Source organism: Gordonia sp. NPDC003425, from assembly GCF_053588635.1.
This window is the reverse complement of sequence record NZ_JBSFQI010000019.1, coordinates 1-57,671: the sequence shown is the minus strand read 5'-3', so window position 1 is coordinate 57,671 and position 57,671 is coordinate 1. Positions and strand designations below refer to the sequence as shown.

At 67.7% G+C, this 57,671-nt stretch carries 48 protein-coding genes, 1 tRNA gene and 2 pseudogenes (1 of these 51 running past the window's edge); 30 read left to right on the top strand and 21 right to left on the bottom strand.

Annotation, left to right across the window (positions count from 1 at the left end; all coding sequences use genetic code 11):
• From eno to ACWDTD_RS18330, 4 genes are all read left to right on the top strand, one after another.
• Positions 1–682: the 3' portion of a phosphopyruvate hydratase gene (gene eno / locus ACWDTD_RS18345; RefSeq protein WP_449748566.1), read on the top strand. Its footprint begins 602 nt before the window's first position; the window shows 682 of its 1,284 coding nt (coding positions 603–1,284); its start codon lies off the left edge, out of view; it ends in the stop codon at positions 680–682.
• 13 nt (positions 683–695) lie between these two features.
• Complete coding sequence (locus tag ACWDTD_RS18340; protein WP_449748565.1) at positions 696–1,415, top strand: septum formation initiator family protein; 720 nt, start codon at positions 696–698, stop codon at positions 1,413–1,415.
• A 71-nt stretch (positions 1,416–1,486) separates the two neighbouring features.
• A complete protein-coding gene (locus ACWDTD_RS18335) occupies positions 1,487–2,047 on the top strand; it encodes a DUF501 domain-containing protein (RefSeq protein ID WP_449748564.1) in 561 nt (186 codons plus the stop codon).
• Positions 2,044–3,006: a Ppx/GppA phosphatase family protein gene (locus tag ACWDTD_RS18330; RefSeq protein ID WP_449748563.1), complete on the top strand. Its 963-nt coding sequence runs from the start codon at positions 2,044–2,046 to the stop codon at positions 3,004–3,006. Before ACWDTD_RS18335 ends, ACWDTD_RS18330 begins: the two co-directional genes overlap by 4 nt.
• A 30-nt stretch (positions 3,007–3,036) precedes the next feature.
• Here the strand turns inward: ACWDTD_RS18330 and ACWDTD_RS18325 are convergent, their stop codons facing one another.
• The 4 genes from ACWDTD_RS18325 to ACWDTD_RS18310 form a co-directional block, all read right to left on the bottom strand.
• The gene (locus ACWDTD_RS18325) at positions 3,037–3,528 is read right to left on the bottom strand and encodes a DUF4395 domain-containing protein (protein WP_449748562.1); all 492 of its coding nucleotides are present in this window, start codon (positions 3,526–3,528) and stop codon (positions 3,037–3,039) included.
• Between the two features lie 141 nt (positions 3,529–3,669).
• On the bottom strand, positions 3,670–4,086 hold the full coding sequence (locus tag ACWDTD_RS18320) for a hypothetical protein (protein WP_449748561.1): 417 nt from the start codon (positions 4,084–4,086) through the stop codon (positions 3,670–3,672).
• A gap of 4 nt (positions 4,087–4,090) precedes the next feature.
• Positions 4,091–5,365, bottom strand: coding sequence for a fatty acid desaturase family protein (locus ACWDTD_RS18315; protein ID WP_449748560.1), 1,275 nt, complete (start codon positions 5,363–5,365; stop codon positions 4,091–4,093).
• A 2-nt stretch (positions 5,366–5,367) separates the two neighbouring features.
• A complete protein-coding gene (locus tag ACWDTD_RS18310; RefSeq protein ID WP_449748559.1) occupies positions 5,368–6,462 on the bottom strand; it encodes a ferredoxin reductase in 1,095 nt (364 codons plus the stop codon).
• Between the two features lie 160 nt (positions 6,463–6,622).
• Between ACWDTD_RS18310 and ACWDTD_RS18305 the strand changes: the two genes are divergently transcribed.
• The 8 genes from ACWDTD_RS18305 to ACWDTD_RS18270 all read left to right on the top strand — a co-directional run bounded on the left by ACWDTD_RS18305 (position 6,623) and on the right by ACWDTD_RS18270 (position 15,985).
• Positions 6,623–7,318, top strand: coding sequence for a TetR family transcriptional regulator (locus ACWDTD_RS18305; protein WP_449748558.1), 696 nt, complete (start codon positions 6,623–6,625; stop codon positions 7,316–7,318).
• A 267-nt stretch (positions 7,319–7,585) separates the two neighbouring features.
• The gene (gene sfnG / locus ACWDTD_RS18300; RefSeq protein ID WP_449748557.1) at positions 7,586–8,710 is read left to right on the top strand and encodes a dimethylsulfone monooxygenase SfnG; all 1,125 of its coding nucleotides are present in this window, start codon (positions 7,586–7,588) and stop codon (positions 8,708–8,710) included.
• Between the two features lie 8 nt (positions 8,711–8,718).
• Positions 8,719–9,993 carry an SfnB family sulfur acquisition oxidoreductase gene (locus ACWDTD_RS18295; RefSeq protein WP_449748556.1) on the top strand — a complete coding sequence of 425 codons (1,275 nt, stop codon included), beginning with the start codon at positions 8,719–8,721 and terminating at the stop codon, positions 9,991–9,993.
• Between the two features lie 91 nt (positions 9,994–10,084).
• The gene (locus tag ACWDTD_RS18290) at positions 10,085–11,725 is read left to right on the top strand and encodes a protein kinase domain-containing protein (RefSeq protein ID WP_449748555.1); all 1,641 of its coding nucleotides are present in this window, start codon (positions 10,085–10,087) and stop codon (positions 11,723–11,725) included.
• A gap of 30 nt (positions 11,726–11,755) precedes the next feature.
• Positions 11,756–12,637 carry a hypothetical protein gene (locus tag ACWDTD_RS18285; protein ID WP_449748598.1) on the top strand — a complete coding sequence of 294 codons (882 nt, stop codon included), beginning with the start codon at positions 11,756–11,758 and terminating at the stop codon, positions 12,635–12,637.
• A 190-nt stretch (positions 12,638–12,827) separates the two neighbouring features.
• A complete protein-coding gene (locus ACWDTD_RS18280; RefSeq protein WP_449748554.1) occupies positions 12,828–13,490 on the top strand; it encodes an N-acetylmuramoyl-L-alanine amidase in 663 nt (220 codons plus the stop codon).
• Positions 13,491–13,583: 93 nt separating this feature from the next.
• A complete protein-coding gene (locus ACWDTD_RS18275) occupies positions 13,584–14,498 on the top strand; it encodes a hypothetical protein (protein WP_449748553.1) in 915 nt (304 codons plus the stop codon).
• A 101-nt stretch (positions 14,499–14,599) separates the two neighbouring features.
• Positions 14,600–15,985, top strand: a complete 1,386-nt coding sequence (locus ACWDTD_RS18270) for a YibE/F family protein (RefSeq protein WP_449748552.1) — start codon at positions 14,600–14,602, stop codon at positions 15,983–15,985.
• On the opposite strand, the pseudogene ACWDTD_RS18265 reads toward ACWDTD_RS18270, so the two are convergent.
• Positions 15,982–17,380, bottom strand: a pseudogene (locus ACWDTD_RS18265) (LLM class flavin-dependent oxidoreductase). The gene ACWDTD_RS18270 and the pseudogene ACWDTD_RS18265 sit on opposite strands and share 4 nt — an antisense overlap.
• A gap of 154 nt (positions 17,381–17,534) precedes the next feature.
• Between ACWDTD_RS18265 and ACWDTD_RS18260 the strand changes: the two are divergent.
• A complete protein-coding gene (locus tag ACWDTD_RS18260; protein WP_449748551.1) occupies positions 17,535–18,035 on the top strand; it encodes a mycothiol transferase in 501 nt (166 codons plus the stop codon).
• 16 nt (positions 18,036–18,051) lie between these two features.
• Here the strand turns inward: ACWDTD_RS18260 and ACWDTD_RS18255 are convergent, their stop codons facing one another.
• Both ACWDTD_RS18255 and ACWDTD_RS18250 read right to left on the bottom strand, forming a co-directional pair.
• Entirely contained in the window at positions 18,052–18,471 is a 420-nt protein-coding gene (locus ACWDTD_RS18255; RefSeq protein ID WP_449748550.1) for a DUF6764 family protein, read from the bottom strand.
• A 113-nt stretch (positions 18,472–18,584) separates the two neighbouring features.
• Positions 18,585–20,454: pseudogene (locus ACWDTD_RS18250) on the bottom strand (amino acid transporter).
• Positions 20,455–20,842: 388 nt separating this feature from the next.
• Between ACWDTD_RS18250 and ACWDTD_RS18245 the strand changes: the two are divergent.
• From ACWDTD_RS18245 to ACWDTD_RS18235, 3 genes are all read left to right on the top strand, one after another.
• Complete coding sequence (locus tag ACWDTD_RS18245) at positions 20,843–21,523, top strand: MspA family porin (RefSeq protein ID WP_449748549.1); 681 nt, start codon at positions 20,843–20,845, stop codon at positions 21,521–21,523.
• A 51-nt stretch (positions 21,524–21,574) separates the two neighbouring features.
• On the top strand, positions 21,575–22,264 hold the full coding sequence (locus ACWDTD_RS18240) for an MspA family porin (protein ID WP_449748548.1): 690 nt from the start codon (positions 21,575–21,577) through the stop codon (positions 22,262–22,264).
• A gap of 89 nt (positions 22,265–22,353) precedes the next feature.
• Positions 22,354–23,319, top strand: a complete 966-nt coding sequence (locus ACWDTD_RS18235; RefSeq protein ID WP_449748547.1) for a cation diffusion facilitator family transporter — start codon at positions 22,354–22,356, stop codon at positions 23,317–23,319.
• 351 nt (positions 23,320–23,670) lie between these two features.
• On the opposite strand, the gene ACWDTD_RS18230 is transcribed toward ACWDTD_RS18235, so the two are convergent.
• Positions 23,671–24,459: a pirin family protein gene (locus ACWDTD_RS18230; protein WP_449748546.1), complete on the bottom strand. Its 789-nt coding sequence runs from the start codon at positions 24,457–24,459 to the stop codon at positions 23,671–23,673.
• A 74-nt stretch (positions 24,460–24,533) separates the two neighbouring features.
• Here ACWDTD_RS18230 and ACWDTD_RS18225 point away from each other — a divergent pair, with 74 nt between their 5' ends.
• The gene (locus ACWDTD_RS18225) at positions 24,534–25,400 is read left to right on the top strand and encodes an alpha/beta hydrolase (RefSeq protein ID WP_449748545.1); all 867 of its coding nucleotides are present in this window, start codon (positions 24,534–24,536) and stop codon (positions 25,398–25,400) included.
• On the opposite strand, the gene ACWDTD_RS18220 is transcribed toward ACWDTD_RS18225, so the two are convergent.
• Positions 25,381–26,610 carry a class I SAM-dependent methyltransferase gene (locus ACWDTD_RS18220; RefSeq protein WP_449748544.1) on the bottom strand — a complete coding sequence of 410 codons (1,230 nt, stop codon included), beginning with the start codon at positions 26,608–26,610 and terminating at the stop codon, positions 25,381–25,383. The genes ACWDTD_RS18225 and ACWDTD_RS18220 overlap by 20 nt on opposite strands.
• An 81-nt stretch (positions 26,611–26,691) precedes the next feature.
• On the bottom strand, positions 26,692–28,116 hold the full coding sequence (locus ACWDTD_RS18215) for an aldehyde dehydrogenase family protein (protein ID WP_449748543.1): 1,425 nt from the start codon (positions 28,114–28,116) through the stop codon (positions 26,692–26,694).
• 127 nt (positions 28,117–28,243) lie between these two features.
• Here ACWDTD_RS18215 and ACWDTD_RS18210 point away from each other — a divergent pair, with 127 nt between their 5' ends.
• Together ACWDTD_RS18210 and ACWDTD_RS18205 are read left to right on the top strand one after the other, a co-directional pair.
• Entirely contained in the window at positions 28,244–28,564 is a 321-nt protein-coding gene (locus ACWDTD_RS18210) for a putative quinol monooxygenase (protein ID WP_449748542.1), read from the top strand.
• A 202-nt stretch (positions 28,565–28,766) separates the two neighbouring features.
• Positions 28,767–29,648, top strand: a complete 882-nt coding sequence (locus ACWDTD_RS18205; protein ID WP_449748541.1) for a hypothetical protein — start codon at positions 28,767–28,769, stop codon at positions 29,646–29,648.
• 69 nt (positions 29,649–29,717) lie between these two features.
• Here the strand turns inward: ACWDTD_RS18205 and ACWDTD_RS18200 are convergent, their stop codons facing one another.
• The 4 genes from ACWDTD_RS18200 to ACWDTD_RS18185 form a co-directional block, all read right to left on the bottom strand.
• Complete coding sequence (locus ACWDTD_RS18200) at positions 29,718–31,259, bottom strand: alkaline phosphatase family protein (protein ID WP_449748540.1); 1,542 nt, start codon at positions 31,257–31,259, stop codon at positions 29,718–29,720.
• Between the two features lie 123 nt (positions 31,260–31,382).
• On the bottom strand, positions 31,383–31,604 hold the full coding sequence (locus ACWDTD_RS18195) for a hypothetical protein (RefSeq protein ID WP_449748539.1): 222 nt from the start codon (positions 31,602–31,604) through the stop codon (positions 31,383–31,385).
• A 23-nt stretch (positions 31,605–31,627) separates the two neighbouring features.
• Positions 31,628–33,115 carry an alpha/beta hydrolase gene (locus ACWDTD_RS18190; RefSeq protein ID WP_449748538.1) on the bottom strand — a complete coding sequence of 496 codons (1,488 nt, stop codon included), beginning with the start codon at positions 33,113–33,115 and terminating at the stop codon, positions 31,628–31,630.
• 105 nt (positions 33,116–33,220) lie between these two features.
• A complete protein-coding gene (locus tag ACWDTD_RS18185; protein WP_449748537.1) occupies positions 33,221–35,176 on the bottom strand; it encodes a sphingolipid ceramide N-deacylase in 1,956 nt (651 codons plus the stop codon).
• A 128-nt stretch (positions 35,177–35,304) separates the two neighbouring features.
• Here ACWDTD_RS18185 and ACWDTD_RS18180 point away from each other — a divergent pair, with 128 nt between their 5' ends.
• Both ACWDTD_RS18180 and ACWDTD_RS18175 read left to right on the top strand, forming a co-directional pair.
• A complete protein-coding gene (locus ACWDTD_RS18180; protein ID WP_449748536.1) occupies positions 35,305–36,750 on the top strand; it encodes a dihydrolipoyl dehydrogenase family protein in 1,446 nt (481 codons plus the stop codon).
• A gap of 240 nt (positions 36,751–36,990) precedes the next feature.
• Positions 36,991–38,346: an anaerobic C4-dicarboxylate transporter family protein gene (locus ACWDTD_RS18175; RefSeq protein WP_449748535.1), complete on the top strand. Its 1,356-nt coding sequence runs from the start codon at positions 36,991–36,993 to the stop codon at positions 38,344–38,346.
• A gap of 76 nt (positions 38,347–38,422) precedes the next feature.
• Here the strand turns inward: ACWDTD_RS18175 and ACWDTD_RS18170 are convergent, their stop codons facing one another.
• Positions 38,423–39,190: an SDR family oxidoreductase gene (locus tag ACWDTD_RS18170; RefSeq protein ID WP_449748534.1), complete on the bottom strand. Its 768-nt coding sequence runs from the start codon at positions 39,188–39,190 to the stop codon at positions 38,423–38,425.
• A gap of 261 nt (positions 39,191–39,451) precedes the next feature.
• Between ACWDTD_RS18170 and ACWDTD_RS18165 the strand changes: the two genes are divergently transcribed.
• Positions 39,452–40,540 (top strand): phosphotransferase, encoded by a 1,089-nt coding sequence (locus tag ACWDTD_RS18165; RefSeq protein WP_449748533.1) that lies wholly within the window; start codon positions 39,452–39,454, stop codon positions 40,538–40,540.
• 79 nt (positions 40,541–40,619) lie between these two features.
• On the opposite strand, the gene ACWDTD_RS18160 is transcribed toward ACWDTD_RS18165, so the two are convergent.
• Positions 40,620–40,693 (bottom strand) — tRNA-Leu (locus ACWDTD_RS18160).
• A gap of 112 nt (positions 40,694–40,805) precedes the next feature.
• Here ACWDTD_RS18160 and ACWDTD_RS18155 point away from each other — a divergent pair.
• From ACWDTD_RS18155 to ACWDTD_RS18145, 3 genes are all read left to right on the top strand, one after another.
• The gene (locus tag ACWDTD_RS18155) at positions 40,806–43,085 is read left to right on the top strand and encodes an MMPL family transporter (protein ID WP_449748532.1); all 2,280 of its coding nucleotides are present in this window, start codon (positions 40,806–40,808) and stop codon (positions 43,083–43,085) included.
• Complete coding sequence (locus tag ACWDTD_RS18150; RefSeq protein WP_449748531.1) at positions 43,039–43,779, top strand: TetR/AcrR family transcriptional regulator; 741 nt, start codon at positions 43,039–43,041, stop codon at positions 43,777–43,779. Before ACWDTD_RS18155 ends, ACWDTD_RS18150 begins: the two co-directional genes overlap by 47 nt.
• A 65-nt stretch (positions 43,780–43,844) precedes the next feature.
• Positions 43,845–44,705, top strand: a complete 861-nt coding sequence (locus ACWDTD_RS18145) for a Bax inhibitor-1/YccA family protein (protein WP_449748530.1) — start codon at positions 43,845–43,847, stop codon at positions 44,703–44,705.
• Between the two features lie 85 nt (positions 44,706–44,790).
• Here ACWDTD_RS18145 and ACWDTD_RS18140 read toward each other — a convergent pair whose 3' ends face one another.
• Positions 44,791–46,014, bottom strand: a complete 1,224-nt coding sequence (locus ACWDTD_RS18140; protein WP_449748529.1) for an acetyl-CoA C-acetyltransferase — start codon at positions 46,012–46,014, stop codon at positions 44,791–44,793.
• 69 nt (positions 46,015–46,083) lie between these two features.
• Positions 46,084–47,010, bottom strand: a complete 927-nt coding sequence (locus tag ACWDTD_RS18135) for an SGNH/GDSL hydrolase family protein (RefSeq protein ID WP_449748528.1) — start codon at positions 47,008–47,010, stop codon at positions 46,084–46,086.
• 61 nt (positions 47,011–47,071) lie between these two features.
• Here ACWDTD_RS18135 and ACWDTD_RS18130 point away from each other — a divergent pair, with 61 nt between their 5' ends.
• Genes ACWDTD_RS18130 through ilvA form a run of 3 tightly spaced genes read left to right on the top strand, consistent with a single transcriptional unit; the run spans position 47,072 to position 50,884 of the window.
• The gene (locus ACWDTD_RS18130; RefSeq protein ID WP_449748527.1) at positions 47,072–48,472 is read left to right on the top strand and encodes a cystathionine beta-synthase; all 1,401 of its coding nucleotides are present in this window, start codon (positions 47,072–47,074) and stop codon (positions 48,470–48,472) included.
• 21 nt (positions 48,473–48,493) lie between these two features.
• Complete coding sequence (locus ACWDTD_RS18125) at positions 48,494–49,666, top strand: cystathionine gamma-synthase (RefSeq protein ID WP_449748526.1); 1,173 nt, start codon at positions 48,494–48,496, stop codon at positions 49,664–49,666.
• Between the two features lie 21 nt (positions 49,667–49,687).
• Complete coding sequence (gene ilvA, locus ACWDTD_RS18120) at positions 49,688–50,884, top strand: threonine ammonia-lyase (RefSeq protein WP_449748525.1); 1,197 nt, start codon at positions 49,688–49,690, stop codon at positions 50,882–50,884.
• Positions 50,885–50,905: 21 nt separating this feature from the next.
• Here ilvA and ACWDTD_RS18115 read toward each other — a convergent pair whose 3' ends face one another.
• Positions 50,906–51,421 carry an SRPBCC family protein gene (locus tag ACWDTD_RS18115; RefSeq protein ID WP_449748524.1) on the bottom strand — a complete coding sequence of 172 codons (516 nt, stop codon included), beginning with the start codon at positions 51,419–51,421 and terminating at the stop codon, positions 50,906–50,908.
• 80 nt (positions 51,422–51,501) lie between these two features.
• Between ACWDTD_RS18115 and ACWDTD_RS18110 the strand changes: the two genes are divergently transcribed.
• Positions 51,502–54,834: a BTAD domain-containing putative transcriptional regulator gene (locus ACWDTD_RS18110; RefSeq protein WP_449748523.1), complete on the top strand. Its 3,333-nt coding sequence runs from the start codon at positions 51,502–51,504 to the stop codon at positions 54,832–54,834.
• A gap of 18 nt (positions 54,835–54,852) precedes the next feature.
• Here ACWDTD_RS18110 and ACWDTD_RS18105 read toward each other — a convergent pair whose 3' ends face one another.
• Together ACWDTD_RS18105 and ACWDTD_RS18100 are read right to left on the bottom strand one after the other, a co-directional pair.
• Positions 54,853–55,695, bottom strand: a complete 843-nt coding sequence (locus ACWDTD_RS18105) for an ABC transporter permease (RefSeq protein WP_449748522.1) — start codon at positions 55,693–55,695, stop codon at positions 54,853–54,855.
• The gene (locus tag ACWDTD_RS18100) at positions 55,692–56,777 is read right to left on the bottom strand and encodes an ATP-binding cassette domain-containing protein (RefSeq protein ID WP_449748521.1); all 1,086 of its coding nucleotides are present in this window, start codon (positions 56,775–56,777) and stop codon (positions 55,692–55,694) included. Before ACWDTD_RS18100 ends, ACWDTD_RS18105 begins: the two co-directional genes overlap by 4 nt.
• A gap of 117 nt (positions 56,778–56,894) precedes the next feature.
• Here ACWDTD_RS18100 and ACWDTD_RS18095 point away from each other — a divergent pair, with 117 nt between their 5' ends.
• Positions 56,895–57,617: a hypothetical protein gene (locus tag ACWDTD_RS18095; protein ID WP_449748520.1), complete on the top strand. Its 723-nt coding sequence runs from the start codon at positions 56,895–56,897 to the stop codon at positions 57,615–57,617.
• Positions 57,618–57,671 lie beyond the last annotated feature (54 nt).

Sequence of the window (57,671 nt, the reverse complement as noted above, 5' to 3'; positions counted from 1 at the left end):
CGGTGACGAGGGCGGCTTCGCGCCGGACCTGCCGAACACCGATGCGGCCATCGCGGCGGTCGGCGAGGCCGTGGCCAAGGCGGGCTACGACTTCGGCAAGGACGTGGTGATCGCGCTCGACGCCGCGGCCACCGAGTTCTACAGCGACGGCGTGTACGCGCTGGAGGGCAAGAAGCTCAGCAGCGACGAGATGATCCCGTTCTACGAGAAGCTGATCGCCGACTTCCCGATCGTCTCGATCGAAGATGGCCTCGCCGAGGACGACTGGGACGGATGGGCCAAGCTCACCGAGGCCATCGGCGACAAGGTGCAACTCGTCGGCGACGACCTGTTCGTGACCAACCCCGAACGCCTCGAAGAGGGCATCTCCAAGGGCATCGCGAACGCTCTGCTGGTGAAGGTGAACCAGATCGGCACGCTCACCGAGACCCTCGACGCGGTGGCCCTGGCGCACAACAACAGCTACAAGACGATGATGAGTCACCGGTCGGGTGAGACCGAGGACACCACCATCGCCGACCTCGCGGTGGCATGTGCCTGCGGTCAGATCAAGACCGGCGCGCCGGCCCGCAGCGAGCGGGTGGCCAAGTACAACCAGCTGCTGCGGATCGAAGAGGGCCTCGGCGACGCGGCACGCTATGCGGGAGACCTCGCCTTCCCGCGATTCTCGTTTGGTTCGTGATTAGCTAGAGCCCATGGCACAGGGCTCTCGTCGTTCGCGCGCGGCCGATGGTCGGCGGCGGAGTTCGGCGCGCGATCCACGCTCGTCCGAGCAAGCGCGGCGGGTCCCGCGACGCGAGCGTGCCGGGCAATCTCGCTCACCGGTCTCGGTTGTGGAGACCGGTGAGCAGGAGATCTACGACGTCGATGCCGACACCGATCTCGATACCGATCTCGACTCCGATTCCGGGTCTCTTGTCGATCCCGACGTCGACGACGCCGAGGAGTCGGGCACCGGCCGTTCGGCATCGGCATCGCGGCGCACGTTGCGCGAGCGACGCACACGCACCGGCCGGCGCCGGCCGGTGGCGACCAGGGTCCGTGCGATCGACACCAGGCGTGCCGTGGTCCTCGCGTTGGTGCTCAGCGTGGTGGCACTGACGCTCGCGATGCCGCTGCGCACGTATTTCGCCCAGCACGCCGAGTTCACCCAGATCGCCGCATCGAATCAGCAGCTGCGTCAGCAGGTCGCCGATTACCAGCAGAAGGTCAACGAACAGAACGATCCCGCCTACATCGAGGCGAAGGCCCGCGAACGGCTGCAGTTCGTCAAGCCGGGTGAGACGCCGCTGGTGATGCTCTACCCGGGCGACGAGGAGCGTAAGGAGGCCGCCAAGCGCGCCGCCGAACACGCGAGCAATCCGTGGTACGGCAATCTCTGGGAAACGCTGTCGACGCCGGTGGGTACCAAGTAATCCGGTGGGCACCACGTAGGACCGGCGATCGTGTGACCGCAGCCGCTCGCACCACCTGGTACCAAGGGAGCGTGAGCATCTCCGAACCGAGCGACGACGCCCTCCCCGACAGCAGCGGTGCCGGCATCTCCGATGCGGATCTGACAACCGTCACCGCGCAGCTCGGCCGGACACCGCGCGGGGTCGTCGAAGTGAGTTACCGCACCCCCGACGGTGTTCCCGCCGTGGTCAAGACCATGCCCCGACTGCCCGACGGCACACCGTTTCCCACGCTCTACTATCTGACCGATCCGCGGCTCACCGCCGAGGCCTCCCGGCTGGAATCTGCCGGCGTGATGAAGGAGATGACCGCCCGGCTCGGTGTCGACGAGCACCTGGCCGACGGTTACCGGCGGGCTCACGAGTCCTATCTGGCCGAGCGGAACGCGCTCGGATCGCTGGGCACCGACTTCACCGGAGGCGGTATGCCCGACCGGGTCAAATGCCTGCATGTGCTCATCGCCCACTCGCTGGCCAAGGGGCCGGGGGTCAACCCGCTCGGCGACGAGGCGGTGGCGCTGGCCGCCGAGGGCCCGCTGCGCGGCACCGCGATCCCGGCCGACTGGCCGCATCTCGGTGGGGACGACCGATGACGACCGTGGCCGCCGTGGACTGCGGCACCAACTCCATCCGCCTGCTGGTTGCCTCGGCCGAACCACCCGGAACCCTCGTCGACGTGCACCGCGAGATGCGGATCGTGCGGCTTGGCCAGGGCGTCGACGCCACCGGACGCTTCGCCGACGAGGCGATCGACCGTACCCGGATCGCGCTCGCCGACTACGTCGAGGTGATGCGCTCCCTGCAGGTCGAGCGGGTGCGGATGGTGGCCACCTCGGCCACCCGTGACGCCACCAATCGCGACGCCTTCTTCGCGATGGCCGCCGAGTTGCTCGGCTGCGTGGTGCCCGGCGCGTCGGCCGAGGTGATCAGCGGTGACGAGGAGGCCAGGCTCTCGTTCCGGGGAGCCGTCGGCGAACTCGAACCGTCGGCCGGGCCGTTCGTCGTGACCGACCTCGGCGGCGGCTCCACCGAGGTGGTGCTCGGCGGATCAGGCGAGGGCGCGGCCGACGGTGTGACCGCTGCGTATTCGGCCGACGTGGGATGCGTGCGAACCACCGAGCGCTGCCTGCACTCCGATCCGCCCACCAGCGGCGAGATCGCCGCCGCGCAGACATTCATCCGCGAGCGGTTGGCCGGCGCGTTCAGCGCTGTCCCGGTGGAACAGGCCCGCACCTGGGTGGGCGTGGCAGGCACGATGACCACGCTCGCTGCCGTCGCCGCGGGCATGAACGAGTACGACTCCGACGCGATTCACCTGTCCCGCATCGGCTTCGACGATCTCGACGACGTGTGCCGACGGCTGGTGGCGATGCCGCGGGCGCAGCGCGCTGCACTCGGGCCGATGCATCCGGGTCGCGTCGACGTGATCGGTGGCGGCGCGCTCATCGCCACCGAACTCGCGCGGGTGCTGTCCGACCGCGCGGGCATCACCGAACTCGTGGTGAGCGAGCACGACATTCTCGACGGCATCGCGCTGGGCCTGCTGGACTGACCCGCAATCCCCCCGACACAGGGGAGGGTGTCAGGCCGGCTGCCGCAGCGAGATGTTGTTGCAGGCCTCGCACACGTCCTCGGGGATCACGTTGTGTCGCTGCAGGAAACCGAAGATGACGCAGCCCAGGCAGAAACCGAACACCGATTCCAGGGTTGCGGCCACGATGAGCACCCCGACCACGATCTGGGCGGCCAGGCCGAATCCCAGCAGACTCAGCACCAGCGCGGTGGTGGAGACCACCAGGCCGATGGTCTGGGCGAAGCGCTTCGGCGGGCCGGGCACCAGCTTGCTCTTGCGCACGATCTTCGGGGCGATGACCCGCACCGAGAGCTGACCGAACGGAGAGAACCGGGGGCCGGCCATCACCCGGAGCCCGAAGCCGACGGCGAGAAGCGCGTACAACGCCCAGTGGTTGACGATGATCGTCACGACCGCCAGCGCCACCACCAGACCGGCGGTGGAGCGTGCCGCGTACTCATTGACGGGGTTGGGAAACGTGAACAGCGACGGCGTCGCCACGTCTGCCTCCTGTAGATACCTGCTGGGGGATCGAGCCACCACGGTGGCTCACAACAGCACGAAACTACGCGGCGTGCTCCGTTCGGCCAAACGTTGTGCCCACGCTGAGCGAAACCCGGCGCTCGGGAATGTTGTGGGGGGTCAGTAGTCGTCGGGATCGGGGACGTCCGGGGATTCCATCATTCCGGCGAGGGTGGCGGATTCGGCCTCGTCGCCGCTGAGGATCTCCGCGGGCGGCGCGTCGTCGAGGTCGTCAGGAACCACCGGTGCCTCGAAGGCGCCCTCGAGGTTGAGTACCTCGGGGGCCGGTTCCTCCACCAGGACCTCCGCGTCGGTCTCCTCGAGTTCGGCGTCGATCACCGACAGTTGCGCCTCGTCGGCCTTGGCCTTGCGTGCGGCATCGCGCATCTCGAAACCATCGGTGATCGCGTCGCCGATCTCGCGTGCGATGTCGGCCACCGCGGTGGTGATGATCGTGGTGATCCGACCGACATGAGTCGCGGTGGACTCGACGAGTTCCTGCACGAGATCCTTGTTGCGTTCCATGCGGTCGACCATGGTTTCAGCTTACTCCGGCAGGTTTGCGCCGTTCGATGTTGACGACGAGATCATTGTCGTCGGTGGTCATGGAGTTCGGCAGCGAGAGCTTCGCGATCTTCGTCCAGGTGGAAAGCAGTTGTGTGTGCAGCGGACCGGTGTTGTACGGCAACCCGTAGCGTTCGCAGATCTCGCGCACCTCGGCCGCCATCTGCGGGTAGCGGCTCGCCGGGATGTCGGGGAACAGGTGGTGTTCGATCTGATGCGACAGGTTGCCGCTCATGATGTGGAACAGCGGACTGCCGGTGATGTTGGCCGAACCGAGCATCTGCCGCAGGTACCACTGTCCGCGCGTCTCGTCCTGGCAGTCCTCGGCCGCGAAAGTCTGTGCACCGGTGGGGAAGTGGCCGCAGAAGATGATCGAGTACGTCCACACGTTACGCACCAGGTTGGCGGTCGCGTTGCCCAGCAGCGTCGGCAGGAAGAAGGGCCCCGACAACGCAGGAAACACCACGTAGTCCTTGAGCACCTGGCGGCTGGCCTTGCGCCACATCCCCTTCACCAGGCCCTTGACGTCGGTCCACTTGCGCTTGCCGGCGATGATGTTCTCGGTCTCGAGGTCATGCAGCATCACGCCCCACTCGAACAACAGCATCAGTCCGGTGGCGTACACGAGATTGCCCAGGTAGTAGGGATTCCACTGCTGGTCGCGGGCCATGCGCAGAATGCCGTAACCGATGTCGCGGTCCTCGCCGATGATGTTGGTGAAGGTGTGGTGCATGTAGTTGTGGCTGTGTCGCCACTGGTCGGCCGGACACACGGTGTCCCACTCGAATTCGCGGGAGTTGTAGGTGTCCTCGCGCATCCAGTCGTACTGGCCGTGCATCACGTTGTGGCCGATCTCCATGTTGTCGAGGATCTTCGACACGCCCAGGGCGCCGACACCGGCGAGCCACGCGGGCGGGAACCATCCGACGAACAACAGTGCGCGGCCGGCCACCTCGAAGCCGCGCTGTGCGCGGATGATCGAGTAGAGGTATTCGCGATCCTTGGCGCCCAGGTCGGCGGCCACCCGCGCCCGGAGTTCATCGAGTTCGCGGCCGAGCGCCTCGACCTGTTCGTAGCTCAGATTGACGACGTTGTGCGGCGGTGCGGCGCGCAGCGCAGGTGGGGCCACAGCGGTCTCGGGTCGGGAGGTGTCGGGACGGGGGGCGTCGTCGCGGGCAGCGTCGGGGAGAAGTTCGGAACCGGTCGGTTCGGAAACAGTCAGTTCGGAAACGGTCAGTTCGGAAACAGTCATGGCTATACCTCGATTTCCACGTCGCCGACAGGGGCATTGATACAGAGCTGGATCTGCGTGTCGGCTTCGGTGTCGGTGTCGCCGGTCAGCACGTTGCGGGTGCAGCCGGATTTCTTGATGGCGGTGCAGGAGAAGCAGATCCCCATCCGGCAGCCGGACGCGGGACGCAGCCCCGCGGCCTCGGCCTGTTCGAGGATGGTCCGGCCGTCGTTGGCCGTGGAACTGCCCGATCGGGTGAAGGTCAGGGCGCCCGACACCGGCTCGTTCGGATCGACGGCTGCCGGGGCGGCCGGGCGGAACGATTCGGTGTGCAGGCGTGCACCGGGATGTTCGGCGGTGACGTGATCGGTCACCGCGTCCATCAGGTCGCGGGGTCCGCAGACGAAGATGTCGGCGGAGTCGATCCCGGCGATGTCGTCGAGATGACCGGGCGTGAAGTGGCCGTGCGTGGCATCGGCATCGTCTCCGGCATCGCGGGTGTAATGCAAGCGCAGGTCGATGTTGTCGTGCACCCGTGCCAGCGCGGCCAGTTCGGTGCGGTAGGCGACGTCGTCCTCGCCGCGGGCGTAGTGCACCACCGTGATCGGATTCGTGTGCAATTCCGATACAAGTGTGCGCAGCATCGACATGATCGGGGTGATGCCGCTGCCGCCGCTGACGAGTACGGTCGAGGACCGCAGATCCGACGGCAACACGAAGTCGCCCGCGGGCGCCGACAACCCGTACACGTCACCCACCCGGGCGTGGTCGCGCAGGTGGCGGGAGACGAATCCGTCGTCGTGTGCGGTGATGGTCAGTTCCACGTCGCCCGACGGCCCGGCGGCGTTGGCAGGGGAGAAGCAGCGGACGTGTTTCACTCCGTCGATAACGACCTTGAGCTGGATGTACTGTCCGGCGAGATGGCCGTGCCACTGACGGGTGGGCCGAAGGGTCAGACGGACGGTGCGGTAGGTGGGGTGGTCGATCGAGACCACGCGGGCGCGCAGCTCGCGCCACGTCAACATCGGATCGAGAAGTTCGAGATAACGGTCGACGGGATGGGGTGACAACCCAGATTCCACTATCGAACCGACGAGATCGGGAAGGCGGATCGCCATGGGCTGGCTCCGTTCGGGGTCACTTTCGGTGTACGTATGTACACCAAGAAGTGTGCCACACGTTCCGGTTACCCCGTCAAGTGCCGGTTTCGTGACGGCGCTCACAATCCGGGCAGGGTGCACCCCTGCCCGACGGCTGCCTGGCCGTAGAATCGGCGGGGTGACCCGAGCCCGTCGACCCAGTTCGTCGCATGTCGCGCGTCCGGGCAGGGTCCACCTCGACGGAGAAAGCCGGGCCGACCGCAAGAACCGGACCCGCCAGGCGCTGCTGGACACCACGCTCGATCTGGTTTCCGACCGCAGTTTCGCCAGCATCAGCCTGCGGGAGGTGGCCCGCGGCGCCGGGATCGTGCCCACCGCCTTCTATCGGCATTTCGCGTCGATGGAAGACCTCGGCGTCACATTGGTCGAGGACTCCATGCGCGTGCTGCGGCGCACCCTGCGCGAGGGACGCCGGGATCTGGCGGCCCGCCAAGCGCTCCCGACCGCGCAGAGTTCGCTGGCGATCCTGCTGCGTCACGTGCACGAGAACGAACCGGCATTTCGGTTTCTGGTTCGCGAGCAGCACGGTGGCGTGGCCGAGATCCGGCGTGCCATCGATACGGAGTTGCGACTGTTCTCCAAGGAACTCGCCATCGACCTCTCCCGGCTGCCCGACCTGGCCGCCTGGAGTGCGGACGACCTCGAGCTCGCGGCCGAACTGATCGTGACGATCATGCTCACCGCGGTCGCGGATCTGCTCGACGGCGAACATCGCGGTCGCGGTGCCGAATCAGAGATCGTGGGACGCACCGAACGCCAACTGGTGATGGTCTTTCTCGGCATGGAGCGCTGGCGCTCGTCCATCGACGACTGAAGTGGGCCGGCGGACGTCGAGCGTGCCCACATCCGGGTTGAGCGTGCCCACATCCGGGTCGAGCGTGCCCACATCCGGGTTGAGCGTGCCCACATCCGGGTTGAGCGTGCCCACATCCGGGTTGAGCGTGCCCACATCCGCGGCGGTTGAATTCAGCGCGATTCCAACGGTGTCTGCGATGCGCGGGTCGGGTGAGACTGGCGGACGCCGCTGCGCGGGTGTCAACCCGGGTCCGGTCACCACGCATGTCCAACCGTCAGGAGTTCCGTGTCCACCGAGAACATCGCCGACCAGATCGACTTCGCCTACTGGGTCCCCAACGTCTCCGGTGGCCTCGTCACCAGCACGATCGAGCAGCGCACGAGCTGGGATTACGACTACAACGTGAAGCTGGCCCGCACGGCGGAGAACAACGGGTTCTCCTATGCGCTCTCGCAGGTTCGCTACGAAGCCAGCTATGGTGCCGAATACCAGCACGAGTCAACGAGTTTCAGCCTGGCTCTGCTGCTGGCCACCGAACGGCTCAAGGTGATCGCCGCCGTTCATCCCGGGCTCTGGCATCCCGCGGTGCTGGCCAAACTCGGTGCCACCGCCGACCATCTGTCCAACGGTCGCTTTGCGATCAACGTCGTGAGCGGCTGGTTCAAGGACGAATTCACCCACCTCGGTGAACCCTGGCTCGAACATGACGAACGCTACCGTCGCAGCGCCGAATTTCTCGAGGTGATCCGCAAGATCTGGACCGAGGACGACGTGGATTTCCGTGGCGACTTCTATCGCATCCACGATTTCACCCTCAAGCCCAAGCCCCTGAACACCCCGGAACGCCCCAATCCCGAACTCTTCCAAGGAGGTAACTCCACTGCGGCGCGCTCCAACGGCGGCCGGTATGCCGACTGGTACTTCTCCAACGGCAAGGATTTCGACGGGGTCACCGAACAACTCGACGATCTGCGTGCGGTGGCGCGAGCGCACGACCGTGAGGTGCGCTTCGGCCTCAACGGCTTCTTCATCGTCCGCGACACCGAGGCCGAGGCCCGCGACACCCTCCGGGAGATCGTCGAGAAGGCCAATCGTCCTGCGGTGGAGGGTTTTCGGGACGCCGTGCAGCAGGCGGGCAACGCGACCGGCGACAAGCGGGGCATGTGGGCCGACTCCAGCTTCGAGGATCTGGTGCAGTACAACGACGGTTTCCGCACCCAACTCATCGGAACACCCGAGCAGGTGGCCGAGCGCATCGTCGCCTACAAGCGTCTCGGGGTGGACCTCATCCTCGGTGGCTTCCTGCACTTCCAGGAGGAGATCGAGTACTTCGGCAGTCGCGTGCTCCCGCTCGTGCGTGAGATCGAGGCCGCCGAGATCGGAGCAGCGGATCGGCCGGTCCGGGTATAACTGTGACCGTGACACGCGAGGACACGGAGAAACTCGACGCGCCGCTCGTTCCGGTCCTCTCCGTTCAGCACGCCGTCGCCGCAGCACGTGAGCTCGCGGGCCGGTTCGCCGAGGACGCCGCCGAGCGCGACCGTGATCGCCTGCTGCCCTACCCTCAGCTCGATGCGTTGTCGGCGAGCGGATTGCTCGCGATCTCGGTGCCCCGGCATCACGGCGGCGCCGACCTACCGCCGAGCGCGGTGGCCGAGGTGACCCGCCTTCTGGCGACGGCCGATCCGAACATCGCGCAGATCCCGCACAGCCACTTCGTCTACCTCAATCTGCTGCGGCTGGCCGCGTCCGATGATCTCGCCGCCCGCATGTTCGCGGGGGTGATGCGAGGCGGCCGGATTGCCAATGCGCAGTCCGAGCGCGGCGGAGCGACCGTTCGCGACATCGCCACCACGCTCACCCCCGCCGGTGGGCGGTTCGTACTCGACGGCGAGAAGTTCTACGCGACCGGATCGCTGTTCGCGCACACCCTGGCCGTGCTGGCCCGTCTCGACGCCCCCGCGTCCGGGTTGGTGTCGGGCGAGTACGTGGCGTTCGTGCCGGCCGAGGCCGACGGGATCCGCATCATCGACGACTGGAATGGCCTCGGCCAGCGGACCACCGGATCGGGAACCGTGCGGTTCACCCAGGTAGTTGTCGAGGCCACCGACCTGGTGGCCCGGGCGCCCGCGGTGGCGCGACCCACCGGCTACGGCGCGTACGCGCAGCTTCTGCACGTGGCGATCGACGCCGGGATCGCTCGCGGTGCGTTGGAGGCGGCGGCGGAGTTCGTGCGGACCCGGTCGCGTCCGTGGTTCGAGGCCGGTGTCGCTCGCGCCGATCAGGACCCGTTGACCGTGCAGCGTTTCGGCGAACTCGGGGTGCAGGTGGCGACGGCCGAGGCCACCTTGGAAGCCGCGGGGCGAGCCGTCGACCGTGCCGTCGCGGCGGTGGACGGCGACGCCGGGAACGGGACGCCGGACGACACCACCGGCAGGGTGGCCGATGCGGTGGCCGAGGCGTCGATCGCGGTGGCCGTGGCCAAGGCGGTGGCCGACACGGCGGCCACGTCGGTGAGTGCCGCGTTGTTCGAGGTCTCCGGTACCCGCAGCGCCGGCGCCGATCTGGTGCTCGACAGGTTCTGGCGCAATGCCCGCACCCATACGCTGCACGACCCGGTCCGCTGGAAGTACCAGCACATCGGCCGATGGGTGTTGCGCGGCGAGAAGCCACCGGTGCACGGGGTCATCTGATCGAACGAACTCCGGTGGCGCAAATCCCGCTGACCGCCTGCATCGGCGTCGCGGTGGCCGCGGCGTCGGAGGGCGCCGATATGCTCGGTCCATGTCGGGTAGCCGGGTGAACAGCCAGTTCGGCCCCTACCGTCTCGACGAGTTGTTGGGACGCGGGGGCATGGGCGAGGTGTACCGCGCGTACGACACCGTCAAGGATCGCGAGGTGGCGCTCAAGCTGCTCAATCCCGGCTTGGCCGACGACGCGGTCTACCAGGAGCGTTTCCGCCGTGAGTCACATGCGGCCGCGCGTCTCGGCGAGCCACATGTGATCCCGATCCACGACTGGGGCGAGATCGACGGGGTGCTCTACATCGACATGCGGCTCGTGTCCGGAGTGGATCTGCGGGCGGTGTTGCGTGCCGAGGATGAGCTCTCGCCCGAACGCGCGGTGGGGATCATCGAGCAGGTCGCGTCGGCGCTCGACGCCGCGCACGCCGACGGCCTCGTTCACCGCGACATCAAACCGGAGAACATTCTGGTGGCGCAGAACGACTTCGCGTATCTCGTCGACTTCGGCATCGCCCACGACGCGGAAGACACCCACCTCACCCAGGCCGGTACCGCCATCGGGTCCATCGCGTACATGGCGCCCGAATTGTTCGACGCGGTGCCGGTGAGTGCGGCCAGCGACATCTACGCGCTCACCTGTGTCCTCTACGAATGCATCACCGGCAGTGTGCCGCACCCGTCGGACACCGTGAGTTCGGCCATCAAGGCCGCGGTGATGGCACCCGCCCCGCGTCCCAGCACGGTGAACTCCGACGTCCCGGCGTCTTTGGATGCGGTGATCCGACGCGGACTCGATGCCGACCCGTCGCGGCGATACCGCACCGCCAGCGAGTTGGCCGCGGCCGCGCGGCGTGCGCTCGCCCCGGGTGTGGCCGGCGAGGAAGAAGTGTTCGCCGAAAACGGTGACGACACCACCCACGTCGTGACCGCGCCACCGACGGTGATCGGTGCCCTGCCCGACGACGAGGCGGCCCGCGCCACGCAGATTCGCCCCACCCCGGTACCGCCCACCCCGATACCCCCCAGCCCGATGCCCCCCAGCCCGGTGACTCCGGGAACGCTCAATTACTCGGGGCCCCAGAACTATTCGGCACCGCAGAATTTTTCGGGACCCCAGAACTATTCACAGCCCCAGAACTATTCGGGACCCCAGAACTATTCACAACCACAGAACTATGCACAACAGCCGTTCGATCAACCGCGTCCGGGGCCCGTCGTCTACCCTCCCGCGTACCAGTCGGGGTATGCGCCGCGCCGCGACCGATCGCTGACCGTGCCGCTGATCGGGGTGATCGCTGTCGCACTGGTGGGGCTGGTGATCCTGGGGGCGTACTGGCTGCTGTCCGGCAGCGGCTCGGATGGCAAGTCCGCGGCGCCCTCCTCGCCGCCGGTGGTGACGCAGTACGTGCAGCCCGAACCGCCCAGCGCCCAGCCCGCCCCCACACCTCCGCCGGGAGCGAGTCCGTGCGACGCGACCGTCGCCACCGGAACCGCGGTCACGAGTTGCCCGTTCGCGCAGGCGGTGCGCGACGAGTACCTGCGCACCGGCACCAAGGGCGAGGCGCGTACGATCAACGCCTTCAGTCCGGTGACCGGTCTGAGTTACTCCATGTCGTGCGCACCCGAGGGTGGCATCGTCACCTGCCGCGGCGGCGACAACGCCGTCGTGTACATCTACTGAAACGGGGTCGACGACGTGTCGAGGCGCGTGATGTTCGCTGCGGGTGTCGCAGCGATGCTGCTGATGACCGCGGGTTGCGCCACCGGTGGTTCGGATTCGGCGGCGGTGTCACCGGTGACGGTCACCGTGACCGGGACTTCTCCGAGCCCCGCCTCGCCGGCCTCGCCGGCGTCGGCGCCCCCGTCCGGGGCGGGTGCCGCCGCGCTTGCGCCGGGATTCGCGGCTGTTGCGGCCGGCACCGGTCTGACCGTTGGGATCGCCATCGCTCCTGTCGGACGGAATTCGGCCGCACAGATCGTGCTCGGCGACCGCACCCCGCGCGTCGCATGGTCGACGATCAAGGTGCCCCTGGCCGTCGCAGCCGAGCGCGCGAACGGGTCGTCGGCCGCGGAGACCAACGCAATCGTCAACTCCGACAACGCCTCCGCGGAGCAGCTGTGGTCCTCACTCGGCTCCGACGCCGAGGCGGCGCAGCGGGTCACCGCTGTGCTGCGCGAGGGCGGCGACACCCGCACCCGGGTCCCGGCCGAGCATCTGCGTGCCGGGTTCACGATCTTCGGGCAGACGGTGTGGACGCTGCCCGCCGCCGCGACCTTCACCGCGCACCTTCCGTGCATGCCGACCACCGCGCACGTGATCTCGCTGATGGGCGAGGTGGCGGGCAACCAGCAGTGGGGGATCGAGGCGATGCGACTGCCGCGGTCGACGGCCGTGAAGGGCGGCTGGGGTCCCGGCGTGGACGGCGGCTACCTTGTGCGCCAGATCGGTCTGATCACCTACCGGGACGGTACGAAGACGGCGGTGGCGATGAGTGCGGTCGGCGGGTCGATGTCGGCGGGAATCGCGGCACTCGACGCCGTCGGCACCTGGCTCGACAAGAACCTCGCAACGCTGCCCCGCGGCTCCTGCTGACATGACGCGCGTCGGGCGGCCGGGACGCGCATGGTGTGCGCCCTCGCTTGTCCAGGCGGCCTGTCTCTTTCTCACCGGTTGTCTTGTGCCGGCCGGTTGCGCGGCCACGTCCGAACCAACCACATCCACCCCGTCACCGCGGGCGGCCCCGAGCGCCTCGTCCGCGACCCCCGAGTGCGCCAGGATCACCGTGGCGCTCGACCCCGGACACAATCCCGTCGTCGTCGACGGTTTCGACCCGGTCACCGGGGCGTCGATGCGCGACTACCCCAACGGCGCCGTGGACGGGGACGTCTTCGCCGTCGCGATGCGGGTACGGCGTGAACTGGAGGGCGGCCGATATCGGGTGGTGCTGCTGAAGACATCGGTCGGCGAGAGTGTCACCTATCGGGAGCGGGTCGACCGTGCCGCTGCCGCTGGCGCGCGCCTGGGGATCAGCATTCACACCAGCCCGGGAATCAATGCGGTGTTCGAACAGCGTGTGGGCCTGTACCGCGCGGGACCCGACGCCACCGGTGCCACGCGGCGGGTGGCGTTCACCAACGCCGTCACCGCCGCGGCGAGCCACCGATACGCCACCGCCATCGCCAGTTCCCGCAGCGTGTCACAGCGGGTGCCCGTGGTGGTCACCGACAACGACTTCGGCGGGCGCGCACCCCTGTGGTCTGGCAACATCCCGGTGATCGCGCTCATCTCCGACGCCGTGCCGTGGGTGTACAACGAGGCGGGAACCGCCACCGCCGGCGGGTCGACCGCGTTGCCACCTGCTTTTCTGACGGCCTACGCCGACGGGATCGTCGACGGGGTGCGCTCGGCGCTGCCCGTCGACGCGCACGGATGCGCGACGCGTTGATCGCGAATGGTGACCTATCCGTGACGGATCAGCACTCGCCGGTGACCACCGCACCGGCATAGTCTTGTGACTCATGTTGCTGAAGGGGTTCATGTGATTAAGAAGCGGTTCACCCTGACGGTCGTCGCCGCGCTGGTCTGTGCGGTGATCGTCGGTGCCCTTGCCGGTGTCGCGGGCACGGCGCAGGCCGCGCCGCCCCCGTTTCGCCTGCCTCCGCTTCCCGAGCCGCTGGCCACCTGGCTTCGGCCGCCCGTCCCGCCCGCGCAGAAACTGGCTACCAGTTACGCCGCATTCGAGAAGTCGCTGCGCAAGACCAATCCCGGTCAGGTCGGCGTCGCCCTGGTTCCCGTCGGCACGGATAGCCCCCTCCTCTTCGGGACGCTGCGCACCGGCCGCGCGTGGTCGACCCTCAAGGTGCCCGTCGCGCTGGCCGCCGAGCGTCGTAACGGCCCGTCGATCGCCACCCAGGAGAACAAGGCGATCACCTTCTCCGACAACGACGCCGCCAGTGCCCTGTGGGGGTCGCTCGGCGGTGGCCGGTCGTCGGTCGACGCGGTGACGAAGGTGCTGCGGGAGGGGCACGACGTGCGCACCCACGTGCGCTCCGAACTCGACACCCCACCAACTTTCCCCGGCGACACCCAGTGGGCGCTGGCCGACCAGGCGGTCTTCGGCGCGCACCTGCCCTGCATGCCGAAGAGCGACAACATCATTCGGCTGATGAGCGCCGTCGCACCCAACCAGCAGTGGGGAATTGCGCGCATCGCCCGGCATCGGGAGGCCGTCACCGCGGTCAAGGGAGGTTGGGGTCCGGCCACCGATGCGTCGCCGGCATATCTGGTGCGGCAGCTGGGGATCATCTCGACGTCGGGCGGGCAGGTGGCGGTGTCGATGGCCGCCCGGCCGCGCAGCGGCAGGTTCGAGGACGGAACCGCGATGCTCACCAAGGTGGGGGATTGGCTGGGCCGGAACTTCTCATCGATCCCGGCCGGTCGGTGTCTGCCCTGAGATGTGTCTGCCCTGAGAGGTGTGTGCGCTGAGAGGTGTGTGCGCTGAGAGGTGTGTGCGCTGACATGTGCGCGCGGTGACATGCCGCCTATGGTGACCGGGTGAGTAACGACAACCGGCCGTCCCGCGGTCACGTCGGCCATTCGCACTCCGTGTCGCACCTGCCGGTCGACCTCTCCCCGGTGGCGAAGCGCTTCGTGATCGTCACCCTCGCGCTGGCGGGTCTGGCCGTGGTGATCGGCATGGTGGTGCTGTGGCCGGCGGGCGGCAGCCACCCCATCCCGAACCAGTTCCGCGCCGCCGACGGCGGACCTCTCCAGACCCAGAAAGGGCAGGTCACCGACCAGACCCGGGGACAATGCCTCAACCCGCTCGGCGGCACGGTCCAGGAATCACCCGACTTCGGGGTGGCGCCGCAGGCCAACGGACCGTGCATCGAGAGCGTGGTGCGGATCGACTCGGGCAGCGACTCCGGCAAGTACACGCTGCTGGAGGTGCCCACCAATCGTGCGCAGTCGGGTACCGGGCCGGACTCGGTGGCGCCCGACCCGTCGACCCTGGACCGGCCGCAGGCGGGCCAGCCCGATCTGCGCACCGGCGACCGGATCCGGATGGGCACCGTACCCGGCCCCGACGGGGCGCCCCGCTACACCTTCTTCGACTTCCAGCGTGTGGTCCCGACGATCATCTGGGGTCTGCTGTTCGTCGGTGCGGTGGTGCTGGTGGCGGCGTGGCGAGGCCTGCGTTCGATCATCGGTCTGGTGTTCGCCTTCGCCGTCCTCGGTGTGTTCACGCTGCCCGCGATTCTCGACGGCGAGTCACCGGTGGCGGTGGCTGTGGTGTCCTCGGCCCTCATCTTGTTCGTCGTCCTCTACCTAGCACACGGGGTGAGCCTGCGTACCAGCAGTGCGTTGCTGGGCACGCTGAGTTCGCTGGTGCTGGCCGGGGTGTTGAGCTGGCTTGCCATCGTGACGATGCACCTCACCGGGCTCTCCGGTGACCAGACCACCAATCTGCAGGTCTACTCCGGCAGCATCTCGATCAGCGGACTGTTGTTGGCCGGCTTCATCATCGGCACGCTCGGCGTGCTCAACGACGTCACCATCACGCAGGCGTCGGCCGCGTTCGAACTGGCTGCGGCGGGCGAACCGACGCGATTGGCGACGTTTCGTGCCGCGATGCGGGTGGGTCGTGACCATATCGCCAGCACGGTCTACACGCTGGTGTTCGCCTATGCGGGTAGTGCGTTACCACTTTTGTTGTTGTTCTCGGTGGCGCAACAGCCGTTCGGTTCCTTGCTCACCACCGACGCGGTGGCGGTGGAACTCGCCCGGTCGTTCGTCGGCGGTATCGCCATCGCCCTGTCGGTGCCGCTGACCACCCTCATCGCCGCAGCTCTGGCGCGTCCGGCAGGCGAGAACGCATCGCCACACCCCGATCCTCCCGCCGCACCCACAGGCAGGCACGCGCTCCCGGAGAACTCCTAGGCGCGATCGGCCACGAGTACGTCCCGAATCGAATCGTCGATGGTGGAACCGGGTCCGCCCACCCGGAACGACGCGCCGCGGTGGTTGTCCGGCAGCAGGTCGCCGCGCCCGAACAGCTTGTGCCGCAACGTTCCCGGCACGTAGTCGCGCTCATAGGCGCCGCGTCGTTCCAGTGCGGGCACCACGTGGGTGATGACGTCGGCAAAGCTGCCGGGCGTCACCGCGTAGGCCAGGTTGAAACCGTCGACGTCGGTGTCGGCCACCCAGCTCTGCAGGGCCTCGGCCACCTCGTCGCCGGAGCCGATCAGGACCGGACCCATACCGCCGATCCCGCCCCAGGAGGCGATGTCGCGCACCCGCCATTCCGCGCCGGTGTCGCGGGCCTGCGCGAATGCGGCCACCGCGGACTGGATCGCGTTGCTGTGCACGTTGCCGATCGGTTCGTCGAGGTCGTAGGAGGCGAGGTCGATGCCCATCCAGCCGGACATGAACACCAGCGATCCCTCGTCACTCGCGAACGCCTGGTATTCCTGCGCCTTCGCGTGCGCGGCCTCGGACGTGGAATCGGTGATGATGGTGAGCAGGGTGTAGATGCGCGCATCGTAGGGGCCGCGGCCGGCGGCGACGAGTTCGTCGCGGATCTTGGCGACGATGTCACGCAGGATCGCCTTGGTGGGTGCGCCGACGAAGATGGCTTCGGCGTTGTCGGCCGCGAAGCGGCGTCCGCGTGCGGACGCTCCCGCCTGATAGATCACCGGTGACCCCTGCGGCGACGGCTCGGCGAGGTGGATGCCGGGCACCGTGAAATGTGTGCCGCGATGCCCGATGTGGTGGACCTTCTCGGGGTCGGCGAAGATCCCGGCGGCCCGGTCGCGACGCACCGCGTCGCGCTCCCAGGAACCCTCCCACAGCTTGAAGAGCACCGTCAGGTACTCGTCGGCGTGGTCGTAGCGACTGTCGTGTTCGAGTTGGTCGTCGGAACCGAGGTTGCGTGCGGCCGACGGCAGGTAGCCGGTGACCACGTTCCAGCCGATGCGGCCCTTGGCCCTTGGTCAGGTGATCGAGCGTCGAGAGCCTGCGGGCGAACGGATAGGGGTGCTCGAATCCTGTCCCGGTGGTGATGCCGAAGCCCAGATGCTCGGTGGTGTGCGCCATCGCCGACACCAGCAGCAACGGATCATTCACCGGGATCTGAGCACCCTGGCGGATGGCGGCCTCGTCGGTTCCGGCGTACACGTCGTAGGTGCCGAGGACATCGGCGATGAACAGGCCGTCGAAGCCACCGGTCTCCAGCAGGGTGGCCAACTGCACCCAGTAATCGAGGGTGTTGTAATCCCACGACCGGTCGTCGGGATGGCGCCACAGCCCGGGGGACTGGTGCGCAACGCAATTCATGTCGAACGCGTTGAAACGGATCTGGCGCGCGGGCGGCGCGGGGGCTGGGACATGAGGCGCGGGGTCGAGTGCGGACACCACGACATGGTGCGAGCGACCCGCGGCGTTGGCCAGGTTTCTGCGCGCGGCGCGTCAAAGGCGTACCAATGAGCCTATGAGAGCCTCAGACATCCTCATCGACGGATTCGGACGTATCGGCGACGGCGTGCACGGTGTGCTGGACGGGATCAGTGAGGAACGGCTGGGCGCGCACGTGAGTCCGGACGCCAACTCGATCGCCTGGCTGATCTGGCATCTGACGCGTGTCCAGGACGCGCAGATCGCCGATGTCGCCGGCACCGACGAGGTCTGGGTCCGCGACGGATGGTACGACAGTTTCGCCCTGCCGTTCGCCCCGTCGGCCTCGGGATACGGGCAATCACCCGACGAGGCGCGCCGCGTGGTGGCCGAACCCGAGCAACTTCTCGGGTATCACGACGCCACCCACGCGGCGACCCTGGAGTATCTCGGCACGCTCGGCGACGATGATCTCGATCGGATCATCGACGAGAGGTGGGACCCGCCGGTGACCCTCGGGGTGCGGCTGGTGAGCATTCTCGACGATGATGCCAAGCACCTCGGTCAGGCCGAATACATTCGCGGACTTGACCTTTGAGGGGTGCAGGAACCACTCACGGGTGATAGCAGCCCTTGAGGGTCTGGAAGTCGCCGGCGAACGACTGGCCGCCGGCGCAGGTGGGACCGTTCTTGCCGTCGATGGTGACGGTGGCCCCCGGGCCGGCGATGCCGATGGACAGGCCGGGCTTGATGCCGGTTGCGTTCACGGTTGCGTTGGGGCCCAGGGCAATTGCGGCGGGACCGGAATAGTTGTCGGCGGCTGACGTGGCCTTGCCGCCGTTGTCGGAGATCGCGAGACTGAGGCCGGTGGGGCCGGAAGTTGCTGAGCAGTCGGCCTTTACGGCGCTCTGGCCGGGCAGGGCGGGACAAAGCGACGGTGCCGCGGAGGCGTCGGCGGCACCCGCGAACGCGATCGCTCCTGCGCCGGCACCGGCGATGACGAAACCGACTGTGAGACGGGCTACATTCCGCATGAAAGCTCCTCGTGTGTCTGTGATGGACGGACACCTGCGATTCGGAGTGACTGCCGAACCGGATGGGAATCAGCCGGAATTGAGGTGAACGGCCTGCTCAGCCGTCTGAACGCTCAGCCAACGTGTACGACAGGTCTGCGGTCGATCTCCGGCTCGGCGCGGCGCACCACCTCACGCGTGACGGCGGCCACCTCGCCCTCGCCGATGAACAGGAAGCGGAGCAGGTTCACGAGCGGATTCGCCTCGCTCCATTCGAAATACACGTTGGGTACGGTGTCGGTCCAATCCCGGATCGCCAGCAGGGTGGCCGCGATCGTGTTGGGCACGGCAGCCGAATCGACCCACAGGATCCGATATCCGCCTTCGCGATAGCGACCGCGAATCACCAGATCGGTTCGGAATTCGGAGGAATCGGTGACGTTCACCTCGAGGAACACGATCTCGTCGGCGTCAGGGATGTGACTCTCCGCACGCTGCTGCAACTCCTTGTCGTGATACTCGTGCAGCGAGCGCACATCGGGGTCATGCGTGACGATCTGGATCTCACCGGACCCGGCCGCCTCGTCGATGATGCGTTGCGCCGTCTCGTCGAAGGTGATCGATCCGCTGCGCAACTCGAAGGAGCGATTGATCCGCGACGCGAACGACACGATCAGAATCGCCGCGATGAAGAAGGCGGCCACCTGCACGCCCTCGGGACGTTCGATGATGTTGGCGACGGTGGTGTAGACGAAGATCGCGGAGATGGTGGCGAAGCCGATCGTCGAGGCTGTGCGCCGACGTTTACGCACCGACAGGGTCACCGCGATCGACGCCGACGTCATCAACACCAAGACGCCGGTCGCGTACGCACCGCCCTGCTTGTCGACGCTCGCATCGAAGTACGGTGACGGCGAACGCAATCAGTGCGAAGACGAGCACCAGAGGCCGGGTTGCGCGAGCCCAGTCGGGCGCCATGCCATATCGCGGCAGGTACCGTGGCACCAGATTGAGCAGGCCGGCCATTGCCGACGCGCCCGCGAACCACAGGATCAAAATCGTGCTGATGTCGTAGACGGTGCCGAATCCGCTGCCGAGGTACTCGTGCGCCAGATACGCCAGCGCCCGGCCGTTGGCGCTCCCGCCCGGCTGGAACTCGGGTTCGGGGATGAGAATCGTGCACACCAGACTGCTGGTGATCAGGAAGATGCTCATCGTCACCGCGGAGGTGGTCAGCAGTCGCTTGGCGCCGCGGATGCGTGCCCGCGGGACGCCCGGCGGGTCGTCGGGTGAGTCGTCGATCTGCGGCATCACAGCCACGCCGGTCTCGAACCCGGACAGGCCCAGCGCCAGCTTCGGAAAGACCAGTAGCGCCACCGCGATCATCATCCACGGACTACCGTGCTCGGCGACCATCGCCTGGCGCCAGTCGACCACCAGGTGCGGTGCCGTGGCGACGTGCACCAGCGCGTCGACGATCACCACCGCATTGAGCGAGAGGTACACGAACACCAGGCCCACGGCGATCGTGATCGCCTCGGTGAACCCGCGTAGGAACACCGCGGCCAGCAACGCCAGCAGGATGAGCGTGATCGTCACCGGATAGTTCGAGAAGCCGTGGGGGATCAGCGGATTCTCGACGAAGTGGGCCGTCGCGTCGGCGGCCGAGAGCGTCATCGTGATCAGGAAGTCGGTGGCGGCGAATCCGAGAAGTACCAGGACGAAGATCTTGCCGCCCCACTTGGGCAGCAGACGCTCGAGCATGGCGATGGAACCCTCGCCGTTGGGCGACTTGCCGGCGACGTAGCGGTATACCGGAAGCGCACCGAAGAGCGTGAGGGCGATGAGGACGATCGTGGCCAAGGGTGCGATCGCGCCGGCCGCGAGCGCGGCGATACCGGGCTGGTATCCGAGGGTTGAGAAGTAGTCGACGCCGGTCAGGCACATCACTTTCCACCAGGAGTGGGTGTGTGTCTCCTCGCTGGGCACGCGGTGCGGCCCCATCATGCCCGCGGGCTCCGGGGTGATATCGGCCAGGAACCACTGCCGCAGGCCGTGTGACGTGACGTCGGAACTCACTCGGATGACACTAGTCCGCGGTGCCGGTGATCCGCGCGCGATGCCCGCGATGGACCGGCTGGTGACGAGCGGGTGACCCCACTGTGCCGGATTTGTCCGGGATCGCTGTCGTAAATTTCGGATGAATCTGACAAACGTTCCAGGGCAACGGATTTCAAGGTAACGATTTGGTCTAGACGACATCTCGGCGACGTCGCCGAGTCACCTTCCGTTGGCCGTCATCTCAGTACAGTTCGCGCGGAGTTGCCGCAGTGGCGACCACCGGCGTCGCGCTCGGCCCGGCGTCGAGCTTGCGATCATCTGAGGGGAACACATGAGGACCAAACAGTCACGGCTTCGGCGCGGCGCCATCGGCGCGCTGGCCGTCGGTGCCGCTGCGAGTGCCGTGGGCGTGGCCGCGGCACCGGCACACGCGGACGCATTTGTGCGTCTGCCCAACGGCGCCGCCACCGGTGCCGGGCTCACGCTCACCCGGACGGGCGAATCGGCACAGATCTCGCCGTCCCTGGCCGCCAACGGACTCGGCCGCACGGCGTGGGTGAGCGCGAACATCACGCTCAACGCGCCCGGGCTGAAGGCGTCACCGGCCGGTCCGAACAACGGCCCGCTCGGTGAGTCGGGTGCACCCGGCACCGGCGGCACCTCGACCGACGGTGCGGCCGCGACCCTCTCGGTGGGATACATCGTGGGTTGCCAGGTCAACGTCAACAACTTCAGCGTCGGCCTGACCGGAGGCTTCGACGCGACCAAACCGGGCTTCACCGGAACGGGCTCGTTGTCCATTCCGATCACGCCGGGACAGGTGGCGTTCGCGCAGATCGACTACAAGGACATCGAGAAGCCCGGCAAGTACTTCTTCGACTACAGCCGGGTGCAGTTGCAGTTGCAGAACTGCGCCGGATACGCGCAGGCGCGTTCGTACGTGACGGTCGAGACCACCGGCAGCGACCACCAGAAGGTCAACCTGTACGGCCAGCCCTTCTCCATCGGCTGAGTCTCCACACCCGCATTCCACCACTCGGCCACACGACCACTCGAGGAAAAGATGAACATCAGCTTGAAACGACTCGCCACCATCGGCGGGCCGGCGGCCTTCGCCACCGTTGCCGCCCTGATGGCACCCGCCATCGCACACGCCGACGTCCACGTGGCACTCCCGTCCCAGACGGGTCGGCAGACCATGGGCGACGGCACCGTGGTGACCCTGACCCGCAGCGGGGAGACCGCCAACATCAACCCGTCGCTGGGCGGAACGCCGTTGCACCGCAACGCGTGGGTGTCGGCACAGTACGCGGTCAACACCAGCAAGGACGCCAAGAAGATCAAGATCCAGGCCGGATACATCGTCGGCTGTCAGGTGAACATCGGCGGTGTCACCGGCGCCGGTTCGGGAGGCGGCCTGCAGAAGACGACCTCGGCGACCGATCTGCAACCGACCGGCAACCCGCTGCCGATCGTCAGCGGCGGTGGAACCTTCACCATCGGTCCCGGCCAGGCGGTCAACTACTACATCAACGACGTCGAGAGCGCCGACGACTACGGCAACCAGAAGCACAGCAACAAGGTGACCTTCAAGAGCACCAACCACGCCAAGCTGGGTTACACCAACGAGACGATGATGGTGAACGGTTGCGCGGGTTATGCGCAGGCGCGCTCGTTCGCCAACGTTTACGTCGTCACCAGCAACGCCGAGCAGGTACTCTCCTTCTACGGCCAACCCTTCAGCCTCGGATAACTCCCTCTCGCCCGAGACTGAATCCACATCGCGCGGCGCGCCTTCGGCTGGGTGCGCCGCGCGATGCTGTGCCGTGAGACGATCGGCTGATGGCTGACGATCAGGTGAGCGCTCCGATCAACGATCAGGAGTCGATGCTCACCGTCGTCATCGCCTTCACGATGAACGTTCTCGTGGCGATCGCCAAGACGGTGGCGGCCGGGATCACCGGGTCGGCGTCGATGGTCGCCGAATCGGCGCATTCGTGGGCTGATGCGGGCAACGAGGTGTTCCTCCTCGTCGCCGAACGCCGCGGCGGACGCGGACGCGATCGGGACCATCCGTTCGGCCACGGCCGGGAAACCTACATCTGGTCGATGTTCGCTGCGTTCGGGTTGTTCGCCGTCGGCGCGGCGGTCTCGGTGATGCACGGCATCACCTCGCTGCGCAACCCCGAACCGGATGCCGACTACCTCGTCGGCTACATCGTGCTTGCGATCTCCGCGCTACTCGAGGGCGTGTCCTTTCTGCAATCGGTGCGGCAGGCCAACGCGGGTGGACATCGGCTGTCGATGCATCCGCTGCGGTTCGTCAGCCGCACCTCCAACACCACGCTGCGGGCGGTGTTCGCCGAGGATGCCGCCGCTCTCATCGGTCTGGCCATCGCCGCCACCGGCATGGCGCTGCACGAGATCACGGGGTCGGCGGCCTACGACGCGGTCGGCTCGATTCTGGTCGGCCTGCTCCTCGGTGTGATCGCGATATTCCTGATCAAACGCAACAGCGAGTTCCTACTGGGGCAGCCCGCCATGCCGGGCACCCGGAACATGTTGTTGCACCGGCTGCTGGAGTTGCCGGACATCGATCGGGTCACCTATCTGCACGTCGAGTACGTCGGCCCGATGGAGTATTACCTGGTGGCGGCCGTCGACATCACCGGTGACCTCGCCGAACACGCGGTGGCCGCGCGGCTGCGGGGGATCGAGGCCCGCATCGAGCAGCATGATGCGATCGTCGAGTGCGTGCTCACCCTGTCCACCGCCGACGAACCGTCGCTGGTGCCCGAACCGCTGTAGATCGTTCGCCCCCACTCAACTGCGGGGTCGAGCGTGCCCACATCCGGGTCGAGCGTGCCCACATTCGGGTTGAGCGTGCCCACATTCGGGTTGAGCGTGTCCGCTTCGGGGTTGAGCGTGCCCGCTTTCGGGTTGAGCGTGCCCGCTTTCGGGTTGAGCGTGCCCGGTGGGGTGGTTTCGACAAGCTCAACCAGCGGACTGGGCGCTCAACCAGCGGTGGGCGCGCTCAACCAGCGAGGTGGGCGCTCAACCAGCGGGTGGGGTGGTTTCGACAAGCTCAACCAGCGGTGGGCGCGCTCGACCGGCGGGTGGGGCGCTCAACCAGCGAGGTGGGGTGGGCACGCTCGACGGTCAGTTGCGGGCGTCGTCGAATCCGGTGTGCATCTCCCAGAACAGGATCTCCGCCGACCGCCCGGTGACCGCGAGCATCTCCGGACCGTCCGTGGTGCGCAACGCATCACCCTCGTGCAGGGTGATCGGCCGGGTGGGGTTGTCCGCCGGCGTCACCGTCACATCGCCCTTCACCACGTACAGGTGGCCGTAGGGTGCCGACGGAATGGTCACCGGACGCATCGGGCGCAGCCTCGCGGCGTGCAGGGCCACGTAACCGTTGGCGATGTCCAGTGCGGCCGCGTCGGCGTCCCTGTCCAGCCCCGACACCACCGTGATCAGGTCGCCGTCGGCGAGGGCGTCGGTGACGTCGGTCTCGGCGTAGCCGGGTGCCACGCCCGCGTATTCGGGCGCGATCCACATCTGCACCACGCGCAGTCGCTGGTTGGCCACTCGGGTGGATGCGTTGCGTTCGGAATGGGTGATCCCGGTTCCGGCCGACATCCGCTGCACCACGCCGGGCACCAGCACGCCGGAGTTGCCGGCCGAATCCTTGTGGTGCAGTGCGCCTTCCACCACCCAGGTGACGATCTCGGCGTCCTGGTGGCGGTGGGTGTCGAAACCGCTGCCGGCATCCACGAGATCGTCGTTGTGCACCAGCAGAAGGCCGTGCGCGTTGCGGGCGAGATCGAAATTGCCGGTCGCCGGAAACGACTGCCGCGACTCGATCGACTCGTCGTTCCAGTGGTGCCGCTCTTTGGCACGGATGACGGTCGATGATCCCGCGGCGCGGACGTTGGTGGTGCTCATGTACACGGCCAACGGACGCCGGGAGTGCACTATTCCGCGCCTGCGCTGCCCACCCGGTGGGCATAATGACTGATATGGCAGACACCGACAACGATGACGGCATGATCTCCGAGGAACGCAGCTTTCGGGGGGCGCTGGGGGAGACAGTGGTCTACGACCTGCTGCGTCCCGCACAGCCCCGTGCGGTGGTGGTGATCGCGCATGGTCTCGGTGAGCACGGCGCGCGGTATGAGGATCTTGCCCGGCAACTGGTGGCCGCCCGGTACATCGTGGCCGTCCCCGACCACGTCGGGCACGGAAGGTCGGGGGGAAAGCGCTTGCGTATCAAGCATTTCCGTGACTTCACCGACGACCTGCACACCGTGATCACGCAGGCGAGCGTCGACTCGCTGCCGACATTCCTGCTCGGACACAGCATGGGCGGCGAGATCGCACTCGACTACGCACTCGACCATCAGGACATGCTCGACGGACTGATCCTGTCCGGGGCGGCGGTGATGCCCGGCGACGACATGCCCGCACCGGTGATCGCCGTCTCACAAGTGCTGGGCAAGGTGGCCCCGTGGCTGCCGACCATCGCCCTGGACTCGGGGGCCATCTCCCGTGACCCCGACGTGGTGGCCCGCTACGAATCCGATCCGCTGGTCACCCGCGCACGCATCCCGGCGCGGCTGGGTGCGGAGATGCTCTCCACGATGAAGAGCTTCCCCGACCGGCTCGGCGCGCTGCAGATTCCGGTGCTGGTGATGCACGGCTCCGACGACCGGCTCACCAACCCGGCGGGTAGTGAGATGGTGGAACGCCTCGCCGGCTCGGCCGACAAGACCCTCATCATCTACGACGACCTCTATCACGAGATCTTCAACGAACCCGAGCGCGACCTGGTGATCGGTGCGGTGCTGACGTGGCTGTCCGAACACGTCACGGCCGCGTCGCAGTGATCTGCTCGACACCCATCCGGCCGTCGCGGAACGCCATCCGGCCACCCACGAGGTAGAGCCGCCATACCCGCGCCACCTCGTCGCCGACGAGGTCCACCGCGCGGGCCCAGTTCTTCTCGAACGTGTCGTACCAGACGTCCACCGTGCGGACGTAGTGTTCGGCCATCTCCTGCACGTCGGTCACCTCGAGACCGGAATCGCGCAGGTACGCCACCGTCGCCTCGACCGGGCGCATGTACATATCCGGCGCGATGAACGACTCGATGAACGGCCCGCCGCCGGGATGCTTACCCGCGGGCCGGGACATCTGCTGGATGCACACGCGCCCCCCGGGTTTCACCATGTCGTGCAACACGCGGGCATACACGCCGTAATTGCGTTCTCCCACATGCTCTCCCATTTCGATCGAGGCGACCGCGTCGAACGGGGGATCGGGGATCTCGCGATAGTCCTGCACCCGGATCTCGACGCGGTCGCCGAGTCCGCGCTCGGCGATCCGCGCGTCGATGAAGGCCTTCTGCTCCTGCGAGATCGTCACCCCGACCACGCGCGCGTCGTACTGCTGCGCGGCGAACAGCGACAGCGACCCCCACCCGCAACCGATGTCGAGAAGGCGCTGACCCGGCGCCCCATCGAGCCCCACCTTGCGACACACCAGGTCGAGCTTGTCGGCCTGCGCGTCGGCGAGCCCGTACTCGGGGTCGTCGGAGGTCCAGAACGCGCTCGAGTAGGCCATGTGCTCGTCGAGGATCAGCGCGTAGAAGTCGTTCGACAGGTCATAGTGGTGGCTGATCGCGGCACGATCGCGCGCCCGCGAATGCAGTCGCCCGCGCACCTGGGCCTGTGCGGCCGGTGCGGGCAGTGGCGCACCCACCAGACGGTGTCGGATGGCCAGACGGGCGATGTCCCAGAACACCCGGGGAGTGATTCGAGGGCCGGTCAGGCGTCGGTCGTTGGCCACCTGCCACACGTGGGTGAGAGCGTCGTCGAGGTCGTCGGTCACGTCGAGCTCGCCGGTCACATACGCCTGTGCGGCACCGAGTTCCCCCGGATGCCACAGCAGCCGACGCAGCGCGTCGCGGCTGTAGAGCACCACATGCGGTGCGTCGTGCGGACCCGCAGTGCTGCCATCCCAGGCGGTCAGGTGGACGGGTATCTCACCGCCGGTCTGGCGGGCGATCACATCGGCGAGTTCGGTGGCGACGGTCATCGGCGATCTCCTCGGTGTGTGGGCGTCACCAATGTCTTCGCTCGCCGCGTCCCTCCGGATGGGTCGGTCCGGCGGCCGGAATCATGCGTTGAATCCCAGCAGCGACTTGACCTCGAGGAACTCGTCGAAGGCGTAATCGCTCCATTCGCGGCCGTTGCCGCTCTGCTTGTATCCGCCGAACGGCGCCGACGGGTCGAGCGGGGCACCGTTGAGGGAAATGGAACCGGCGCGGATGCGGGCACCCACCCGTTGGACCTCTTCGGCGTCGGCACCCGACACGTAGCCCGCGAGTCCGTAGTCGGTGTCGTTGGCGATCGCGACGGCGTCGTCGATGTCGTCGTATCCGATGATGACCAGCACCGGACCGAACACCTCCGTGCGGGCGATCTCCATGTCGTTGGTGACGCCGGTGAACACCGTGGGCCGCACGTAGAAGCCGGTGGGCAGGTCGTCGGGCCGGCCGGGCCCGCCGAACACCGGGGTGGCGCCGTCGTCGATGGCTCGCTGGATGAGCCCTTGGATCTTCTCGAACTGTTGCTCGGACACCACCGGACCGAGCCGCACCGAACCCGTCGGATCGCCGACGGTGAGCTTGGCCTGCACCGAACCGGCGGCCTCGGCCGCCTCCTGTAGACGTGCGGACGGGACGAGCATGCGGGTGGGGGCGTTGCACGACTGGCCCGAGTTCACCATCACCGACATCACCCCGGCGGCGACATTCGACGCCAGGTCGTCGTCGTCGAGGATGATGTTGGGGCTCTTGCCGCCGAGTTCCTGGCCCACCCGCTTCACCGTGGGCGCCGCGGCCCGCGCCACCTCGATACCGGCGCGGGTGCTGCCGGTGAACGAGATCAGGTCGATGCCCGGATGCGCCGCCAATGCCGCGCCCACCCCGGGCCCGTCACCGTTGACGAGGTTGAACACGCCGGCGGGCACCCCGGCCGCGTCCATGATCTCGGCGATGATCGCCGCGCTGAACGGGGCGATCTCCGACGGCTTGAGCACCATCGTGCAGCCGGTCGCCAAAGCGGGCGCGACCTTGCACATCACCTGATTGAGCGGCCAGTTCCACGGGGTGATGAAGCCGCACACGCCAATCGGTTCCTTCACGATCCGCGAGGTGCCCCGGTCCTCGGCGAAGCGGTACGCGGGCAGCGCGGCGGCCGCGGCCATCAGATGGCCGAGCCCGATCGGCACCTGCGCCCGTGTGGACAGCACCGTCGGGGCACCCATCTCCTCGGTCACCGCGGCCGCGAGGTCGTCGGCGCGTGCGCGGTACTCGGCGACCAACGCCTCGAGGACGGCCACACGCTCGTCGACGCCGGTCTGCCCCCAGGTGCCGAAGGCGCGGCGTGCCGCGTCGACGGCGGCGTCGACGTCGGCGGCGGTACCGAGCGCCACATGTCCGGCGGCCTTCTCGGTGGCGGGATTGATGACGTCGACGACGTTCAGGTCCGATGGCTCCACCCATCGGCCGTCGATGTAGAAACGAGTGACCTCACGCATGGCGACCTCCTGGTTGTGAACCGCGTTACCCCTCGACGCTAGTCGGGGTCGGCCCGTGTGTGCATCGGTCTCAATTCGAGACGGGGCCGTGGTTCCGATGTCGCTGTGCGGCACCTACGGTGGATTCATGATCCACATCGTGGCGTTATGGCAGATCAAACCCGAATTCGCCGACACCTGGCCCCAACTCGTCGCCGATTTCACCGAGGCGACCCGCGCCGAGCCGGGCAACAAGTGGTTCGAGTGGTCGCGCAGCCTGTCCGATCCCAACGAGTACGTGCTGATCGAGGCCTTCGACGACGACGCCGCCGAAGCCCACGTGACCAGCGCCCACTTCACCACCGCGACCACCGACCTGCCGCAGTATCTGCAGGTCACCCCTCGGATCATCAACACCACGATCGACGCCGACGGGTGGTCGGAGCTCGGTGAGATGTCGGTCGACTGACCGATCCACCACGTCGTTCCGGGTAGGTGAGAGTCCGGTCCGGACAACGTTTCCGCATCCCTGAACTGTCGGTTCGCTGCACCCTTGTGTGCGCGACCGGCACACGCAGTGCTGCCGTATTGAGATTGCCGTGCGGATGCACCACCCGCATTCCGTGGTCGTCCCTGGGTTCCTCCAGCCTTTCCGAAAGGACATCAATCTCATGAGCACGGCTTCATATGTTTCGACGCCGACCGTGTGCGTCGGCGCACAAGGTGGCGCACGCGCTGTTTCGGGTCGCGTCACACGCGCCGGCGTCACCGCGGCGCTGATGGGCGCGGCGGCCGCGACCAGTTTCGCGCTGGTCGCCCCGTCCGCGACGGCGGCGGGTGTCGCTCCGGCGCTGGCGCCGCTGGCCGCAGTCACCGAGTTCGCGCCGAAGGTCGCGGCACCGGTGAGTCTGGCCGACAACATCGTCACCATTCCGTCCGCGGGCCCCCCGATCGGGGAGTTCGGGCGGCACGACGTGGCCACGTCCCAGCAGATCGGTACCTCGACGGCGGTGGGTGCCGGCGTCGGTGCGGTGATCGGCTTCGGAATCGGTGTGGCGGCAGCACCATTCGCCGGTGCCATCGCCGTCGCCGTGGTTCCGGCCATCGGCACGGTCGTCTGCTCGCTCGGGTCGGCCGCAGCCACTGTCGTCCCCGTGATCGGGACCATCGGGACGCTCGTCCCCTGCGCAGCTGTCGCCGCGCTGGCCACCACCATCGCCTTCCCGGTGACCGCGATCGCCACCCCGCTCGTCGGTGCCGCCATTGGTGCCGCGATCGGTGCGGGTGTCGGCGCGGGCGTGGGTAGCACCTACGCCGACGCCACCGTTCCCGCGCCGGTGCAGACATCGGCTCCGCTCCCGACGCTGCCTGCGCCGGTCGCCGATCTGACACAGAAGGTGGCCGCACCGGTGCAGCAGGCCGTCACGCCGCTGGAGAACGACCCGACGGTGCGCAACATCCGCATGGGCGTCGATCGGGCGGTCGCGACCAACCCGCAGTTGAGTCAGATCGCCGCGACGGCGCACTCGCTGCTGCCGTCGCTGGTGCCCTGACGTTCACCCGAGCACACACGACGAGCCCCGCCGAGAAGTCCGGCGGGGCTCGTTGTGTGACGGGACGGCTCAGACGATGCCGCTGGGTGCGCGCCGCGTGCCCGGCTGCTGGCGCGGCATCCGGTTCGGCGGCACCGGATAAGGAACTCCGAAGCCGGCGGTGCCGGCCGCGATGTTGGGGCCGCACTGCACAAGTGCGTTCTGCGCCTTCGGATTCGGGTCGCCGAGGCGTGGGCGGGCCGAGTCGGGTCGATGGGCGAAATCGAACACCGACGTCATGTCGCCGACCGTGCGTCGTCGCCACGGCGTCAGGTTGGGCACGTCCACACCGAAGCGCTCCTCGATCAGCCGCAGCTGGGAGGTGTGGTCGAAGGTGTCGGTGGCCACCAGCCCGCCCCGGCTGTACGGCGAGATCACGAAGCAGGGCACGCGGTAGCCCAGGCCGATCGGACCGCGGATACCCTTCGACGACGCCACCGCGTTGATGTTCGGCACGCTGACGAACTCGCCCTTGGTGCCCGGCGGCGGGGTCGGCGGGACGACGTGGTCGAAGAAGCCGCCGTTCTCGTCGTAGCTGATGATCAGCGCGGTCTTCTCCCACACCGCCGGATTGGAGGTGAGGATGTCGATGAGCTGCACGATGCCCACCGCGCCGAGCGCCGCCGGCAGGGCCGGATGCTCGCACTCCATCGCCGGGGGCACCACCCACGACACCTTGGGCAGCCGGTTGGCCGCGACGTCGGCCTGGAAATCGCTGGGGTAGGTGGGTGCGATACCCCGTCGGGCCAGCTCGGAATTGGGGTTTTCGGCCTGTTTGAAGCAGCCCATCATGCCGTCGAGCACCACCGACGACACCGGCCCGAGATCCTTGTTGTTGTAGATCTTCCAGCTCACCCCGGCATCGCGGAGATTCTCGGGCATGGTGCGCCAGCTGTAGGCGAACTTCGGGATCAGGGTCGGCGTCTCGAGCAGCGGACCGCCGTGGGTGCCGTCGGGATCGAGGGTGGCGCTCATCCAGTACAGCCGGTTGGGGTCGGTGGGTCCGAGCACCGAGCAGTGGTAGTCGTCGCAGATCGTGAACGCCTCGGCGAGCGTGCGGTGGATCGGGATGTCCTCGCGCTCGTAGTAGCCCATCAGCGCGGGTGCGTTCGCCGGACCCACCGAGTCGATCGACATCGGCAGCCAGCCGTCGTTGCGGCCGTGGTTCCACGCCTTGTGCAGGCCCGCCCACGAATGGTCGGGATCGTTGATGCACTCGCCGTCGAGGTTGGCGTCGTTGGTGGTGTCGAGCCGGAACGGCATGGTGTACCCGGATTTGGTGGGTCCCACGCCCGGCGCCCAGCCGTACTGCCGCCACAGCGGAGTGTTCTCGCCGAATCCGCGGACCCCGGAATAGGTGCCGAAGTAGTGATCGAAGGACCGGTTCTCCTGCATGAACAGCACGATGTGCTCGATGTCGTGCAGCGAGCCGGTGCCCATCGGGTCGGCCTGGGCGTAGGCCTTGTCGATGATCGGTCCGGCCCACGAGGCGAGTAGCGCGCCGCCGCCCACCGCCGTCACCCGCGAGAGGAAGTCGCGGCGGCTCAGACCACCGAAAGGCTCGTTCGACACGTGTACTCCGATGCTCAGGTGGCTGTGGTGATTCTGGGATGAAGCTAGACCCGGATCGGTACCGGGAGGTGAACACCCGCAAGCGTGGAGGTTACCGACAGAGTCTGCTGCGTCACGGTGCGGTCAGTGAATGCTGCTGGCCACGGCCAGGATCACACCGGTCACCGTGAGCACTCCCACCAGGACCGCCATCGCGATGGCCAGCGTGCGCCGACCGTGGGTGACCGCGTAGACGCCCACGCCGATGCCGATCAGGATGATCGCCGAGTACAACGCGATACCCAGGGTGAGCAGCGCGGCGTCGGCCGCGCCCTCGGCGAGGATGAACGAGTGCGACGACGCCATGCGTCGAGTAGATCACCCCGGTGTCACCGCGACGGCACCGGTGTCGTGGTAGTGGTGGACGGCTCCGGATCACCGGTGGTGACGTCGGTGCTGGGGGCACCGGTGTTGGCGGCGGCGGTGGGCAGCCACGGTACTTCGCTGGTGGTCTCCGGCGTCGGTGTGGCCTCGGCCGACGTGCCCGCCTCGCCGGCCGGGCCCGTTGTGGACGTCGCGGAGCCCGATGCTGATGCCGAGTCCGAGGTCGAGCCCGTTGCGGCCGACGACTCCGACGACGTGGTGGCCGACGGAGTCGTCGACGGGACACCGGCGTCCCGGTCGGCGAGCGTCACGGTCTGCGCCGCGGCCATGCGGGCCGCCTGGGTGGCCTTGGCGACGCCGCTGGGTGCAGGCGTGCCCGACGCGTCGACCAGTTGCGTCTTGGTGGTCACCGGCGGGGTGGAGTTGAGGGTCTCGAGCACCTTGTCCTTGCCGTCACCCAGGCTGCGGTCCCACGTGGACCAGGTGTGCCCGCCGTAGTTGGGCAGCGAGATCACCGAGACACCGCTCTGTGCCAGTTGCAGTTGCATCAGCACCGTCGACACCGCCGACAGCATCTCCAGCGCCATCGCACTGATCTGGTCCTGCTGCGAGAGTTTCGCCATCTCGCCGGGGGTGAGGAACCCGTTGCCCGAGGAGATGATCAGCACCTGGCCGTTCTGCTGGAGTTTGTCGATGTTCTTCGACGGATCGTTCGCGGTCCAGCGCGGGCTGCCCGGCGCACCCCACATGTTGACGATGCCGTTGGTGTAGTTGGAGACGATCGTCTGCGTGGCCAGCACGCCGAGCGCGCCGATCGGATTGTCGGTCTGGTAGTAGCCCGACATCGCCTGCACCACCCGGAACTGTTCGGGGTGACGCTCGGCCAGCGTCACCGCGGGTCCCGCCGACATCGACAGCCCGACGATCGCGTTGTTGCTGGGGCTGACCCCGAAGTTGGTCGACAGGTAGGCGGGCAGTTCCTTGGTGAGGAACGTCTCCTCCTTGATGGCGGTGTTCTTGTCGCCGGCCCCGGCGTCCCAGTCGGTGTAGAACGACGACGCGCCGCCCGCGGGCATCACCAGGGTGGTGTCACTCTTGCCGTCGTAGACCTTGGCGGCCTGCACGTCGGTGGTCCACGCCGACCGGTCGTCGCGTGCGCGCATGCCGTCGAGGAGATAGACGCCCTTGTCGCTGCCGTTGGACGCTCGGATCTGCACGATCACGTACTTGTGCTGCGACTCCGACCACACCTTGCAGTTCTGCACGTAGTTGCCCGAACTGTCCCAGGTGCAGCCCGGTCGCAGCACCTCGGGGTGACCGACGAGGGCGGAGGCCTTCCCGTCGCGCCCGGCGACCGCACCGAGCCCGATCAGGGCCAGGGTCAGCGCGAGGACCGCGGCCACGCCGACCGCCCGGCGTCGGACGGGCCGGTGTTGGCGGACGGCCCGGTGATCGTCGGAAGTGTGGTCGGGGGACTGGAATGTATCGGGCATGAGGCTCCTGCCGTGAGTGCGCGCAGCGATACCGAAAGCGCAGCGATATCGAAAGTGTCGCTAACGACATGCCGCTCGTTACATCGGTCCTCGCCCGGCAGCGGCTCAGCGGTAGGTCTCGACACGCTCCCAGAACCGCGTGTAGGCCTCCGCGGCCCGGAACAGATCGCCGATCAGGGTCTGGCCGTCGGGTCCCGCCTGGATGCGGAGGCTCTCGATCCAGTCGGGCAGCAGACCGTAGTGCGCGGTCCCGTCGGTGTTGACGTCGAACACACGGGTGCCCGTCACCTGCCGGTCGATCAGGGTGGTGCCGTCGGCGCCGCGGAACGGGTAGCTCACCGGGCGGGTGCGCGCCGACGGTCGTGGGTGGGCCTGCTTACCGAGGCCGCCCATGTCGGGCCCGAAACCCACACCGAAGTAGTGGTCGGCGGAGCGTTGTGCCCGCAGCACCCGCCAGGCCGACAGGAAGTCGGGCGGCAGGTCGCCGTGTCTGCCGGTCTCGCCCGGTTCGGCCTCGGCGGGCGTCTCGAACAATCCGACGATGCCGCCGTCGGCCAGGGTGCGGCGGTAGTTGCTCTTGTCGGTCCAGGTGTGCGACGACACCACACCCGGATAGTGACGCCGGTCGACGATGTCGAGGACGCCGGTGGCGGTCTTGACGCTCATGTGGTCGATGTCGATGGCCATGTGGCGGGAGATGATGCCGCCGACCGTGTAGGCGCCGAGCGCGGTGAGGCCGCGGACGTTGCAGGCATCGCGTGGATAGCCCACGGCCGGATTGTCGTGCTGGTCGGTGCTGCACGGTTGGGTTTGCCACGGATGCCCGTCGGAGAGTATCTGTCCGGTGTTGACTGCGGCGCCTGTTGCTCCCTGGTCGAATCGTGTTCCGCCCAAGGCGTTGTCGAACTTGTGGGTGAGGATCACCTGCCGGATGCCCATGTGCTTGAGCTCGTCGAGGCCGCGATCGATGTCGGCGCGGTCGCACTGCGCGCGCCCGCCGACCTCGCTGCAGCCGAACGGTTCGGACACCTCGATGCCGAGGGTCACCGCGAGCTTGCCCTGCGCGATCACCCGCCGCGCGTCGGCGGCGCTCGACACGATGCGGAAGAAGCCGCGGCCCGGCCCGCCGGCCTGCGCGTCGATGTAGTCCTGCATGCCGAGCAGCATCCGGTGCTGGATGCGGATCGACTCCATCTCGTTGCACGGCTGATCGCGCAGCGGGTACTTCTCGCAGAGCACACGGTTCTGGACGTAGTAGTTCTGGATCATCCGCAGGCCCGACCGCCACGAGCGCTCGATCCACCGGTAGTAGGTCTGTTGATGGGTCAGCGAGTCCCACCGCGGCCAGTCACGGAAGGTGGGCCAGCCGACGGTGTCGTGTGGCCCGGGCCGCGACAGTACCTGTTCGGACACCGCGGGTAGGCCGCCGGGCGCATGGTCGGGGCAGTCGCGCAGCGCGTCGGTCACTCCGAGGGGGCTGTAGGGCTTGCCGCACAAGAACTCTCCGCCCAGGAACTGCTCGGCCATGAGGTGGGCGTGGGAATCGACGAAGCCACGCAGATCGCCGTGGGCATCGGTGCCGGTGAAGGGTGCGCCGGTCACGTTGATCTGGGCATCGGGGTAGGGGGTGCATCCGCTGGCACGGGTGATCGTGACGTTCGTCAGGACCGGCCCGGTGCCCGCGCGCAGAATGTAGCCCGAGGTGCCGGGATCGACGGTCCATACCGCCGTGTCGGACACCGGTGCCGACGAGACGGTGGCGCCGCCGCGTCCGGGCACCACGAGGGACCGGTCGGCGCGGTAGAGCAGGAAGCGGCTGAGCCCCGCCGCCTCGACGAACACCGGCCCGGGCCGGCCGCCGACCGGACGACCGTCCGCGGTGGTGATCGTGACGCAGGAGCCGGCGAGCGCGTACACGTCGTCGCGGGTGGGGCCGGCGGCCGACGCGACAGGTGTGGTGATCACGCCGCCGACCGCCACGCAGACCACTGCCGTGAGCGCTCCGAGTGCGGCGCGCACCGCACGTCCCGCTGATGACCTGTTCCGCAGCCCGACCCGCATGACCTGACACGGTGGCACAGTCGAGCCGCGTGTGCCGGGTTTCGGGTCAGCGTGCGCGCAAGTCCGCGCTGTTGGCGAGGGTCGGTTTGTGTCTACCGTCACCGCCGAACGCGCCTACCGTGGAGATCATGACGTCCACAGACACCTATGACGTGATCGTGATCGGGGCCGGACCGGCCGGAGAGAACGCTGCCGACTACGCCATCCGTGGCAGCGACAGGACCGCGCTGCTCGTCGAGAGTCAACTGGTCGGCGGCGAGTGTTCCTACTGGGCCTGTATGCCGAGCAAGGCGCTGTTGGGCGCCGGTGCCGCGCTCGACGCCGCGGCTGCGCTTCCTGCCGCGCAACCCGAGATCGCCTCGACCCGCCCGGATTCGGGAGCACTGTTCCGCTGGCGATCGCAGATGACCCATCAGCGTGACGACGCTTCTCAGGTGCAGTGGGCGGACGGCGCCGGTATCGACGTGGTGCGGGGGCGGGCGGTGCTGTCCGGGGAACGTGAGATCGAGGCGGATGGCCGGCGCCTGCGTGCCCGCGAGGCGGTGGTGCTGGCCACCGGCAGCACGCCAACCGTTCCGCCGATCGAGGGGTTGGCCGATGCGCTGCCCTGGACGTCGCGCGACGCCACGAACCTCGTCGAGGTGCCGGAGCGGATCGCGGTGCTCGGCGGTGGCGTGGTGGCCTGCGAGGCGGCCACCTGGCTGGCCGACCTCGGCGCGCAGGTCACCATGGTGATACGCGGGCAGACGCTCCTCACCTCGATGGAACCCTTTGCCGGAGAACGAGTCTCGACAGCACTCACTGAACGCGGGGTGCGCGTCGAGTTCGGCTCCTCGTTCTCGAAGGCCGTCCGGCCCGAGGCGGCGGACACCGGGTACGGCCGGATTCACGGCGGACCGGTGCGGCTGACCGTGACGCATTCCGACGGACGCCCCGACGACATCATGGACGTCGACGAGGTGCTGGTGGCGGCGGGTCGGCGACCGGCGACCGCCGACATCGGGCTCGACACGGTGGGCATCGACGGTGGTGAACCGCTCGACGTCGACGACCACCTCAATGTGGGCGGACTCGACTGGCTGTACGCGGTGGGGGATGTGAACGGGCGCGCACCGCTGACCCACATGGGCAAGTACCAGGCGCGCGTCGCCGGCGATGTGATCGCCGCGCGCGCCGCGGGTTTGCCCACCGACGCCGAGCGGTTCCGCGCGAGCGCCGACCACACAGCGGTGCCGCAGGCGGTGTTCACCCGCCCCCAGGTCGGCTCGGTGGGACTCACCGAACGTGCCGCACGCGCGGCGGGACTCGACGTGACGACGTCGAGCCTGGACATCGCCGTGGCCGGTTCGTCGCTGGCCGCCGCCGACTATCAGGGGCACGCGCAGCTGGTGATCGATCGTGCCCGCGACGTCGTGGTGGGAGCCACCTTCGTCGGCCCCGGCATCGACGACATGGTTCATGCGGCGACCATTGCCGTGGTCGGCGAGGTTCCGCTGCAACGCCTCTGGCATGCCGTGCCGGCCTATCCGACGGTCAGTGAGGTCTGGCTACGGCTGCTCGAGAATCTGCGCTGAGACGGAACTGCCCGCGGCACGTGACGTCGCGGCTCGCTCGATCCGGATGAGTGCGGGGTTCTTCGGAACTGATTCGGATTTGTGCCATCAGTGCCGCAAATCGCGTCGTCATCTCGCATGCGGGACGGCCGGCGGCCGCGGGCGCCATACGATCTGCCTCGCGACCCGGCCATACCGTGGTCGTCGCTCAGTGCCCGGGTGCATCTCCGGATTTCGGGCGGAACCTCGAAGGGGAATCACGTGTACGCCCTTTATGTGATCGCACAGATCGCCTTGTTCCTGATCCCCTTGGTGCTGGGAGCGAAGTACGGCCCGATGGCACTCGTCGGTATGTCCGGCGTATCGGTCTTCATCCTCGTCGAGTTCATGCGACTGCGACCGGCCTCACCGCCGATCACGGCGATCTTCGTCATCCTCGCGGTGATCACCGCGAGTGCGGCGATGAGCGCTGCCGGTGGCATGGAGTACCTCGTGCGTCTGGCCGAGAAAGCGTTGCGCAAGCATCCGAAACAGATCCCGGTCGTCGGTCCCTTGGTGGTGTGGCTCTTCACCGTGATGTCGGGTACCGGCAACATCACCTTCGCGTTGATCCCCATTTTGTACGAGGTCTCGTATTCGGCGAAGATCCGGCCCGAACGTATCCTCGCCACGGCGACCACGGTGTGTCAGATGGCGCTTCTGGCCAGCCCGGTTGCGGCAGTGACCTACATCTTCCTCAACATGACCGAATCCCAGGGCAATTCGCTCGGCAAGATCCTGCTGGTCACCGTCCCCTCGACACTCGCCGCGACCGTCCTCACGTCGCTGGTCATGTCCCGCGTCGGCAAGAACCTCGAGGACGATCCGGAGTACCAGCGCAGACTCGCCGAGGGTCTTGTCGAATTGCCTCATGAGGCGGTCAGCGACGCCGAGCGCGAGCCGCTGCCGCCACGGGCGGCGTGGAGTGCCTACATCTTCCTGATCGGCGTCGTCGTCGGTGTGGTGCTGGGGCTCTTCCAGAGTCTGCGTCCCACCTACGCGGTGTCCCGGGCAGATGGCACGCTGGCCGAGGCCACCGTGTCGATGTCGTTCATCATCCCGATCATCATGTTCGCCGTCGCCGGCCTGATCATGGTGCTGTGCAAGGTGAAAACCAACAGGGTGCTCGACGAATCGATCATCGGAACGGGTCTGGTGGCGGTGCTGCTACTGGTGTCGGTGCCCGTACTGGCCGGCACCATCCTCAACGACCACATGGATCAGGTGGTCAGCTTCGTCAACAGCGCGGTCGGCGTGTCCGTGGTGTTGTTCGCGCTCATCCTGTTCCTGTTGACCGCGTTGATCCAGAGTCAGTCCGCTTCGGTGTCGATTCTGATTCCCGCGGCGCTGAGCGCGGGTCTGGGCGTGGGTCCGATGGCCGGCATGCTCGGTGCCACGGTCGGTAACAACCTGCTGGCGTCGATGAGCGGCCTGGGACAGGCGTGCATCCTGACCGACAAGACGGGTTCGACGCGACAGGGTTCCTTCCTGCTGAACGGATCGTTCTTCATCCCGATGATGCTGTGTGCGGTGTTCTCCGTCGCGGTGGGTCTGGGTGTGCAGTTGCTCGTGTACTGACGGGGTGTACTGACGGCAGGGCGGTAGGTGCATCCGGGTATTAAGAGTCTGGGTTCCCCAGCGGAGGCGGTCGCGGTTATCGATCACCTGTGGTGTGTGATGGTGCGGCAAGCCACTCGTTGAATGTGGTGGAGGCCTGCTCGAACTGCCCGCGGGGCAACAGTCCGCCGTCGCGAAATGCTTTTCCGCCGAAGGGCATCGCCAGAACCCACCGGGGTGATCCGTTGCGGTGGGCGATGACGCGCGCGAGATCCGCGAGATCGTGCTCCTGCGGTCCGGCGATCTGTCTGTCCGACGCATCGTCGGACAGTGCTGCGTCGGCGATCAACTCTGCTGCGTCGGCCGCGGCGAGCGGTCGGCACACCATATGCGGTATGGCCCCGACTGGACCGACTGTCATGCGCGAGAGCGTCTGCCCGGCGAGTTCGTACCATTGAGCCGAGTACACGATCTGCAATTGCCCGGCGTTGCATTCGTCGGCGTAGGCCTTCTCCTGCGCCGCCTTGCCTTGGTAGTAGCCGAATTTCGCGTTCACCGCAGGGTCTGCGGCGTTGACGATCGACACGCACACGACTCGTCGCACGTCCGCGGCCTTGGCGGCCTCGGCGATGTTGCGCGCGACCGTCGAGAAGAAGTCGACGGCCTTCGATCCGCGCATCGTCGTCACGTTGGTGCAGTCGATCACGGTGTCCGCTCCAGCGCACGCGTTGCTCACGCCCGTTCCCGCGTAGGCGTCGACTCCCGACGACCGTTGCGCGCGGACCACCTTCTCGCCCCGTCGTTCCAGTTCGTCGGCGAGAAGCGCACCGAGCTCACCACTCGCACCGAACACCACCGTCGTCACCAGTCCCGCCTCCTCAAGAACCGCCTTCTCATCGGTCTCGACGACCGGCGTTCGTCAACGGTAGCGGCCGCCCGTCCCCGTCGACGTCGAGGCAGCAGTACTCACCGCGACCTTTGAATTGGGCTTCGGTCCAGGACCGCGTGCGGTCCAGTTGTTGCACACAACATATTGACACCCAAGGGAGATCTACCTCATAGTGGTGCGGTAGTAGTGCAATTATTAATCTCTTAAAGCACTGAACGTGCAGACAGGCGCAGCACTGTGGAAACATCGCCCCGGATTCCGGCCCAGAAATCCGACTTCACCGCCGAGTGGCTCACCGGGGTTCTCGCCTCGAAGTACCCCGGCACGACCGTCACATCGCTAAAGGTCGACGAGGTTGATCAAGGGACGTCCACCCGGCTACGACTCACTGCGCAGTACGCGGACCCGTCGCCGGACCTGCCGACACAACTGTTCGTGAAGACCAACTTCGACAACGTGTTCGGTGAACTGTTCACCGCGGCAGGCATCTATCACGCGGAGGTCAAGTTCTTCAACGACGTCCTCCCCGCGGTCGACATCCCAACGCCGCGGTGCCTGCACGCCGAGCTCAGCGACGAGGACGGCTCGTTTGTTCTGGTGCTCGAGGATGTGGTTCTGGCGGATTGGGGCAAGGCCGAGGAACCCATCGATGTTGTTCGCGCAGAAGCCGTCTTGACGGCCATGGCCCGCTATCACGCGCACTTCTGGAACTCTCCGACACTCGACGAACTCGAATGGGTGTGGACACCCAATGAGGGGCCGCAGTCCGACGCCATCAAGATGTTCTCCGACTACGCGAGCGAAAAGCTCGCCGAGGGTTCGGTGTTCGACTTCTCCGTACCCGAGGCGCTGCGCGATTCCGAGCGGGTCAAGCGTGCGATCGGGGCATTGCTCCGTTATGACGCGGAGGAGCCCCGCACTCTGCTCCACAGCGACCCGCACCTGAAGAACCTCGGCTTTCACCTCACTGGCGAACCGATATTCGTTGACTGGCAGGTGCTACGCAAGGGCTGCTGGGCGCTCGATGTGAGCTACTTCCTCTCGACATCGCTGTCCACCGAGGACCGTCGCGCGCACGAACGGGATCTGGTCAAGGGCTACCTGGCGGAGCTGGCCAAGTACGAGATCAACATCCCGGAGGACGTGGCATGGCTTCAGTACCGGGCACAGCCGCTCTACGGCTTGTTGGTGTGGCTCGCAACACCGGTGGAGATGCAACCCGCCGAAGCGGTACACGCATTCACCCAGCGGTTCCTCTCCGCCGCCGAAGACCTTGACACGATGGGCGCCATCGAAGAGGTCTCGGGCACGATGACGACCCACTGAGCGTTGCGTTGCGTGTGGGCCACGCGATGCGCCACCCGCGGTGATGAGTGCCCTGGTGTGAGTGCCCCCCTGGTATGAGTGCCCCCAGTCGGACTCGAACCGACACTGGGCGGATTTTAAGTCCGCTGCCTCTGCCAATTGGGCTATAGGGGCGCGGTGATCAGCATGCCACGTGTGGTCCCAATGTCGGACAGGCCATTGACCCCTGTGACTTAACCCTGATAACTTAACGCGGGTAAGTCATCGTCCACGGCTGGAGTCCACCATGCTGGCTCGTCTTACCCGCGTCGTCATCGGCGCGCCGAAAACCGTTCTCGCCGTGACCTTCTTGGTCCTGGTTCTGTGCGGACTGTACGGGGCGTCTGCTTCGCAGCACCTCCTCCCGGGCGGTTACAGCGACCCGCATTCGGAGTCGGCACGCGCCGCCGACGTCCTCGACGACACCTTTGCGCGGGGTGGGCTGCAGGTGGTGCTCAAGCTCGACGGACCCGCGGGCACCGACATGTCCACCGATCCCCGCGCCGTCGCGGTCGGGCGGTCGATGGTCGACGAGCTCGGCAGGCTCGACTACATCCAGAAACCCATCCTGTCCGTGTGGCAGGACCCCACCCTCGCACCCGCCCTGCTCAGCAAGAACCGCGAGTCGGCGCTCATCATCGTCTCGCTCGACGGTGGTGAGGAGCGTGCGCCCGCACACGCCGAGGTCATCGAGAAGCGTTTCAGCGGCACCCGCGACGGAATCACCGTCCGCGTCGGTGGCCAGGCCATGGTGTACCAGCAGATCAACCACCAGACCACCCGTGATCTCGCGATCGCCGAGGCCATCGCCATCCCCATCAGCTTCCTCGTGCTGATCGTCGTGTTCGGCGGCCTGATCGCGGCTGCGTTGCCCGTCGGCGTGGGCATCGTGGCGATCGTGGTGACCTTCGCGATGCTGCGCCTCATCGGGTCGGTGACCGACGTGTCGATCTTCGCGCTGAACCTCACCACCGCAATGGGTTTGGCGCTGGCCATCGACTACACGCTGCTGCTGGTGACCCGCTACCGCGAAGAGGTCGCCAACGGACGCGACAGACCCGATGCCATCGTGCGTACCCTCACCACCGCGGGGCGCACGGTGGCGTTCTCCGCGGTCACGGTGGCGCTGTCGCTGGCCGCACTGGCCATCTTCCCGATGTATTTCCTGCGGTCCTTCGCCTACGCGGGTGTCGGCGTGGTGGCCGTCGCCGCGGTGGCGTCGCTGATCGTGACCCCCGCCGTGCTCATGGTGCTCGGTGGCCGCATCGACTCCCTGAGCGTGCGCGGACTGCTGCGCCGGGCACCCGCGCAGAACCGCCCGATCGAGGAGGGGTGGTGGTATCGCGCGGCCACCTGGGTGCTGCGCCACGCGGCACCCGTCGGGGTGGCGGTGGTGCTCGTCCTGGTGGTCCTGGGTGCACCCTTCTTCTCCATCAAGTTCGGGTTCCCCGACGACCGGGTGCTGCCGGCGTCGGCGAGCGCCCATCAGATCCAGCAGGAGATCCGCGACGACTACGCCCAGAACCTGTCGTCCACGATCACCGTGGTGGCCACCGGCGACGTATCCGCCGACGCGCGCGCCGCCTACGCCCGCGATCTGTCCCGCGTGGAGGGCGTGAACTCCGTGTCGAGTGCGTCGGGCACCTTCGTCGACGGACGGCCGGTCGCGCCGGGTAGCCCCGACGATCTGCGCGGCGACGTCGGCGTCCTCACCGTGTCGACGAACAAGGAACCCATGGGTGCAGCAGGCGAGGCCCAGTTGAGCGCCTTGCGCGCGGTGTCGGCGCCGGCCGGGCTCGCCGTGCTGTTCACCGGAGCGGCGGCCACCAACGTCGACACGGTCGACGCCATCTACCACTACCTGCCGTGGGTGCTCGGACTCATCGCCGTGGCCACGTTCATCCTGCTGTTCCTGTTCACCGGCAGCGTCGTGCTGCCGCTCAAGGCGCTGGTGCTCAACGTCCTCTCGCTGTCGGCCACGTTCGGTGCGATGGTGTGGTTCTTCCAGGAGGGCCACCTCGGCGGGCTCGGTACCACGGCCACCGGCTACCTGGTGGCCACCATGCCGGTGCTCATGTTCTGCATCGCCTTCGGTCTGTCCATGGACTACGAGGTGTTCCTGCTCGGCCGTATCCGTGAGGAGTGGCTGGCATCGGATCGCTCCCGCGCGGCCAACGACCGCGCCGTTGCGATGGGCCTGGCCAAGACGGGCCGCGTGATCACCGCCGCGGCACTGCTGATGGCCATCGTCTTCGCCGGAATAGCTGCGTCGCAGGTCTCGTTCATGCGAATGTTCGGAGTCGGCCTCACCCTGGCCGTGCTGATGGATGCGACACTGATCCGGATGCTGCTCGTCCCGTCGTTCATGCGACTCGCCGGGCGGGCAAACTGGTGGGCGCCCGGCCCGTTGCGCCGCCTGCACGACCGGTTCGGTCTGTCCGAGGAGCCGGCGCAGGAGCGCGAACCCGCACAGGAGAATGGTGAAGAAGATCGCACGACGGACCCGGTCACCGCGCGGCTCCGGTGAGCTGCTCGCCGAGGAGATCATCGACGCCGCCACCGACCTCCTGCTCGACTCGGCGGATTCGGCCGCGGTGTCCATCCGCGCGGTGTCCCAGCGGGTGGGGGTGACGCCTCCGTCGATCTACCTGCACTTCGCCGACAAGGACGCGCTGCTCGACGCGGTCTGCGCCCGCTATTTCGAGCAACTCGACGCGTGGCTGGCCGAAGCGTCGGACGGGATCGACGATCCACTGGAACGGTCGCTGCAGATGGGCCTGGCCTACATCCGTTTCGCCCTGGCCACCCCGGTGCTCTACCGGCAGGCCTTCCACAACATGACGATCAGCGAGCAGTCCAAGGTCGACGAGGTGCTGGCCGTCTCGGCGTTCGTGCGATTCACCGGCACGGTCACCGAGATGGCCGATGCCGGCATCTTCGGCCGCGACGAGGTGCACGACGTGGTGCTCGAACTGTGGGCCGCCGCGCACGGGGTGGCGTCCCTGATGATCACCAAACCCGGGCTGGCGTGGGGCGCCGATCTCGCGCTGGCCGAGCGGACACTGCGTTCGGTGTGCCTGGGCAGAGCGATGCTCGGCACCGGTGAACTACGCTGTCCGGACCAGGTCGGCGACTTCCTGGACGCCCATCGCGGGTCGCCGGACACCGCCGATGGTCAAGAGAAGGTAAAGTCGGAACTCGAACGGGTCGACCCCCGTTGACGAGACATACGTCTGACAAGACATTCGTCTGACGAGACGAGACATAGGTCTGACAAGGAGCCCCTGTGCGAGACAGCAGCAACCCGGTGATGCGCGGCGTGGTCCGCGACAACCAGAATCCAGGCGGATACGCCGGCTTCGGTACCAACATGGCCGGAGCTGGACAGGCCGCCATGTACAACCAGTACGGCCAGCCCATCCCGCAGCAGTACGCGCCGCCGCAGGCGCCCTCGCGTCAGCTGACCATCGACGACGTCGTCACCAAGACGGCGATCACCCTTGGCGTGCTGGTCATCACGGCCATCGCCAGCTACGCCCTCAGCAGCTACAACAACGCGCTCGCCGGCCTGCTCATGGGTGTCGGCGCCATCGCCGGCCTGGTGCTGGTGCTGATCGCGTCGTTCGGACGCAAGCAGGACAACCCGGCCATCGTGCTCGCGTACGCGGCCTTCGAGGGCCTGTTCGTCGGGTCCATCTCGTTCGTCTTCGCGAACTGGATGGTGAGCGACGTCAGCGCGGGCGCGCTGATCGGTCAGGCGGTACTCGGCACCTTCGGCGTGTTCTTCGGCATGCTGCTCGTCTACAAGATCGGTGCGATTCGCGTCACCCCGCGCTTCACCCGGATGCTCTTCGCCGGCCTGATCGGCGTCATCGTCCTGATGGTGGGCAACCTGATCCTGGGTCTGTTCACCCACAGCGCGGGCATCCTGCGTGACGGTGGTCCCATCGCGATCATCTTCTCGCTGATCTGCATCGCGCTCGCCGCGTTCAGCTTCCTCGTCGACTTCGACGCCGCCGACAAGCTGATTCACGCCGGCGCACCGGCGCGGGCCGCCTGGGGTGTCGCCCTGGGTCTGACCGTCACCCTGGTGTGGCTCTACGTCGAGATCCTGCGACTGCTGAGCTACTTCAACTCCAGCAACTAGCAGTCTCGCCACAGACGCACCGAGGCCCCGCACTCCGATGACGAGTGCGGGGCCTCGGTTTGTCTGAGGTGTACCTCCGGTTGTTTCAGCTGAGGCGCTCGAGCACCATCGCCATGCCCTGACCGCCGCCGACGCACATCGTCTCGATGCCGAACGTCTTGTCGTGGGTCTGCAGGTTGTTGAGCAGCGTGGTGGTGATGCGCGCGCCGGTCATCCCGAACGGATGGCCCAGGGCGATGGCCCCGCCGGACACATTCAGCTTGTCGTGGTCGATGCCGAGTACGTCGGCCGAACCGAGCACCTGCACCGCGAACGCCTCGTTGATCTCCACCAGGTCGATGTCGGAGATCGACATGCCGGCGATCCGCAGCACCTTGCGCACCGCCTCGATCGGCCCGAGGCCCATGATCTCCGGCGACAGGCCGGTGGCCGCGGTGGCCACCACGCGGGCCAGCGGGGTCAGGCCCAGTTCGGCGGCCTTGGTGTCACTCATGATGAGTACCGCGGCGGCACCGTCGTTGAGGGGGCACGCGTTACCCGCGGTGATCGTCCCGTCGGGCCGGAACACCGGCTTGAGCTGCGACACCTTCTCGTAGGTGGTGCCCGCGCGCGGGCCGTCGTCGGCGGTCACCAGGGTGCCGTCGGGCAGCGCCACCGGATCGATCTCGCGCTCGAAGAACCCGGCCTTGATCGCGTCCTCGGCCCGATTCTGGCTGCGCACACCCCAGCGGTCCTGGTCTTCGCGGGAGATACCGGTGAAGCTTGCGACGTTCTCGGCGGTCTGACCCATCGCGATGTACACATCGGGGAGCAGGCCGTCCTCGCGCGGATCGTGCCACGCGGGTGCCCCACCCTCCGATGCGCGCTCGGTGCGGGCGATCGCCTCGTCGAAGACCGGGTTCTTGGAGTTCGGGGCGCCGTCGGCGCCGCCGGAGATCCCGAAACTCGACACGCTCTCCACGCCGCCGGAGATGAACACGTCTCCCTCGCCGGCCTTGATGGCGTGCAGCGCCATGCGGGTGGTCTGCAACGACGACGAGCAGTAGCGGTTCACCGTGACGCCGGGAATGTGGTCGAGGCCGAGTTCCACCGCCAGCACGCGGCCGATGTTGTAGCCGCCCTGCCCGCCGGGCTGGCCGATGCCCCAGTGGATGTCCTCGATGTCGGCGGGGTCGAGTTCGGGCACCTTGGCCAGCAGTGCGGTGGCCATCTGGCGGGACAGTTCGTCGGGGCGAACGTCCTTGAGGGATCCCTTTCCGGCGCGGCCGATGGGGGAGCGGGCATGGGCGACGATGACGGCTTCAGGCATGTGGATCACGTTACTGCACCGGTGACGAGCGGTGATCGTCACAGTCGGATCGTCACCGCATTCCGATCGTCACAGTCCGACCAGCGGTGCACCCCATCGACGCAGCCGGTTGACGAGCCGATCCTGTTCCACCGCCTCCGACACCTCGGGCGGCTCCGGTAGCGGCCCCGGACCCCACTCGCCGATCGCGGCGAGCACCTCGGGGGTGAGGATGGCGGCGGCGAGTTCGTAGCCGGCGGCCGACGGATGGAAATTGTCGGCCGACAACATGTGCTCGGGACGGGTCCTGAACTCTTCGGCCAGCAGATCGGCCATCGGGACGGCGCGCCCGCCCGCGGCACGCACTGCTCCTCGCTGGGCGGCTGCGAGTTGCAGTCCCCACCGCCTGATGACGCTGCGCAGCGGCTGCGGGATCGCGGTCACCACCCCCAGGTCGGGGCAGGTGCCCACCACCACCTGGGCGTCGATCTCGCGCAGCCGGCGCACCGCGGCACCCAGACGCTGCGCCGACGCCCGGATCCCGTTCTGCGCGGTCACGTCGTTGGCGCCGATGAGGATCACCGCCACATCCGGGCGCTCACCGGCGATGAGCATCGCGTCGATCTGCGCGGCCAGCCCCTTCGACGTGGCCCCGACGATGGCCTTGTTGCTGAAGCGGATCGAGCGTCCCGTCTCGGCCACCACCCGCCGGGTGACCCGCACCCCGGGTGTGTCCTCGGCGGAATCCACGCCGAGCCCGGCAGCGGTGGAGTCGCCGAACACCGTCAGATGCAGGTCGGCGCGGTCACCACGGGACACACGCACCGGTCCGCGACCGTCCGGTAGGTACAGGCCGTCGCCGTTGGGGGCGTTGTCGGTGCGGTGTGGGATGACGGTGCGCGCCTTCTGCGCCTGCCACGTCAGAACGTTGTAGGCCGCCCAGGTGGCGCCTGCGCCGGCGGCCGTCGCCGTGGCTGCCGTTCCCACATCGCGGAGGGCGCGACGCGATTCGGACACGACGTCAGCTTAGTCGGAACTCGGATGTGACCTGTTTCCGACGCTCTGGGACCATGGACGCATGCGCATCGCCAATCATGTCGTCGATCTGGTGGGCAACACCCCCCTGGTCAAGCTGAACTCGGTGACCTCGCCCGGCTCCGGTCTGGTGGCCGCCAAGGTGGAGTACCTGAATCCGGGTGGCAGCAGCAAGGATCGCATCGCGGTGCGGATGGTCGATGCCGCCGAGCAGTCGGGGGAATTGCGGCCGGGCGGCACCATCGTCGAGCCCACCTCCGGTAACACCGGGGTGGGCCTGGCGCTGGTGGCGCAACAACGCGGATACAAGTGCGTGTTCGTGTGCCCGGACAAGGTGGGCGAGGACAAGCGCAATGTGCTGCGCGCCTACGGCGCCGAGGTGGTGGTGTGCCCCACCGCCGTGCCGCCCGAGCATCCCGACAGCTACTACAGCGTCTCCGACCGTCTGGTCCGTGAGATCGACGGTGCCTGGAAACCCAACCAGTACGCCAACCCCGCGGGACCCCAGAGCCATTACGAGACCACCGGCCCGGAGATCTGGAACGACACCGACGGCAAGGTGACCCATTTCGTCGCGGGCGTCGGCACCGGCGGCACCATCACCGGCACCGGCCGCTACCTCAAGGAGGTGTCCGACGGCCGCGTCAAGGTGGTGGGCGTCGACCCGGAGGGCTCGGTGTATTCCGGCGGCACCGGTCGGCCGTATCTGGTGGAGGGCGTGGGCGAGGATTTCTGGCCCGAGGCCTACGACCCCACCGTGCCCGACGAGATCATCGCGGTCTCCGACGCCGACTCGTTCGACATGACCCGGCGGCTGGCCCGGGAGGAGGGTCTCCTCGTCGGCGGCTCGTGCGGTATGGCGGTGGTGGCGGCGCTGCAGGTGGCGCAGCGTGAGGGACCCGACTCCCTGGTGGTGGTGCTACTGCCCGACGGTGGGCGCGGCTACATGGCCAAGATCTTCAACGACGAATGGATGAGCAGCTACGGATTCCTGCGCACCCCGCTCGACGGGTCGAGGGCCGAGCCGCTGGTGGGCGATGTGTTGCGGGGCAAGAGCGGCGGCCTGCCCGACCTGGTGCACACCCATCCGTCGGAGACCCTGCGCGACGCCATCGAGATCCTGCGGGAGTACGAGGTGTCGCAGATGCCGGTGGTGGGCGCCGAACCGCCGGTCATGGCCGGCGAGGTGGCCGGCGCGGTCACCGAACGCGATCTGCTCAGCGCGGTGTTCGAGGGCCGCGCCAGCCTCGCCGACCCGGTGTCGGCGCACATGGGAGAACCGTTCCCGCTCATCGGATCCGGTGAGCCCGTGTCGGCGGCCACCAAGGCACTCTCGGAGAGCGACGCCCTGATGGTGGTCGAGGACGGCAAACCGATCGGCGTCATCACCCGCCACGATCTGCTGGCCTTCGTCAGCACCCACCCGACCATCACTGCGGGCTGAACCGCCCAGCGAGGAGTGCACGTGACCGATCAGCAGCCGCGCAGCCGATACGTCCGGCCCCGCGGATTCTCCACCGACGCCATCCACGCCGGATACGATCCCGATCCGCGCACCGGGGCGGTGAACGTCCCGATCTACGCCAGCTCCACCTTCGCCCAGGACGGCGTCGGCAATCTGCGCGACGGTTTCGAGTACGCTCGTACCGGAAATCCGACACGACGGGTACTCGAGGCCAACGTCGCCGCGATCGAGGGCGGCACGTACGGCCGCGGGTTTGCCTCCGGTATGGCCGCCACCGACACCATGCTGCGCGCGGCCCTGCGCCCGGGCGATCACCTCGTGATCCCGAACGATGCCTACGGCGGCACCTTCCGGCTCATCGACAAGGTGTTCACCCAGTGGGGCATCACCTATTCGGTGGCGCCGGTGACCGATGTCGACGCGGTGCGCGCGGCCATCACCCCGCAGACCAAGCTGGTGTGGGTGGAGACGCCCACCAACCCGCTGCTCAATGTCGGCGACATCGAGGCGCTGGCGGCCGTGGCCCACGACGCCGGGGCAAAGCTCGTGGTGGACAACACCTTTGCCACTCCCTACCTGCAGCGGCCGCTGCAATTGGGTGCCGATGTGGTGCTGCACTCCACCACCAAGTACCTCGGCGGGCACTCCGACGTGGTCGGCGGCGCGCTGGTGTGCAACGACGAGGAACTCGACGCGGCACTGGCCTTCCTGCAGAACGGTTCCGGCGCGGTGCCCGGTCCCTTCGACGCGTATCTCACGATGCGGGGCATCAAGACCCTCGCGGTGCGGATGGACCGGCACTGCGACAACGCCGAGAAGGTCGCCGACTATCTCTCCGGACACGCCAAGATCGACCGCGTGCTCTACCCGGGACTGCCGCTGCATCCGGGTCACGAGGTGGCCGGCAAGCAGATGAAGCGCTTCGGCGGCATGGTGTCGGTGCTGGTGAGCGGCGGGATCGAGGACGCCAAGAAGTTCTGCGCACGCACCGAGGTGTTCACCCTCGCGGAGTCGCTCGGCGGGGTGGAGTCGCTGATCGAGCATCCGGGCGCGATGACGCATGCCTCCACGGCGGGTTCGTTGCTGGAGGTGCCCGAGAACCTGGTGCGGCTCTCGGTCGGCATCGAAGACGTCGACGACATCCTCGCCGACCTCGAGCAGGCACTGCAGTAGCTCCGGCCGTACCTTGATCGCATGCTGATCACCCCATCGGAGATCGACCACGCCGTCGTCGCCCTGGCACCGGTGATCCGCCGCACGCCGATGGTGGCCTCCCGGGTGCTGTCGGAACGCTGCGGGTCTCAGGTGTGGCTCAAGTGCGAGAACCTGCAGCGCACCGGCTCGTTCAAACCGCGCGGCGCCTACCTGCGGATCTCGCGGCTCACCGAGGGTGAGCGGGCCAACGGTGTGGTGGCGGCCAGCGCGGGCAATCACGCGCAAGGCGTGGCCTGGTCGGCGAGTTCGCTGGGCATCACCTCGCGGGTGTACATGCCGGTGGGGGCGGCACTACCGAAGATCGCAGCGACGCGTGCCTACGGCGCCGAGGTGGTGCTCGAGGGTGAGACGATCGACGAATCGCTGGTGTCGGCGCGGGCCTACGCCGAGCGCACCGGCGCGGTCCTGATCCATCCGTTCGACCACGTCGACATCGTGACGGGCCAGGCGACCGTCGGCGTCGAGATCCTCGAGCAGATGCCCGACGTCGGGTCGATCATCGTGCCGCTCGGGGGCGGCGGATTGCTGGCGGGTGTGGCGGCAGCGGTCACACAGCGCCGCCCCGACGTACGGATCATCGGGGTGCAGGCCGAGCAGGCCGCCGCGTGGCCGCAGTCGCTGCGCGAGGGGTCGCCGGTCAAGGCGGCCCGGATGAGCACCATGGCCGACGGCATCGCGGTGGCCCTGCCCGGCGAGGTGCCGTTCGCCCATGTCCGCGAACTCGTCGACGACGTGGTGACGGTCTCCGAGGAGGAACTCGCCACGTCGTTGCTGCTGATGCTCGAACGCGCCAAGCTGCTGGTGGAGCCCGCCGGTGCGGCGGGTGTGGCGGCGCTGATGAACCGTGATCTCGCGCTGCGGGGTCCGGTGTGCGTCATCGCCTCCGGCGGCAACATCGACCCGTTGGTCCTCTCCCAGCTGACCACCGCCGGCCTCACCGCGTCGGGCCGCTTCCTCACCGTGACCGCGATCATCCCCGACCGCCCGGGCGGCCTGATCTCGCTGCTGGAGTTGCTGCGCGAGCAGGGGGCGAGCGTGGTCGACGTGGTGCATTCGCGGGTGGCCGAGGGCCTCGCACTCGGTGAGGTGCAGGTGACGGTCAGCGCCGAAACCCGCGGGGCCGATCATCAGCGTGCGGTGCGGGCCGCGCTCGCCCGGGCAGGCTTCCTGCGCTGAACCGTACGACGGACGAGGCGCTCAGAGCTGCGGTCGCAGGGTGGCGAAGTACCGAATGGTGTCGGTCTCGACGGTCTTGAACACCGACGCCGAGGTGGGCGCGGAGAACAGGGCGACGGCCTTCGCCGACGTGGCGAGTTCGAGTCCGAACCGCCAGACGAGTCGGCAGCCGACGTCGGCCGGTGTCACCTCGGTGAGCTCACCGAACCGCCGGATACCGGGAACGGTCGCGGTGACAGCATGAAAAGCGTTGCGGTAGTGGTGTTCTGACGGCTCCTCCACCCAGTCGAAAAAGTACTCGGTGAGCGTCACCCCCGGACCCAGCCCGGCGCGTCGGGTGGTGCCCACCCCGTAGGGCTGCGGTGACGTGAACTCGATCGACCGGATGGCCCGGCACCAGTTCAGGGTGCGCTGGCGGGTGAGTTCCGCCCAGGCGCGCTCGGGGGACACCGGCAGATGCACGTCAATGACATAGCCGGTGGGCGCGGCGTCGAAGAAGTCGAGGTCGACGGGGTCGAGTTCATAGCTGCGGGCCATGACCCACATTCATACACCGTGCCGCGGCGTCGCAGGCGCGCTCGGCGATAGGTGCTCGTCGGTGGCGCTAACCTTGCACAGTGTCCGCCCCCGACGATCACACACTGATCGGCCTGCTCGGCCCGGTCGAGATCGGTGCGCTCTCGCCCGACGAGGGCCGCGACGACGCTGCCGCGACGCCGCCGTCGATGCGACCGGTCCCGGGTGTGCGGGCCAAGCGACTGCTGGCGGCGCTGGCGCTGGCCGACGGGCGCACCCTGTCGGCCGAACGCCTCATCGACGACGTATGGGGAGCCGACCCGCCGCGCTCGCCGGGCGCCGCGCTGCACACCCAGATCTCCCGGCTGCGGCAGACCCTCGGGCACGGCTCGGTGGAGGCGTCGGGAAACGGCTACCGCCTGGTCGGTTGCCGCACGGACCTCGAGATCGTCGAGAAGCTGCTCTCGCGCGGCACCGAAGCCGATCTGCGGGCCGCGCAACAGTGGTGGCGTGGGACTCCCGGCGACGACCTGGGTGATGACCGACCCGGCGGGCTGGTGAGCAAACTCCGTGCGCGCACGGCGCGACTCGGCGAGCAAATCGAACGCGGCCGACTCCCGATCGCACTGGCCGCGGGCGACTTCGCGACCGCCCGCCAGATCGCCGAGAAGTATTGCCGGGCAGACCCTCTCGATGAGGTCGCGCACCTCGACCTGATGCGGACACTGGCCGGCGAAGGACGCATCGCCGACGCGTTGGCGGTGTACACGCGGTTGCGGCGCCGGCTGTCGACAGACCTCGGCGTGGACCCGGGACGGCAGGTGTCGGACTTCTACCTCCGCCTGCTCGACGAGAGTGATTCGGCCGACCGTCCCGATGCCGCGGCGCCCCCGCCCGGTCACGACGCCACCGGCGCGGCCCGGCGGCGGGCACGCACCACCGGTCTGCTGGTGGAGACCACCGAACTCGTCGGCCGCGACGACGACATCGCCGCCATCCGTGGGCTTCTCGACCGGCAGCGGCTGGTCACCATCCAGGGGCCCGGTGGTGTCGGCAAGACGCGGGTGGCCAACCGCGTCGGTGCCGAACTCGCCGGCGACGGCGCCACGGTGTTCTATGTGCCGCTCGCCCCGATCCGCAATGACGACGACGTGGTGCCGGCGATCGCCGGTGCGCTCGGCGTCGGTGACACCGACATCGGCGGTTCCGGCCGTCCCCGGCTGGCCGTCGGCGACCTCGAGGATCGCCTCGTCGATGCCCTGCGCGGCCGTCGTGCCGTGGTCATCCTCGACAACTGCGAGCAGGTGATCGGCCGCTGCGCGCGCGTCGTCGCCGACCTGCTGGCCGCCGACCCGCAGGTGTGTGTGGTGGTGACGAGCCGGGCGCCGCTGATGCTGGGCGCCGAACAGATCTATCTGTTGCCGCCGTTGGACATCGCCGCCGCCGGCCCCGCGGTCGAACTGTTCGGCGCCCGCGCGCGGGCGGTCCGCCCCGACGTGCGGTTGCCCGCGGATGCGGTGGCCGATCTGTGCCGTCACCTCGACGGACTACCACTGGCGATCGAGCTGGCCGCCGCCCGCACCCGGTCGATGACCGTCGACGAGATCGGTGCGCTTCTGGCCGAACGCTTTTCACTGCTGCGGGCCGCCGATCCCACCGCACCCGACCGGCATCGGACGCTGTACGCGGTGATCGAGTGGAGTTGGGAACTGCTGGACCCGGGGGCGCAGGACGCGCTGCGGCGGCTCAGCCGGTTCCCGGCCGGATTCACCACCGACGCCGCGTCGGTGGTGTTGGGGGAGAACGGCATTGCGTTGCTCGACGATCTCGACGCGTTGGTCAACCAGTCATTGCTGACGGTGGCCGAGAGCGACGGCCAGATGCGCTACCGGATGCTCGAGACGGTCCGCGAGTTCGCCGACAGCAAACTCTCCGACGCCGGATCCGCCGGCATCGACCGTGAGATGGCCCGGTGGGCGCGCGGCTTCTGCACCGACCTGCAGGCCGCCTACGAGCGACACGTGCCCGACAGTGTGCTGCTCGAATCGCTTGCGCGAGAAGTGGAGAACCTGTTGTGGGTGCTACGCCGTGCGCATGCGTCGCAGTACAGTCCGCGGCTGCGTCGCTATGACGAACTTCCCGAGGTCGATGCCGAGATGGTCGACACCATCGTCGGCGTGTATCCGATGCTGAGTGCGTTGTGGTCGGTCCGCGGACTGCACGTTGAGGTGCTGACCTGGGGCGAGCGCGTCCTGCGGGTGCTGCCGGCGCCGCCGCGGGCCCCCGACGACGCCGAACGGCATCGATGGCAGGCCGCGGTGCTCTGGGGGACGTCGCACATGATGATGCGCAAGGTCGGGCGCGCCGTCGGCGTGGCCCGGCTCGCGTTGCGCCGGCTGCACCGGCCCGACGAGACGTACGCCGACACCATGGAACTGCTGAGCGCGATGGTGCTCAGTCGCACTGCGCTCGGCGCGGTCCGGCACGTGGTGCGTGCCACCCGTTCACCCCACGACGACGTCGCCCGCGCGGGTACCGGGCTGCGTATGGGCCTGCGCGAGAACCTCGGACACCTCGACGGTGCGCTGGCCGACGGTCTACGACTGCACGAGATGACCCGTGACCGCACCGATCAGTGGTTCATCGCGATGAACGAGATGACGCTCGGAGGCATCCTCGGTCAGCAGGGACAGTGGGCACGGGCGCTACCGCACTACGGTGCCGCGGTGGCCGCCCTCGACCAGCTCGGCGCCGACGAGGATGAACTGCAGGCCCGGTGCTACCGGTCGGCGTCGTTGACCGCGCTCGGCAGGACCGTCGAGGCGGCAACCGAACTCGACATCGTGTGCGACGGCTGGACGCCGTCGCAACCCGACCCGCAGGGTAACCCGGAGATCATCGGCCTGACGATGGTGGCGCTGGCCGACCTCGAACTCGCCCGTGGTGCGCGGGATGTGGCCGAAGAGTTGTACTTTCGTGCCGGTGTGCTGCTGATCCGCGAACACCCGTTGGGGGCCCAGGACCCCGGACTGGTGATGCTGCTCTCGGTGGCGACCGTCGGTCTCTCGCTCGTCGGCGCCGAGGCGCGAGCGCGGGAGTTCGTGCCGCTGCTCGCCGACGGGGTACGGCAGACCTTCAGCGACTGGGGCTGGCGGGATCTGCCCCAGGTGGGCACGGCCGCGTTGGCGTTGGGCCACGTCTGGTGTACCGAGCCCGACACCCACCGCGATGGTGTTCGTTTTCTTGCGCTGGCCCGAAAGCTGTACGCCCGCCGCGACTATCGCACCCTCGATGAGGGGCTGCGGCGCAGCGAAGAGGTGTCGGGACTCGATTCCGCGGACTGGGAGCGGGCGTTGCATCGCGTTGTGGAAATGCCTCAACGCCAGGCGACCGACGAACTGCAGGCCGTCCTGGCGTCGAGAACTGTCGTCTGATCAGGTGTTGGTGTCTGATCAGGTGTTTCGCATGTAGGCGCGCACCGCCAGGGGCGCGAAGACCGCGATGATCACCGCCGCCCCGATCAGCGACCACACCACGTGTATGCCGGCGTGACCGTTGGCGGTGAGCTCGCGGACCGCGGTCACCAGATGGCTGACCGGATTCACATTGACGAAGGTTCGCAGCCAGCCCGGCATGGTGTCCGGCGGCACGAAGGCGTTCGACAGGAAGGTCAACGGAAACAGAACCAGCATCGAGATTCCCTGCACCGCCGAGGCTTTGCTCATCACGCAACCCATCAGCGCGAAAATCCAGGAGAGTGCGAAGCTGCACACGATCACCAGAGCCGCCGCGGCGACGGCACCCAGCGGGTTGGGTCGCCAGCCCATGATGATGCCCATCACGATGGTGAGAGTGGCTGCGATCAGGTAGCGGATCATATCGGCGAGCAGCGCACCGGCGAGCGGACTGATGCGTGCGATGGGCAAGGATTTGAACCTGTCGAAGACGCCCTTGTCCATGTCCTCACGGAGTTGGGTGCCGGTGACGATCGAGGTGGTGATGACCGTCTGCACCATGATGCCCGGGATGATCACCGGCAGATAGGCGTGCACGTTGCCGCTGATCGCGCCGCCGAAGATGTAGGTGAACATCACGGTGAAGATGATCGGTTGCAGCGTCACGTCGAAGAGTTGCTCGGGATTGTGCCGGATCTTCAGGATGCCGCGGTAGGCCATGGTGAACGACTGTGAGACGGTTTCGCGTAGCGTCACCGACCGTTTTGCCTGGGAGCGGACGTCGCGTGTGCTGATCGCTGTCGGCGACGCGGCGGTTGCGGGTGTCACTGTGGTGGTCATCGGGTTGCCTCGTCGGTGGTGTGGCTGTGAGTGGTGTGGCTGTGGGTTGTGTGGTCGTCGGTGGTGGGGTTGTCGGCGGTGTCGTCGTCGGATTCGGCCGGTTTTCCGGTGAGGGTGAGGAACACCTCGTCCAGGCTGGGCTTCTGCACGTTGATCTCGTCGATGGCGATGCCGTTGTCACGCAACGTGATCAGCACGTCGGGCACGCGGTCGGGGTGATGGAGTGTGGCCGTCACACGTGCGGCTTCGGGGCTCAGTGTGACCTGTTCGCCGAGTATTGATTCGACGATCTCTGCCACGCGCGGAGTCAACGCATGGTCGACGGGGGTGAGTTGCAGGGTGCTCGCGCCCACCGAGCGTTTGAGCTCGTCGGCGGTGCCGTCGGCGATCACCCTGCCGTGATCGATGACGGCGATGCGGTCGGCGAGCTGATCGGCCTCGTCGAGGTACTGGGTGGTGAGCAATACGGTGGCTCCGCCGCGCACCAGCGCGCGGATGGTCTCCCACATCTGTGCGCGTGTGCGGGGATCGAGGCCGGTGGTCGGTTCGTCCAGGAACAGCAGGGGAGGGGTGTCGATGAGGCTGGCCGCCAGATCGAGTCGCCGGCGCATGCCGCCGGAGAAGTTCTTGAGCGGGCGGTCGGCGGCTTCGGTGAGGGAGAACTCCTCGAGCAGTTCGGCGGCGCGGGCCTTGGCGGCCGGCCGCGAGAACCCGAGGAGCCGTGCGAACACCACGAGATTCTGGGTTGCGGTGAGATCCTCGTCGACCGAGGCGTACTGCCCGGTGACGCCCACCAGCGAGCGCACGGCCACGGCGTCGCGCACGACGTCGAAGCCGAACACTGAGGCGGTCCCGGAGTCGGGCCGCAGCAGGGTCGCGAGCATGCTGACCGTGGTGGTCTTCCCGGCACCATTGGGGCCGAGCACGCCGTAGACCGAGCCGGTCGGCACGGCCAGATCCACTCCGTTGACCGCGCGGGTCGATCCGAAATGCTTGACCAGCCCGTGCGCGTCGATGGCCAGGTCGCTGCGTGCCGAGGCCTGCGCCGACGCGGCCGGGCTGGTGGTGGTTGTGCTTGTCATGACACCACCATGCGCCTCGGCGCTGTCGTGTGCCTTACGCGCACTTTCGTCGGGTTACGCGGGCAGGGCCTTCGGCGGCGATCACCGCACCTGCCGCACCCGTGCGATCATCACGGCGTGAGCCAACCGTTTCCCGGCCCTCCCGTCCCGCAGCAGGGCACGTCCCGCCCCCGGTTCCCCGACAACCTGCCGTGGTGGGTACAGACCATCGTGAGTGCGCTGCTTCCCCTGCTGAGGCTCCCGTTCTATGCCGCGGCGTTCTCGATGGGCCGGCACAACGAGTGGGCCGCCTACGGGTCATACCTCCTTGCCGACATCCTGTTTGTCGTTGTCTTGGCGATATGGGGTCGCGGGCTGATCCGACGCATCGTGTCGGTGGTGGTGGCACTGACGGTGTTGGGCACCCACTACGTGCTCGCCGCACCGCCCGTCCTGGACTGGGCCTATCAGCAGACCTTCGCGCGCGCCTGGTTCTACGGGACGGGTGCGCTGTTCTTGACGGGCTACATCGCCGCGTGGAGCGTTGCGCGCCGCCGGACGCCATGGGCGGCCGTATCGCTGATCGTGGTGATCCCTTACGTTTTCGGTGTCGAATGGTGGCTCCAGTACGGGAACCTGCAGATCGATGTCCGTCCGGTGTGGCTGTCGTGGTGGCTGGTCGACACCCTGCTGATCGTGGGTGGCGTTCTCATCGTGTGGGCATTCGACGGACTCGGGTTGCTGCTGACGAAGTCGCGGCCGCCGCAGCCTCCGGCAGGTGTCTCGCAGCCTCCGGCAGGTCTGTCGCAGACTCCGGCAGGTGAACCGCCCCGGGTCTGTCGGAGGCTCTCGAACCTGTGAAGGATGGAGAGCATGGCAGCACCACGCAAGTACAGTGAGGAACTCAAGGACCGG

Excerpts from the sequence above, each read along its gene's own strand:
- ACWDTD_RS18245 (WP_449748549.1), top strand. The coding sequence starts at position 20,843 with ATGAGGACCAAACAGTCACGGCTTCGGCGCGGCGCCATCGGCGCGCTG.
- ACWDTD_RS18205 (WP_449748541.1), top strand. The coding sequence starts at position 28,767 with ATGAGCACGGCTTCATATGTTTCGACGCCGACCGTGTGCGTCGGCGCA.
- ilvA (WP_449748525.1), top strand. The coding sequence starts at position 49,688 with ATGCTGATCACCCCATCGGAGATCGACCACGCCGTCGTCGCCCTGGCA.
- ACWDTD_RS18190 (WP_449748538.1), bottom strand. The coding sequence starts at position 33,115 with ATGCCCGATACATTCCAGTCCCCCGACCACACTTCCGACGATCACCGG.
- ACWDTD_RS18220 (WP_449748544.1), bottom strand. The coding sequence starts at position 26,610 with ATGACCGTCGCCACCGAACTCGCCGATGTGATCGCCCGCCAGACCGGC.
- ACWDTD_RS18105 (WP_449748522.1), bottom strand. The coding sequence starts at position 55,695 with ATGACCACCACAGTGACACCCGCAACCGCCGCGTCGCCGACAGCGATC.
- ACWDTD_RS18210 (WP_449748542.1), top strand. The coding sequence starts at position 28,244 with ATGATCCACATCGTGGCGTTATGGCAGATCAAACCCGAATTCGCCGAC.
- ACWDTD_RS18195 (WP_449748539.1), bottom strand. The coding sequence starts at position 31,604 with ATGGCGTCGTCGCACTCGTTCATCCTCGCCGAGGGCGCGGCCGACGCC.
- ACWDTD_RS18185 (WP_449748537.1), bottom strand. The coding sequence starts at position 35,176 with ATGCGGGTCGGGCTGCGGAACAGGTCATCAGCGGGACGTGCGGTGCGC.
- ACWDTD_RS18285 (WP_449748598.1), top strand. The coding sequence starts at position 11,756 with ATGTTCGCTGCGGGTGTCGCAGCGATGCTGCTGATGACCGCGGGTTGC.
- ACWDTD_RS18215 (WP_449748543.1), bottom strand. The coding sequence starts at position 28,116 with ATGCGTGAGGTCACTCGTTTCTACATCGACGGCCGATGGGTGGAGCCA.
- ACWDTD_RS18315 (WP_449748560.1), bottom strand. The coding sequence starts at position 5,365 with ATGACTGTTTCCGAACTGACCGTTTCCGAACTGACTGTTTCCGAACCG.
- ACWDTD_RS18260 (WP_449748551.1), top strand. The coding sequence starts at position 17,535 with ATGAGAGCCTCAGACATCCTCATCGACGGATTCGGACGTATCGGCGAC.
- ACWDTD_RS18235 (WP_449748547.1), top strand. The coding sequence starts at position 22,354 with ATGGCTGACGATCAGGTGAGCGCTCCGATCAACGATCAGGAGTCGATG.
- ACWDTD_RS18240 (WP_449748548.1), top strand. The coding sequence starts at position 21,575 with ATGAACATCAGCTTGAAACGACTCGCCACCATCGGCGGGCCGGCGGCC.
- ACWDTD_RS18340 (WP_449748565.1), top strand. The coding sequence starts at position 696 with ATGGCACAGGGCTCTCGTCGTTCGCGCGCGGCCGATGGTCGGCGGCGG.
- ACWDTD_RS18140 (WP_449748529.1), bottom strand. The coding sequence starts at position 46,014 with ATGCCTGAAGCCGTCATCGTCGCCCATGCCCGCTCCCCCATCGGCCGC.
- ACWDTD_RS18255 (WP_449748550.1), bottom strand. The coding sequence starts at position 18,471 with ATGCGGAATGTAGCCCGTCTCACAGTCGGTTTCGTCATCGCCGGTGCC.
- ACWDTD_RS18320 (WP_449748561.1), bottom strand. The coding sequence starts at position 4,086 with ATGGTCGACCGCATGGAACGCAACAAGGATCTCGTGCAGGAACTCGTC.
- ACWDTD_RS18155 (WP_449748532.1), top strand. The coding sequence starts at position 40,806 with ATGCTGGCTCGTCTTACCCGCGTCGTCATCGGCGCGCCGAAAACCGTT.
- ACWDTD_RS18115 (WP_449748524.1), bottom strand. The coding sequence starts at position 51,421 with ATGGCCCGCAGCTATGAACTCGACCCCGTCGACCTCGACTTCTTCGAC.
- ACWDTD_RS18180 (WP_449748536.1), top strand. The coding sequence starts at position 35,305 with ATGACGTCCACAGACACCTATGACGTGATCGTGATCGGGGCCGGACCG.
- ACWDTD_RS18310 (WP_449748559.1), bottom strand. The coding sequence starts at position 6,462 with ATGGCGATCCGCCTTCCCGATCTCGTCGGTTCGATAGTGGAATCTGGG.
- ACWDTD_RS18130 (WP_449748527.1), top strand. The coding sequence starts at position 47,072 with ATGCGCATCGCCAATCATGTCGTCGATCTGGTGGGCAACACCCCCCTG.
- ACWDTD_RS18330 (WP_449748563.1), top strand. The coding sequence starts at position 2,044 with ATGACGACCGTGGCCGCCGTGGACTGCGGCACCAACTCCATCCGCCTG.
- ACWDTD_RS18225 (WP_449748545.1), top strand. The coding sequence starts at position 24,534 with ATGGCAGACACCGACAACGATGACGGCATGATCTCCGAGGAACGCAGC.
- ACWDTD_RS18230 (WP_449748546.1), bottom strand. The coding sequence starts at position 24,459 with ATGAGCACCACCAACGTCCGCGCCGCGGGATCATCGACCGTCATCCGT.
- ACWDTD_RS18290 (WP_449748555.1), top strand. The coding sequence starts at position 10,085 with ATGTCGGGTAGCCGGGTGAACAGCCAGTTCGGCCCCTACCGTCTCGAC.
- ACWDTD_RS18100 (WP_449748521.1), bottom strand. The coding sequence starts at position 56,777 with ATGACAAGCACAACCACCACCAGCCCGGCCGCGTCGGCGCAGGCCTCG.